We start from the raw sequence: 55460 nt of genomic DNA, 5'->3' as shown, positions 1-55460 counted from the left end.
GACAAGATCGAACCGACGAAAGACGGCGGCCTGCGCATCGGCGCGTTGGTGCGCAATACCGAACTGGCCGCCGATGCGACCGTGCGGCGCGACTACGGCGTGCTGTCGCGCGCCTTGCTGGCCGGGGCGTCGGCGCAGCTGCGCAACAAGGCCACCACTTCCGGCAACCTGTTGCAGCGCACCCGCTGCCCCTATTTTTACGACACTAACCAGGCATGTAACAAGCGCGTGCCGGGCAGCGGCTGTTCGGCCATCGGTGGCTTTAGCCGCTCGCACGCCGTCATCGGCGTCAGCGACGCTTGCATCGCCACCCATCCGAGCGACATGGCGATCGCCATGCGCCTGCTGGACGCGCAGGTCGAGACGGTACGCGCCGATGGCGCCGCCCGCACGATTCCAATCGCGGATTTCCATCGCCTGCCGGGCACCACGCCGCACATCGAGACGGCATTGCAACCGGGTGAGTTGATCACCGCCGTCACCTTGCCCAAGCCGCTCGGCGGCGTCCACCTGTATCACAAGGTGCGCGACCGCGCTTCTTACGCGTTCGCGCTGGTGTCGGTGGCGCTGGTGGTCCAGCGCGACGGCAGCGGGCGTGTCGCCGTCGGCGGCGTCGCCCACAAGCCGTGGCGTGTGGAGGAGGCCGACCGCTTGCTGCCGCGCGGTGCCAGCGCGGTCGCCGAGCGCCTGCTGCAAGGTGCGCGCACGACCGAACAAAACGCCTTCAAGGTCCCGCTGGTGCAACGCACGCTCGCCGCCATGCTGGCCGATCCGAAGAAAGGGTAATGCCATGAAATTCGATAAAGCCGCCACCACCAATCCGATCGACCAGCTCAAGGTCGTGGGGCGCCCGCTCAACCGCATCGACGGTGCGCTCAAGACCACCGGCGCGGCCACTTATGCATACGAACAGCAAAAAGCGGCGCCGAATGCCGCCTATGGCTGCGTCATCGGCGCCGCCATCGCCAAGGGCCGCATCGAGTCCATGGACCTGGCCGAGGCGCGTCGTGCGCCCGGCGTGATCGCCATCGTCACCGCCGAATCGGCGGGTAAGCTGGGCAAGGGTAAATTCAATACCGCCAAGCTGCTCGGCGGGCCGGAAGTGGATCACTATCACCAGGCCATCGGGCTGGTGGTGGCCGAGAGTTTCGAACAGGCCCGCTCGGCGGCGCAGCTGGTCAAGGTCAGATACGCCGAACAAAAAGGAAAGTACGAGCTGGCCGCCGTCAAGGATGCGGCGACTTTACCCAAGGGCGCTCCGCCGGCCGTCGGCGATTTCGCCGGCGCCTATGCCGACGCACCGGTGCGCCTGGACGCCGAGTACACCACGCCCTGCCACACGCACGCGATGATGGAACCGTATGCGTCGATCGCCGCGTGGAGCGGTGACCAGCTGACCGTGTGGACGTCCAACCAGATGATCGATTGGACGCGCACCGACCTGGCCACCACGCTGGGCATCCCCAAGGAGAAGGTGCGCCTGGTGTCGCCGTTCATCGGCGGCGGCTTTGGTGGCAAATTATTCCTGCGCGCGGACGCGGTACTGGCCGCGCTGGGAGCGCGGGCGGCCAAGCGGCCGGTCAAGGTGGCGCTGAGCCGTCCCTTCATCGCCAACAACACCACCCACCGGGCGTCGACGATCCAGCGCATTCGTATCGGCGCCACGCGCGACGGCGCCATCACGGCGATCGGCCACGAGGCGTGGACCGGCAATCTGCCCGGCGGCAGCCCGGAAGACGCGGTGCAGCAAACGCGCCTGCTGTACGCGGGCGCCAACCGCTTGATCGCCACGCGCCTGGCACTGCTCGACCTGCCCGAGGCCAACGCCATGCGCGCGCCGGGCGAAGCGCCGGGCCTGATGGCGCTGGAAATCGCGATGGACGAAATGGCGGAGAAACTGAAGATGGACCCGGTGCGCTTCCGTATCATCAACGACACCAAGGTCGATCCGGAAAAGAAGGACCGCTACTTCTCGCAGCGCAGCCTTGTCGAATGCCTGCGCACCGGCGCCGAGCGGTTTGGCTGGAAGAACCGCCAGCCGCAGCCCGGCAAAACACGCGACGGGCGCTGGCTGGTCGGCATGGGCGTCGCGGCGGCCTTCCGCAACAATATCCTGATGAAGTCCGGCGCGCGCGTGCGCCTCGACCGTGACGGTCGTGTGACGGTGGAAACCGATATGACCGACATCGGCACCGGCAGCTACACCATCATCGCCCAGACGGCGGCGGAGATGCTGGGCGTGGGCATGGACATGGTGAGCGTGCGCCTTGGCGATTCGGCGTTCCCGGTGTCGGCCGGTTCCGGCGGCCAGTTCGGCGCCAACAGCTCGACGGCCGGTGTGTATGCGGCGTGCGTCAAGCTGCGCGAGGCGGTGCTTCAGCGGCTGGCCCTGGGCGCCGGCGAAGCGGTGTTCGCCGACGGCCAGGTGCGCGTGGGTGCGCGCTTGGCGCCGCTCGCGCGTGCGGCGGCAGGCGGTGAAATCGTCGCCGAGGACAGCATGGAATACGGCGACCTGGCCAAAAAATTCCAGCAATCGACCTTTGGCGCGCATTTCGTCGAGGTGGGTGTGGACGCCGCAACCGGCGAAGTGCGTGTGCGCCGCATGCTGGCCGTGTGCGCGGCGGGCCGCATCCTCAACCCGAAAACAGCGCGCAGCCAGGTGATCGGCGCGATGACGATGGGCGTGGGCTCGGCGCTGATGGAGGAGATGGTGATCGACAAGCGCGCCGGATTCTTCGTCAATCACGACCTGGCCGGCTACGAGGTGCCGGTGCACGCCGACATCCCGAAGCAGGAGGTCATCTTCCTCGACGAGACCGACCCGCTGTCGTCGCCGATGAAGGCCAAGGGCATCGGCGAGCTGGGTCTTTGCGGCGTCGGCGCGGCGATCGCCAACGCCGTCTACAACGCCACCGGCGTGCGGGTGCGCGACTATCCGGTCACGCTCGACAAGCTGCTGGCCGGCCTGCCGCCTGTGTGAACCCCGACCCGTTTCGACGTCAGGCCCCGAGCGCGTGTTTGAGCTGCCGGTCGAAATCGGCGGGGTCGAAATAGTCGCGCCAGACCGTGATCTGGCCGTTTTCGACCGTCACCGTACCCATCACCGGCAAGGTGATGGTACCGCCATTTTTGTGGCGGAAGATGTCGATCCGCTCGTTCAGCACCACGTTGCCGGTCGCCGCGATCAGCGTCACCCGCCAGTCGACCAGAAAGTCGGTGCCGACCCCGAAGCCCTTGTGGAAGGCTTCGACCCCGGCGCGGCCGACGATGTCGGGGAAGGGCACGTTATCGTACAGGACGTCCTCCGACAACATGGCAAGCGCCTCGTCGACGCGGTTGGCGCTCCAATGCGCAAAGAAGGTTTCGGCGATCTGCACCGGGCCGTTGGTGTGGTTGGTGTTCACGTCTTGCTCCTCAGGCGATCTGGCCGCCGTCGACGTTGAGCGTCGCGCCGGTGATGTAGCTGGCGTCCGGGCCGGCCAGGAAGGCGACTGCGGCGGCGATTTCGTCCGGACGGCCATAGCGGCCCAGCGCGGCCATCGTGCGCAGCGTTTCGGCAAAGGCGCCGCTATCCGGGTTCATTTCGGTGTCGATGGCGCCGGGCTGGATCACGTTGACGGTGATGTTGCGGGAACCAAGGTCGCGCGCCCAGCCACGGGTGTAGGCCGCCACCGCCGCCTTCGAGGCGACATAGTCGGCCACGCCGGGGAAGGCGATGCGGTCGGCGCCGGTGGTGCCGATCGAGACCACCCGTCCGCCATCTGCCATCAGCGGCGCTGCGGCCCGCACGGCGGCCGCCACGCCTTTGACGTTGACGTCGATCTGACGGTCGAAGCCCGCCAGGTCGGCTTCCGGATCGCCGACCATGCCGGTGACGAACACGCCGGCCGAATTGACCAGGATGTCGAGCCGGCCGAAATGGGCGTGCGCCTGGCGCACCATCGCCGTCACCTGGTCCGCCTTGGCCTGGTCGGCCTGGATCGCCAGCGCCTGGCCGCCGAGGGCTTCGATTTCTGCCACGACCTGCTTTGCGCGGTCCGGCGAGGCGGCGTAGCTGAAGGCGACTTTGGCGCCGTCGCGCGCAAGGCGTTTGACGATGGCCGCGCCGATGCCGCGCGAACCGCCGGTAACGATGGCGACTTTGCCTTGCAGCGGCTGATGGCTGATGGCGTTGGTGGTGGTGTTCATGATTTTTCCTTTTGAGTGGGATGTCGATGGGTCCACTATGCCCGGCTTATTCCTCTTTGATTAGTGCCGAATAGCTTTAAATATCTTCAAGTATCGGTATAAAATGACGGCATGGAGACTCTCAGCAACCTGGAATGTTTTGTTCGCGCCGCCGAGGCGTCGAGTTTTTCGGAGGCTGCCCGCCGCCTTGGACTGACGCCTGCGGCGGTCAGCCGCAATGTCGCCATGCTGGAAAAGAACCTCGGCGCGCGTCTGTTCCAGCGCTCGACGCGCCGGCTGCACCTGACCGAGGCCGGCGAGCGCCTGCTGGCCGGCATCGGCGCCAATCTCGATGGCCTGCAGACGGCGCTGGCCGACGTCTCGACCGAACAGCATCGGCCCACCGGCATCCTCAAAATCAGCGTGGCCCCCAACTTTGGCGTGGGCTACGTGCTGCCGCTGCTGCCTGGCTTCCTGCAACGCTATCCCGGCGTGCGGCCGGAATGGCACTTCGATAACCGCCAGGTCGATTTGATCGGCGACGGCTACGACGCCGCCATCGGCGGCGGCTTCCAGCTCAATCCCGGCGTGGTCGGGCGCACGCTGGCGCCGGCGCATTTGGTGGCGGTGGCGGCGCCGTCCTGGCTCGCGGGCCGCGCCGTGCCGACGCATCCGCGCGATCTGGCCGGCGCCGATGCGGTGTGCCTGCGCTTCCTGCAAAGTGGCCGCATGCGCGACTGGACCATGCGCAATGGCGAAGGCGAGGAGGCGGGCCTGGATATGCACATGCTGGCGGTGCTGAGCGATCCGCAGGCCGTGTGCGCGGCGGCGGTGATGGGGGTGGGCGTGGCGGTGCTGGCGATGTCGGACGTGCTTGAGGCGCTGCGCCAGGGCGCGTTGGTGCGGCTGCTGCCGGAGTGGTACGTGGATGCGGGCACCATCTCGCTGTACTACCCGAGCCGCGCGCAGCTGCCTGCCAAGACGCGCGTCTTTGTCGATTTTGTGGTGGACTCGTTTGAACGGGAAGGACTGGCGCGTAGATTGTCGGCGGTAGGTGGGGAGCAGGGCGGATTAGCGCGCAGCGCGTAATCCGCCCGATGTGACCTCTCGTATTAGCCGAGACCTGTTCCCAGGTTCATCACCTTGACCCAGGCGGCCACGAAGTCGCCGACCAGCTGCTGCTGCCCATCGGCGCTGCCGTAGACTTCGGCGACGGCGCGCAGTTGCGCGTTCGAGCCGAACACCAGATCGGCGCGGCTGGCCGTCCAGCGCACCGCGCCGGTCTTGCGGTCGCGGCCTTCAAAGACGTCGGTCGCGCGCGAGGTCGGCGCCCACACCGTTCCCATGTCGAGCAGGTTGATGAAGAAGTCGTTGCTCAAGGTGCCGGGACGGGTGGTGAACTCGCCGTGTTTGGCGCCGGCCACGTTGGCGCCCAGCACACGCAAGCCGCCGACGAGGGCCGTCAGTTCCGGCACGGTCAACGTCAGCAACTGCGCGCGGTCGACCAGCATCGCCTCGGCCGGCACCGCGTAGCGCTGCGTTTGATAATTGCGGAAGCCGTCGGCGAACGGCTCCATCGGCTCGAACGATTCGGCGTCGGTCTGCTCCTGCGTGGCGTCGGTGCGGCCCGGCGTGAATGGCACGGTCACCACGTTGCCCGCCTGTTTGGCGGCCTGCTCGATCGCTGCCGCACCGCCAAGCACGATCAAATCGGCCAGCGACACGCGCTTGGCGCCGGCGTTGAACGTGGTCCGGATGCCTTCCAGCGCCGCCAGCACCCGGGCCAGTTGCGCCGGCTGGTTGACCGCCCAGTCCTTCTGCGGCGCCAGACGCACGCGCGCGCCGTTCGAGCCGCCGCGCAGGTCCGAGCCGCGATAGGTCGATGCCGATGCCCATGCCGCCGACACCAGTTCCGATACCGTCAGGCCCGAGGCCAAAATCTGCGCCTTGAGCGCGGCGATGTCCTGGGCGTCGATCAGCGGATGGTCGACCGCCGGCACCGGGTCCTGCCAGATGAAGTCTTCGGCCGGCACGTCCGGACCGAGGTAGCGTGCTTTCGGTCCCATGTCGCGGTGGGTCAGCTTGAACCAGGCGCGCGCGAAGGCGTCGGCGAATTCGGCCGGATTGGCCAGGAAGCGGCGCGAGATCTTTTCGTACGCCGGATCGAAGCGCAGCGACAGGTCGGTCGTCAGCATCGTCGGCAGCAGTTTTTTCGACGGGTCGTGCGCGTGCGGGATGGTCGCCTCGGCGCCCTTGGCAACCCACTGGTGGGCGCCGGCGGGGCTCTTGGTCAGCTCCCATTCGAAGCCGAACAGGTGCTCGAAGAAGTCGTTGCTCCACTGCGCCGGCGTCTTGGTCCACGTCACTTCCAGGCCGCTGGTGATGGTGTCGCCGGCGTTACCGGTGCCGAACTTGTTGTGCCAGCCGAAGCCCTGGGCGGCGATGTCCGCGCCTTCCGGCTCGGCGCCGACGTTGTCGGCCGGCGCCGCGCCGTGCGTCTTGCCGAAGCTATGGCCGCCGGCGATCAGGGCCACGGTTTCCTCGTCGTTCATCGCCATGCGGGCGAAGGTGTCGCGGATGTCGCGCGCCGCCAGCAGCGGATCGGGATTGCCGTCCGGGCCTTCGGGATTGACGTAGATCAGGCCCATTTGCACGGCGGCCAGCGGGTTCTCCAGATTGCGGCTGTGGACATCGCCGTCGGCGTCGTCGTCGGTCACCAGCACGCCGCCGGCCTTGGCCACGCCGTCGCTGCCGTGGGCGTAGCGTACGTCGCCGGCCAGCCAGGTGGTTTCACGGCCCCAGTAGACGTCCTGGTCCGGTTCCCACGTGTCGACCCGGCCGCCGCCGAAACCGAGCGTCTTGAAGCCCATGGTTTCAAGCGCGACGTTGCCGGTCAAAATCATCAGGTCGGCCCACGAGATCTTGCGGCCGTATTTTTGCTTGACCGGCCAGATCAGGCGGCGTGCCTTGTCCAGGCTGACGTTGTCGGGCCAGCTGTTGAGCGGAGCGAAACGTTGCTGTCCACGGCGCGCGCCGCCGCGGCCGTCGCCGATGCGGTAGGTGCCGGCGCTGTGCCATGCCATGCGGATGAACAGGCCGCCGTAGTGGCCGAAGTCGGCCGGCCACCAGTCCTGCGAGTCGGTCATCAGCGCGGCCAGGTCCTGCTTGACGGCGGCCAGGTCGAGGCTGTTGAATTCCTTGGCGTAGTCGAAGTTCGCGCCCATCGGGTCGGACTTGGTCGAGTGCTGCAGCAGCAGGTCCAGACGCAATTGATCGGGCCACCAGTCGGCGTTGGCGGTGCCGGCGCCGGTGGCCTGGCTGAACGGACATTTTGCTGCGTGATTCTCGTTGCTCATACGGGGATTCCTCATCGGTTAGGGGATGGCCACGTCATCATAGTCCCGTTCGGATGAGATTGCTTGAAAGATCGAAACATTGGCGGGACAACTACCCATTCGGGAGGGATTTATGCGTCGCGCTACTAGGTGTAAGCGAAGTTGACCGGTAGTCGCACAATTCAGCCGTCTGTATATTGATCGTTGCAAGACTCACCAAGTACTGACAGGAAGAGAGTAATCAGATGAATAGAAATGTCCCATTCGGTATGACACTGCTGTTGGCGGGCGCGCTTGCCGTGGCGGCCGAGCCGCAGCCGCACGCTGCGCCGGCCCAAACCATCACCGCCGCCGGCTCGGTGCCTTCGTCGGCCGGTCCGGCCGATTATTTCACCGGCCGTGTGCGCGTCGATACGCTGACGCCGGCCAACGACAACATCAACGCGTCGAGCGCCTATGTGACGTTCGAGCCGGGCGCGCGTTCCGCCTGGCACACGCATCCGCAGGGGCAGTACCTGATCGTCACCGCCGGCAACGGCTTGACGCAGCAATGGGGCAAGCCGGTGCAGCCGCTGCGCACGGGCGACGTCGTCTGGTGTCCGCCGGGCGTCAAGCACTGGCATGGCGCCACGCCGACCAGCGCGCTGACGCACATCGCGTTGACCGGCACCCTGGACGGGAAAAACGTCCAGTGGCTCGAGAAGGTCAGCGATGCGCAATACGCCTCCCGTTAAACCCCGGCGCAGCGCCGGTCCGCGCGCCGCCTTGCTGGCCGCGGCGCTTTGCGCGCTGACGACAATCATCCCGGGCGCCGGCGCCGCCAACCCGATCAAGGAGAAACCATCCGTGAATAACGAAGCAGCCCTTTCCGCCAAACAGCAGGCGATCGGCCCCATCGCCGCCTTTGCCGCGACCGGCGACATGCCCAAGCTGCACGCTGCGCTCGACCAGGGGCTCGATGCCGGATTAAGCGTCGGCGACTGCAAGGAAATCCTCGTGCAGCTGTACGCGTATGCCGGCTTCCCGCGCAGCCTGAACGCGCTGAACGAATTGATGCGGGTGCTGGCGCAGCGCGAGCAACGTGGCATCGTCGACAAGCCGGGCAGCGACAGCGGACCGGTTCCGGCCGGCGCCGAGCTGCTCGCTGCGGGCACGGCGAACCAGACCAAGCTGGTGGGCGCGCCGGTCTCCGGGCCGCTGTTCGACTTCGCCCCGGCCATCGACCGCTATCTGAAAACCCATCTGTTTGGCGATATCTTCGCCCGCACCAACCTCGATTGGCAAAGCCGCGAGCTGGCGACCGTGGCGGCGCTGGCGGCCATGACAGGCGTCGAGCCGCAGCTGCAATCGCATGTGGCGATCAGCATGAACGTGGGGATCGGGGAGCGTCAGCTGCGCCAGTTCATCGAGACCTTGGCAATGCGCGTCAATGCCGAAGCCGCCGACCGCGCGCGGGCCGCGCTGGATAAGCAGTTGGCGGCGGCGAGGCCTTGACCGTTCCGCATCAGCCTCGCTGCCTGCCGCCTGAATCTTATCGCGCCAGCGTGGCGCTATCGATCACGAAGCGGTAGCGCACGTCGCCCTTGAGCATGCGCTCGTAAGCGTCGTTGATCTGGTCGGCGCGCACCAGCTCGATGTCGGCAACGATGCCGTGCTTGGCGCAGAAGTCCAGCATCTCCTGGGTTTCCGGGATACCGCCGATCATCGAGCCGGCGATCGCGCGGCGCTTCATGATCAGGTTGAACACGTTGGGCGACGGATGCGGCGTCGCCGGCGCGCCCACCAGGGTCATGGTGCCGTCGCGCTTGAGCAGCACCAAAAACGCGTCGAGGTCGTGCGGCGCCGCCACCGTGTTCAGGATGAAATCGAAGCTCTTGGCGTGGGCAGCCATCTCGTCGGCATTTTTCGACACGACCACTTCGTCCGCGCCCAGCTGCAGTGCGGCCTCGCGCTTGGCGTCGGACGTGGTGAAGGCCACCACGTGGGCACCCATCGCGTGGGCCAGCTTGATGCCCATGTGACCGAGGCCGCCGATGCCGACCACGCCGACTTTTTTGCCGGGACCGGCGTTCCAATGGCGCAGCGGCGAATAGGTGGTGATGCCGGCGCACAGCAGCGGCGCCACGGCGGCCAGTTGTTCCTCCGGATGGCGCACCTTGAGCACATAGCGCTCGTGCACGACGATCTTTTCCGAGTAGCCGCCCAGGGTCCAACCCGGCGCGTCCGGCGTCGGGGAGTTGTAGGTGCCGACCATGCCGTCGCAATAGTTTTCCAGGCCGTCCTCGCACTCGGCGCAATGCTGGCAGCTGTCGACCAGGCAGCCGACGCCGACCAGGTCGCCGACCTTGTGGTTGTTGACGTGTGCGCCGACCGCCGATACTCGGCCGACGATTTCGTGGCCGGGTACGCACGGGAACTGGGTGCCGGCCCATTCGGAGCGCACTTGGTGCAGGTCCGAATGGCAGATGCCGCAGAAGGCGATGTCGATGAGGACGTCGTGGGCGCCCGGTGCGCGGCGGGTGATGGCCAGCGATTCGAGCGGCTTGTCGGCGGCGTGGGCGCCGTAGGCTTGTACTTGCATGATGGGAACTCCTTGGTGCGGTTGAACAGACAGACATTTTGCCAGCCCGGGCGGCTTATCGTTAGCCTGTTTGGACGGTTTTCTTGCCCGATTCTGCCGCGCTGGCGCTGTTGACAGGCAAGGCGGGGCGGCGAGCCAGCATAACCCTCGCAACAGCCGGGTTTTATGCCAGCCTGGCTAATCCCCCGATCAATTTGTCCAGCGTGATCGGATACTCCCGCACCCGTATCCCGGTGGCGTTGTACACCGCGTTGGCGATCGCCGCCGCCACGCCGCTGATGCCCAGCTCACCCACGCCTTTTGCCTTCAGCGGCCCGGCGGTGGCGTCGGCTTCGTCGAGGAAAATCGCGTCCAGATGCGGGATGTCGGCATGCACGGGCACTTCGTACCCCGCCAGGTCATGGTTGACGAAATAGCCTACCCGCTTGTCGATCACCATGTCCTCCATCAGCGCCGCGCCCGCGCCCATCGTCATGCCGCCGATGATCTGGCTGCGCGCCGTCTTCGGATTGATGATGCGTCCCGCCGCGCACACGGCCAGCATGCGGCGGATGCGGATCTCGCCGGTAAAGGCGTCCACCGCCACCTCGACGAAGTGCGCACCGAAGGTTTGCTGCGCGTAGCGCTTGGCCAGGTCGCCGTATTCCATCTTGTCTTCCCCCACTAGCTCGCGCTCGCGCGCCGCCGACCCCAGCGGTACGCCGCGCCCGCCCCAGGTGACCTGGCCTTGCGCGAACGTGGCGTCGGCCACGTTGAAGCCGAGCTGCCTGGCCACCGCTTCCCGCAGCCGCACGCAGGCGGCGTAGACGCCGGCCGTCGACGACGCCGCGCCCCACTGGCCGCCCGAGCCGGCGGACTCCGGAAAGCGCGAGTCGCCCAGGCGCACCACGACGTGATCGAGCGTCACGCCCATCATCTCTGCGGCGGTCTGCGCGATGATGGTGTAGCTGCCGGTGCCGATGTCGGTCATGTCGGTTTCCACCGTCACCACACCGCGCTTGTCCAGCCGCACGCGCGCGCCGGACGTCATGACCGGCGCGCCCCGGATGGCCGCGGCGACGCCGAAGCCGGTCAGCCAGCGGCCTTCGCGCCGGCTGGCGGGACGCGTGGGACGCCGGCTCCAGCCGAAGCGCTCGGCCCCGGTGTGCAGGCAGGCGATCAGTTGCCGCTGCGAGAAGGGACGTTTAGGGTCTTCCGGATCGACTTGCGTATCGTTGCGGACCCTGAATGCGATCGGGTCGATGTTGAGCTTTTCCGCCATTTCATCCATGGCTATTTCCAGCGCCATCATGCCCGGCGCCTCGCCTGGCGCGCGCATGGCGCTGCCTTCGGCCAGATCGAGTTGCGCCAGCTTCAGTTGCGTCATGCGGTTGGCGCCCGCGTACAGCAATCGGGTGGGCGCGGTGGCTGCCTCCGGACGGCCGCCGGCGATGTTGCCCGACCAGCTCTCGTGGCCGATGGCGACGATGTCGCCCGCCGCCGTGGCGCCGATGCGGATGCGCTGTATCGTCGCCGGCCGGTGGGTGACGTTGTTGAACATGAGAGGACGCTGCAACGCCACCTTGACGGGACGCCTGGCGGCGCGCGCGCCCAGCGCGGCCAGCACCGCGTCGCACAGGATCGTGCCCTTGCCACCGAAGCCGCCGCCGATGTACGGCGACACCAGGCGCACGTTTTCCTGCGCGATGCCCAAGGTCTTGGCCAGGTCGCGCCGGCCCCAGTTGACCTGCTGGATCGCGGTCCACAATGTCAGCTGGTCGCCGTCCCACGCGGCGATGGTGGCGTGCGGTTCCATCATCGCGTGGGCCTGGTCCGGGGTGGAGTAGGTGGCATCTATCTTGACCGCCGCGCCGGCGTAGGCACCAGCGAAATCACCGATGGCGGTGTGCGCCGGCGGCATGAACTTGCCCGCTTTGGGCGGCTGCGCCTTTTCGCGCGCCGCCTCCAGGTCGAACGCGCCGGGACTGCGCGTATAGCGGACGTTGATCAGGCCCGCCGCCGCGCGCGCCTGCTCGAAGCTCTCCGCCACCACCAGCGCGACCGCCTGGTGGTAATGGTCGACGGTGGGACCGGCCAGCGCGTGGTCGGCATAAAACTCACCCCGGTCAAGCTTGCCGGCGTTGGCAGCGGTGACCACCGCCAGCACGCCCGGCGCGGCTTCGGCACGGGTGATGTCCATGCTGTCGATGCGGCCCTTGGCGATGGCGGCGCCCAGCACGTAGCCGTAGGCCGCGCCCGGCGCCGCCGTGTTCTGTTCATACGCGTAGGTGGCCGTGCCGGTGACCTTGAGCAGTCCCTCGACGCGGTCGACCGGTTTGCCGACCACGCGCAGCTGGTCGATCGGATTGGTGGTGGCGGGTTTATCGAATTTCATGACTGGGCCTTTGCGCCATCGGCGATGATGGATTGCAGCGTGCGTTCGGCCAAAGCGACCTTGAACGCGTTCTCTTTTGTGGGGGCGGCGTCCGCCAGCAGATTCGCGATGACGGCTCGGGCGCCTTGGGGCAGGGCGGCATCGCCGGCCGCGCTGCGCCAGGGCTGATGCGCGACGCCGCCCAGCGCCACGCGGCCGCTGCCGTCCGGCTGGACTATCGCCGCCACCGATACCAGCGCGAACGCGTAGGAGGCGCGGTCGCGCACTTTTTGATAATAGTGACGTCCGCCGGCCGGCGCCGGCAGCTCGACCGCCGTGATCAGTTCCCCCGGCGCCAAGGCGTTCTCCAGATGGGGCGTGGCGCCCGGCGGCCGGTAGAAGTCGGCGATGGGAATCCGGCGGCCGGCGCCATCGGCCCGCACCGTCTCGACGACGGCGTCGAGCGCGCGCATGCCGACCGCCATGTCGCCGGGATAGGTGGCGATGCAGGCGTCGCTGACACCGACCACCGCCAGCTGCCGGCTGTAGCCGCCGATGGCCGAGCAACCGCTGCCCGGCTGGCGCTTGTTGCACGCTTGGTTGGTATCGTAAAAGTAGGGGCAACGGGTGCGCTGCAGCAGGTTCCCGGCGGTGGTGGCCTTGTTGCGCAGTTGCGCCGAGGCGCCCGCCAACAGCGCGCGCGACAGCACGGCGTAGTCGCGCCGCACCGCCGCATCGGCCGCCAGGTCCGTGTTGCGCACCAGCGCGCCGATGCGCAGCCCGCCGCCGGCCACCGGCTCGATCTTGTCGAGGCCGATGCCGTTGACGTCGATCAAATGGGTTGGCGTTTCAATTTCCAGCTTCATCAGGTCGAGCAGGTTGGTGCCGCCGGCGATGAAGCGGGCGCCCGGGTGGCGCGCCGCCGCTTCGGCCGCCTCGGCGGGAGTGCGTGCGCGCTGATAGGTGAACGCTCTCATGACTTGCCCTCCGCCACGTCGCTGATCGCTTCGATGATGTTGGAGTAGGCGCCGCAGCGGCAAATATTGCCGCTCATACGCTCGCGCAGTTCGTCCGCCGTGACGATGGGAACGGCCGTCAGGCTGGGGCTGGCATGGCTGGGCACGCCGCGCTTGATCTCGTCCAGGGCGCCGACGGCGGAGCAGATCTGGCCCGGTGTACAGTAGCCGCATTGGAAGCCGTCATGCTTGACGAAGGCCGCCTGCATCGGATGTAGTTTGGCCGGCGTGCCCAGACCCTCGATGGTGGTGACGCGGTCACCGTCATGCATCACCGCCAGGGTCAGGCAGGAGTTCACGCGGCGGCCGTTGATCAGCACCGTGCAGGCGCCGCATTGGCCGTGGTCGCATCCTTTCTTGGTGCCGGTCAGGTGCAGATGCTCGCGCAGGGCGTCGAGCAGGGTGACGCGCGTGTCGAGTTCCAACTGGCGTTGCTTGCCGTTCACTTCGATGGTGGTCCTGGTCGTCGGCTGGGCCTTGGCGGTTACCGCGGCGCCTTGCGCGCTGGCCGGCATCATGGTTGCGGCCATGGCCGTCGAACTGGAGACCAGAAACGTGCGTCGTGTTACGTCGGGGCCATGAAGGCTTTTCATTCGCATACTCCGGTGGTCGGTGGCGGAAAAGCGATCGGGCGTGCTTGACCGATCGCGCAGACCAGTGTGACGGTTCAACAAACTCAACGGTATCCCGTTCCTCTAGATTGATTGCCTGATACTCTGGTCGGGCATGTTCCGCTAGCCAATTGCCACCCACACTCGGTATCATCAACGAGAACAGGAGGATCATTTTGTTATCTGCCCCATTCGTGGAAAAACCGGTCGACGGGCTGTGCGACGAACTGGCGCGCAAGTGCGCGCTGCTCGCATCGTCCATGGAAAATCCGACGATCATTCCGCAGCTGACCCTTTACCGCCACACGGTGGCGACGCAGCCACTGCCGGTCACCTATACCCCCAGCATCGCATTGGTGGTGCAGGGACGAAAGCATGTGCATTTGGGATCGAACACATTCATCTACGATCGCTCGCGGTTCCTGCTGACGTCGATTGAACTGCCGGTCACCAGCCAGGTGATCGAGGCCAGCAAGGCGGTGCCCTACATGTGCCTGCGCCTGGCGCTGGACATGCGGCTGGTGTGCGAGGTGTTGGCGAGCATCGAGCCCGTCGAGACTGTCGAGGCCGGCTCCGGTGGCAATTCGCCGGGGATGGAAACTGGTGAGGCGACCGTCGACATCGTCGGCGCCTTCGGCAGGCTGGTTGACGCGCTCGACACGCCGCGCGACGCGCCTTTCCTGAGCGAGCTGCTGCAGCGGGAAATCATTTACCGTGTGTTGCAAAGCACGGCGGGCGGGCGGCTGCGCGCGATCGCCACGAACGGCGATCACAGCCACCGGACCGCCAAGGCGGTGGCATGGGTCCGCGCCAACTTCACCAAGGCTTTGCGGGTGGAAAAGCTGGCGGCGGTGGCCGGCATGGGGGTGTCGACCTTGCACCATCACTTCCGCCGGCTGACAACGATGAGTCCGCTGCAGTACCAGAAGCAGTTGCGCCTGCAGGAGGCGCGCCGGCGCATGCTGATCGACGGCCTGGACGCCGCCAGCGCCGCCTTCGAGGTCGGCTACGAAAGCGCGAGCCAGTTCAATCGCGAGTACAGCCGCGTGTTCGGGCAGTCGCCGATGCGCGATGTGCGCGCGCTGCGCGAGCAGGGCGCCGCGCTCTAAGCGCGGCCGGCGCCGTCATGCGCAATCGGCGCGCGCGCAATGGCGCTTGGCCAGCATATGCCACCCCTTGACCAGTTGCCGGCGGTTGCCGGCGTAGCGCTGGTCCAGGAATTCCGCCTGCAGCACGCGCGCGGTGTGGAACATGTGGAAGTCGCCCAACGACTCGCACCACGCGGCGATGTAGCGTTGGGTGTCGATGAAACCGAGGATGATCGGCCAGATGACGCGGGTCGACGCGTTGCCGTCCTCGTCGGCGTAGCTAACGCGCATTGTGCGCTGCTCGCGGATCGCAGCGCGCACGCGCGCCAGGTCGAGGCCGGCCGGATTGTCGGGTTGGCGGCTGATATATAAGGTGTTGTCGTTCAGTGCGTGCCGCATCTCGGGCGGCAGCACCGCGTCGATCTTGGATAGCGCGTTGTGCACCGCGTCCGCCAGGCCGGCGTCCGTCTGGCGGCTGACCCACAGGGCGCCGGCCACCAGCGCCTGGATCTCCTCGGCCGTGAATGACAGTGGCGGCAACAGAAATCCCGGCCGCATGATGTAGCCGACGCCGGCTTCGCCCTCGATGTCGGCCCCCATGCCTTGCAGGGTCACGATGTCGCGCCGCAAGGTGCGCAGCGAGACGCCCACCTCGCGCGCCAGCACCGCGCCGGCCACCGTGCCGCGATGGCGGCGCAGAACCTGCATGAGGTCGAACAGTCTTTCGCTTCGGGACACTTTTACTCCATGTTGACGAGACATTTGCCGCCGGCTTTCAGGCCGGCCTCAAGCTGCGTGACCAGCTCCACCGCCGCGTCCAGCGGCACGACGCGGCCGATCGGCAGCCGGAATTTCCCCGCCGTGGCGGCGCGCGCCAGCTGGTCAAGCGTCTCAGCCCTTACCGCGCCGACCACGGGCTTGAGGCGGCGGTTGAATAGTGCGCGCAGAAACTTGCCCGGCGTCGGGTGCAGGTCGAGGAAGGCGCCTTTCCTGTTGAGCAGGCCCATGGCTTGGTCGACGGTCATTTTCTCGGCCGTGTCGATGACGACATCATAGCGCTGCTTGATCGCCGACAGGTCGACGGTGCGATAATCGTAGACGGTGTGCACACCCAGCGCGCGCATGCGCGCGATGTCCGCCGCGCTACAGCTGCCATCCACCGAGGCGCCATGCATGTGCGCCACCTGTACCGTGGCCTCGCCCACCGCGCCGGCGCAGCCGTTGATGAACACGCGCTGGCCTGCCGCCAGCCCGGCCTTGTCGATCAAACAGCCCCAGGCTGTGATGCCCGGTGTACCGAGACAGGCTGCGTCCTCGAAGGACACGCCGTCGGGTTTTTTCGCCACGAACGTTTCCCTGGTGATAAGCGCCTGGCCCAGCGCGCCGCTTTCCTTGAAGCGGGCCAGACCGAAGACGGCGTCGCCGAGCTGCAAGCGCACCACCCCTGGACCGACGGCGACTACGGTGCCCGAAAAGTCGGTCCCCATGGCGCGCGGAAAGGTGTTACCTGTCATTATCTTCATCACGCCTTGGCGCAGTTTCCAGTCGATAGGGTTGATCGCGGCAAAATGGACCCGGACCGCCACTTCGTTCTCGCGCGGCGTGCCCAGATCGAAGGTTTCAAGCCGCATCAGTTCCGGACCGCCATACTGGTGATACTGAATTCGTTTCATGCTGGTTCCCTGATATTGTGTGGAGAGAACCAGTGTAGAACGCCATGGTGCCAGATTATGGCACCATGTTCGGCCGTTGCCGGTAAGACTTTAGATCTTTTTCAGCGCGTCGGCCTTGTGTGCCGCCTCGGCGCCGGTCTTGTCGCTGACGACCAGATATTCGGGATGCGCCGTCGACGCCGCCACCTCGTGCCCCTTGATATGGGTGGGGGACGTCAGCCTTTTCTTGACCTTGCCATGTACGACGCCCTGGGGCGAGTTCCACTGTACTCTGTCGCCCGCCTTGAATTGGTCCGTCATAGCGCCTCCCGGTGTGAACATGCGCCGATTTGATCATGAATCGCTGTCCGACCGCGTCCAGTACAACTGGCGACCATATATTTAAAAAAAATATAGACGACTGGTCTAGTTGTGCTATAGTGACGTCCATGGGCACCACAACTACCTCCGACAACGTCGATGTTCGCGGGAACATCCTAGCCACCGGCCAGCGCATCATGGCGGGCAAGGGTTTTTCGGCCGTCGGCCTGAACGAGATCCTGGCCACGGCCGGCGTGCCCAAGGGTTCCTTCTACCATTACTTCGGCTCGAAGGACGCGTTCGGCGAGGCGATGCTGGAAGCCTACTTCCAGGATTACCTTGCCGACATGGACGCGACACTGGGCCAGTCGGGCCTGACGATGGCGCAGCGCCTGATGAATTATTGGCAGGCGTGGCAATCCTCGCAGTCGTTCTACGATTGCCAGGGCAAGTGCCTGGCGGTCAAGCTCGGCGCCGAGGTGGCCGATTTGTCCGAAGCGATGCGCTTGTCGCTGAAACGCGGCACGGCGGGCATCGTTGGCAGGCTGGCGGGCGCCATCGAGGCCGGGGTGGCCGAAGGATCGCTCGCCATCGACGGTGAAGTTGAGGATACGGCGCACAGCCTGTACCAGCTGTGGCTGGGCGCCAGCATCATGGTGAAGATCGTGCGGGATACCACCCCGTTCGCGTCGGCGCTGCGGACCACCCGGCAGATTTTGCATTTACCCCAGGCTTGATTGGGGCGTACCAAGGCATTTCATTTGAAATGCTTTTTTTTACCGGCTAACTAGACGACTAGTCTACTAACAATTCAACGTAACGACACAGGAGAAACAACATGAAAAAAGTTCTGATGGTACTGACCTCGCACAGCGAACTGGGCAACACCGGCCGCAAAACCGGTTTCTGGCTGGAAGAATTAGCCGCGCCGTACTACACCTTCAAGGATGCCGGCGTTGAAGTCGTGCTGGCATCGCCGCTGGGCGGCCAGCCGCCGCTCGATCCGAAAAGCAACGAGCCGTCGTTCCAGACCGACCTGACGCGCCGCTTCGAAACCGACGCCGCCGCGACCGCGCAACTGGCCGCCACCGTGCGCCTCGATAGCGTCGAGCAGGCCGATTTCGACACGGTGTTTTACCCTGGCGGCCACGGCCCGCTGTGGGACCTGGCCGAAGACCAGCATTCGATCCAGCTGATCGAATCGTTCATCGCCGCCGACAAGCCGGTGGCGCTGGTGTGCCACGCACCGGGCGTGTTGCGTCACGTCAAGGCCTCGTCGGGCCGTCCGCTGGTCGAAGGCAAGCAGGTTACCGGCTTCACCAACACCGAAGAGGAAGGCGTCGGCCTGACCAACGTCGTGCCGTTCCTGGTGGAAGACCAGCTCAAGGCATTGGGCGGCGTCTACTCCAAGGGTGAAGACTGGGGCTCGTATGTGGTCAGCGATGGCTTGCTGATCACCGGCCAGAACCCGGCCTCGTCGGCCGCCACCGCTGCCGCCTTGCTCAAGCGCATCTCCTGATCGCCGCCGCATGACGGCGCCATGCCGCGCCGACGCAATCCGCGCCGGCACGGCGACGAATTCTCGAACATAGAAAGGTAATGCCATGCTGGAACATATCAAGTCCTCGGGTTGGCTGCGTGAGACCAATTTCATCGACGGCGCCTGGGTCGCGGCCGAAGATGGCCGCCTCCATGGCGTCAACGATCCCGCCACCGGTGCGGCGCTCGGATCGATCGCTTGGTCGGGCGCGGCGGAAACGCGGCGCGCCATCGACGCGGCGCACGCGGCGTTCGCGTCATGGTCGATGACCACTGCCAACGAAAGGGCCGATGTGCTCCAGAAGATGGCCGCCACTGTGCGCGCCAATCTGGATGATCTGGCCAGCATGCTGACCCTGGAGCAGGGCAAGCCGCTGGCCGAGGCGCGCGCCGAAATCAAGCTTGGCGCCGACTATATTCAGTGGTTCGCCGAACAGGCGCGCCGCATCAACGGCGAGATCATCCCGTCGCCATGGCAGGGCCGCCAGATTCTGGTGACGCGCGAACCGGTCGGCGTGGTCGGCGCCATCTCGCCGTGGAATTTTCCTTTCTCGATGCTGGCGCGTAAAGTCGCGCCGGCCCTCGCCGCCGGCTGCACCATCGTCGTCAAGCCGTCCGAGCTGACCCCGTATTGCGGCCTGCTGTGGGGCGTGCTGGCCGAGGCGGCCGGGGTGCCGGCCGGCGTGGTCAACGTCGTTACCGGCGATGCGGCGGCCATCGGCGGCGCGCTGGTGGCCGATGCGCGGGTGCGCAAGCTGACCTTCACCGGGTCGACCAAAATCGGCAAACTGTTATACGAGCAATCGGCCGCGACGATGAAAAAGCTGTCGCTCGAGTTGGGCGGCAACGCGCCGTTTATCGTCTTCGACGACGCCGACATCGACCGCGCGGTGGACGGCGCCATCGCCGCCAAGTTCCGCAACAGCGGGCAGACCTGCATCTGCGTCAACCGCTTCTATGTGCAGGACGGCGTCTACGACGAATTCGCGCGCCGTCTGACCGAACGCGTCGCCGCCCTCAAGGTCGGCAACGGCTTCAGCGCCGACGTGCAGCAGGGACCGCTGATCAATGTGGCGGCGGTCGAAAAGGTCGAGGCGCATATTGCCGACGCCCAGGCCAAAGGCGGACGTATCCTGTTCGGCGGCCGCCGCCACGCGCTCGGCGGCACCTTCTTCGAACCGACCGTGATTGCCGACGCCAGCGCTGACATGCTGATCGCGCACGAAGAAACGTTCGGCCCGGTGGCCGCGCTGTTCCGCTTCACGCATGAGCAGGAAGCGATCGACGCCGCCAACGCCGCTCCGTTCGGCCTAGCCGCCTATTTCTACAGTCAGAACCTGTCGCGCGTATTCCGCCTGTCGCGGGCACTGGAAAGTGGCATGGTCGGCGTCAACGAGGGCCTGGTGACCACCGAGGTGGCGCCCTTCGGCGGCGTCAAGGACAGCGGCATCGGCCGCGAAGGCGCCACCCAGGGCATCGACGAATACCTGAACCTCAAATATGTCAGCCTCGGCGGCCTGTAACGGCGCCCAGGAACACCATGCAAACAAGGCACACAATGAATAACAAAAAAATCCTCGAACCCGTCACATTGGGAGGCCACCAGCTGGCCAACCGCATCGTGCTGCCGCCGCTGACGCGCCAGCGCGCCGCGCAACCCGGCGACCTGCCCACCGAACTGATGGCGCGCTACTACCGCCAGCGTGCCGGCGCCGGTTTCATGGTCAGCGAAGGCACGCAGATCGAGCCGCGCGGCCAGGGCTACGCCTGGACGCCGGGCATCTATAGCAAGGCGCAGATCGCCGGCTGGCGCAAGGTGACCGAAGCGGTCCATGCGGACGGCGGCGTGATCTTCGCGCAGCTGTGGCACGTCGGACGCGTCTCGCACACGGCGTTGCAACCGGGCGGCGCCGCGCCCATCGCGCCGTCGGCCCTGCCGGCGCTGAACGCCAAAGCCTTCATCGAAACCGGTCCGGGCGCCGGCATCCTGGTGGCGCCTTCGACACCACGCGCATTGAGCGTGGCCGAGATCGCGGAGCTGGTCGGCTTGTACGCCCAGGCGGCGCGCAATGCGCTGGAGGCGGGCTTCGACGGTGTCGAGATCCACGCCGCCAACGGCTACCTGGTAAACCAGTTCATATCAAGCCATGCCAACACGCGCACCGACGAATACGGCGGCTCGCTGGAAAACCGCTTGCGCTTCCTGCGCGAAGTGGTCGACGCCGTCGCCGCCGTGGTGGGACCGGAACGCATGGGCGTGCGCTTCACGCCACTGTTCACCAGCACCGACGAGGACCGCGTCTACATCGGTTTCGTCGAAGACGATCCGTATGCGACCTATATCGAGGCGGTCAAGGTGCTGGAGCTAGCCGGCGTCGCCTACCTGTCGATTGCCGAGGCGGACTGGGAGAACGCGCCCGATCTGCCCGAGGCATTCCGGCGCGACGTGCGCAGCGTATTCAGCGGCCGCATCGTCTACGCCGGCCGCTACACGGCGGAGCGCGGCGAGCGCTTGCTGGCCAGCGGCCTGGCCGACCTGATCGCATTCGGCCGGCCGTTCATCGCCAACCCGGATTTGCCGGCGCGGATCGCCAACGACTGGCCACTCAACGCGGTCGATCCGGCCACCATGTACGGCGGCGCGGAGCAGGGCTACACGGACTACCCGCCATTTAGCGCAACAAATACCATCACCACGAACTAGGACTCATCATGAACGACAATATCGCAAACAAAGTAGTACTGATCACCGGCGGCAGCACCGGCATCGGCGCCGAAGTGGCGCGCCTGCTGGCCAGCCGTGGCGCCAAGGTGGCCATCGCGGCGCGCCGCAAGGACAAGCTGGACGAAGTCGTCGCCGGCATCGAAGCGAACGGCGGCACCGCCAAAGCCTACAGCCTGGACGTCACCGACAAGAAACAGGTGGAGGCCGTGGTGGCCGCCGCCGTCGCCGATTTCGGCAAGCTCGACGTGTTGATCAACAACGCCGGATTGATGCCGATCCGCCCCATGTCCGAGGTCAACACCGACGAGTGGGATGCGATGATCGACGTCAACCTCAAGGGCACCTTGTACGGTATTGCCGCCGTGCTGCCGCGCTTCCTCGCGCAGCAGAGCGGCCACATCATCAACCTCAGCTCGGTGGCAGGCATCAAGGTCTTCGCGCCCGGCGGCACGGTGTATTCGGGCACCAAGTTCGCCGTCTCGGCGATCACCGAAGGCTTGCGGCAGGAAGTGGGCGACCAGATCCGCGTGACGTCGATCGCGCCGGGCGCCGTCGACAGCGACCTGAAACACAGCACCTCGGGCACGGCGGCGGAAACCGTGATGGACTTCTACAAGCAGGCCATTCCCGCCGCGTCGGTGGCGCGCGCGGTGGCCTTCGCTATCGAGCAGCCGGCCGATGTCGACATCAACGAGATCGTGCTGCGGCCGACGCGGCAAGTGTTTTAACGCGCCGGCCTCTGGCCTCTGTGGTCCGCCGTGGCTAGGCGGTCCGGTCGACGATCCGGTCGTGCACAGCGGCGAACCACTGCCCCAAACCGGCAAGGTCGCCGTGGATGTTCAGTTGGCCATTACTTTGCAGCTTGGCCAATGCCGCAGTGAAGCGCGGGTCGGCGCCAGGCAAGGTGTTCAGTTCGCGCGAGGCGGCGCGCGTCACTTCGATCGTGATGTCCGCCTGTTCGTCCGGTCCGATGCCGGTCCGGAACGATGGCGCACCGTTGACGACGTCGAAACGCAGTCCCGCCGCCTGTCCCGGCACCTGTCCCGCGACCTTGTCGGCGCCGTCGGTCAAGCGCTCCAGCAGACTGATGTTGAAGTCGTCGGGCAGCGCCGCCCGGCGGGCCGCGTCCACCATCAGCGTCCCGACCATATCGAACCACGCGGTGGTTCCATGCTCGATCCTCATGGGGTTGCCACCGTCAGCACAATCTTGCCCCGAAGGTGACCACGGGCCGCGCGTTCATGTGCGGCGCGCGCGTCCGCCAGCGGGAAGGTGCTGTCGATGGCCACGCGTATCGTCCCGGCATCGAGCAAGGCGGCCAGCTCGGCCAGTTGCGCCCCGCTGGAGCGCACTTGCGTGGTGGAGACGGTGAAGCCGGCCTTGGCCGCCTCGTCGGCGCCCGTGAAGCCCAATGGATAAACCGGAAACAGTGCGCCGCCTTGTTTGAGCGTGCGCAGGAAGCGGCCGGTGGCAGGGCCGCCGACCGTGTCGAGCACCACGTCGACGTCTTGCGCCGTGTCTTCGGGCCGGGCTTTTGCGTAGTCGATGAACCGGTCGGCGCCCAGCCCGCGCAGGAAAGCTTCATGGGCGCCCGACGCCACCGCGATCACGTGCGCGCCCTTCCATTTGGCCAGTTGCACGGCGAAGTGGCCAACGCCGCCGGCTGCCCCGTTGACCAGCACGGTCTTACCCTCGATTGGCACCGGGACATGGCGCCGCGCCTGCAGTGGATTCGGATGATCGTGTCCCAACGCGATCAGGAACTGCCATGCCGTCAGCAGCGCCATCGGCGCGGCGGCGGCGCTGATGTGGTCGATGCCGGCGGGCTTGCGCGCCAGATCCGACGCCGGCGCGGCGACGTATTGGGCATACGCGGCGCTGTCGCCGAAACTCGGAAAGCGCACCATGCCGAACACCTCGTCGCCGATGGCGAAAGCCGTGACGTCGGGAGCGACGGCTGCCACCACACCCGAAATATCCGAACCCGGGATCGCCGGCAACGCCACCGGCGGCTGCCAGTCCGGCGGCAACGTCCTGTAGCCGTCGCGCAGGTACCAGTCCGGCGGATTGATGCCGGCCGCATGGACGCGGACCAGCACTTCGCCCGTCTTCAGTTCGGGGACCGGGGCGTCTTCGTAGCGAAGTACTTCAGGGCCGCCGAACGCGTGCAGCCGAATCGCTTTCATCTTGTTAATTGACATGACTGACTCCTTGGTCAAGAATAGGGACTATGACCGGAACGGTGCTCCCTATATTCGGAGCGTCGCTCCGTTTGCGTTCAATGTATGGAGCATCGCTCCGCTTGTCAAGTAATCATGCGCGCTGACGCCCAAAAAAATTACGATCACCTGCTTGAAGTCGCCCGGGAAGTTGTCGGCGAGCAAGGGGCCGACGCCTCGATGCGCGATATCGCCCGCCGCGCGGGAGTCGGCATCGGTACGCTTTACCGGCATTTCCCCACGCGCGAAGCGCTGTTGGCCGCGCTGCTGGGGAAAATCTTCGACCGGCTGACGGTGAGGGCGCAAGAGCTCGATTCCTCCGGCGACCCCGGCGCCGCGCTGGTGGCCTGGCTGCGAGAGATTGTCGCGATCGCCCATGACCATCGTGGCGTGATCGCGTCGATGACCGCGGCCATCGACGATCCGGAGTCGGCGCTGCACGCTTCGTGCGTGACGATGAAAGCCTCCGGCACCCGCCTGCTGGTGCGCGCGCAGGCCGACGGCGCGGCGCGGGCGGACATCGACGGCGCCGACCTGTTCGCGCTGGTCGGCGCGCTCGGATGGATCAACGATCAGCCGTCGTTGGTCTCGCGTGCCGATCATTTGTTCCACCTGATCGCCAGTGCGATCCTGGTGCCGGGCGAACGCTCGGCGGCGGCGCCGTCAGCGCCCTGAACCGCTTCAGCGGGACGCGGACCCGGGCCGGACTTCGAGCGCGGCCGGGGGCTCCCTGCCTTTTGGCGGTGTCGGCCGGCGCATCCCGGCGGTAAGATCGGCCTTTATCGATATCGAGAGCCCGCCATGACCGCCGCCGACCACGCCGCACTTTCCGCCCCCGCACGCTTTTCGATCGGCACCACCGATGGCGTCGTCTTCGACGTCGTCGCCTGGGGACCGGCGCACGCCGATGTCGACTTCAGCGTGGCATGCATGTTCGAGCACGAGGTCGACGGCGCCGCCATCGCCGGCGGGCTGCTGGCCTTGGACCAGTCGCTCGGCGGACACCTGACCCGCATGCGCGCCGACGGCGTGTTCCGCGCGCAGCCGATGGAGACCATGCTGATCGCTTCACCGCCGCCGGGCATGGCGCCGCGCGCGATACTGGTGATCGGACTCGGCGATCCAAGCACACTCGACCAGGACCGGCTGCGGCAGGCGACGCGCGTTGCCATGCGCGAAGCCATCCGCCACGGCGTCCGTTCGATGGCGTTCGCGCCCAGTGTGCTCGACGGCGGCCACGCCGACAACGGCGCGCTCGACATGCCGGCGGTAATGCTGGATGGCATGCTCAGCGCATTGCGCGCCGAACTGACGTTGGCGTCCGAGGGCTTGGCGCCGCCTCCGGCATTGCGCCATTGCATCTTCGATGTCGGCGCCGCGCGCGTGGTGGAAGCGGCAAAAGCGTTCGCCATCGCCTTCTCCCAGCGTTAGCCCCGATGCGGCCCGGCGCAGACGGCGCGACAGCTGTGTCGGCCGCATCGCCCTGAGACCGCCAGACTCAATTCATTTTTATCGCTATCAGGGTAATACCCATAGTTTTTTTATATCCCTGACTTGGGAGCACAAATTTAGTTATACAATTGCTACGCGTTGCGTAATGGCTGATTTCTTGAATGCTCGATGCCGCTGTATTTTGACGGCTCGCCGGGTTTCGTCGTATTTATTTACGGAAAAATATCATGACAAAGTTAAATTATGCGCGACGCCTCGTGGCTTTTCTTATCGTTGCCACGGCAATGACCTTTGGCATGGCGCAAGCAAATGAATTACGGGTAGACACGGCAGGCATCCTCGATAACGACGAACGAGGTGCCGCGGGCAATGTGGTTCTGGACTTCTACGTTGGGTCCGGCGCTTCTATTACCAGTCTGCTGTGGGATGTCAACGTCACGAGTTATGTCGGGAGCTACCTGTCCGAGATGCAAATCACCTTTAGCGATTCATTAGGCAAAGGGGTGACTTTTACGCCCGGCTATGGCGATGATTTTGATGGCACCGCAAATTACGCCGGCTTTCAGAATCTGGGCGACGTAGGGCAGATTTTTGCAGTGGGTGCGGATGGAATTTTGCGCCTTGAATTCCATGATGGTTTCAAGGATCTTGCGTTTGACGAGCCCGAGGGTATATGGAATAGCGGTACGCTGGTCCTGGGTATTTCCCCCGTGCCTGAACCACCCGCCTTTGCGATGCTGCTGGGCGGCTTGCTGCTGGTCTCCGCCGTTATCAAACGCCGTCGCTGTTAGCACCCGGTATTTTCAAAGCTCCAGAATATAGTTATTCCGAAAGAATGGCCGATTCCTAAACGATCGTTACCGGAGTGCGACAATGTTGACACGTTTTTTCCAGCAGTTCACCCGACTCTTTTCACGTCGCGTTGGGATAATGCTCGCGATGGCATCGGTTTTTTTTGCAGGTCCTGTGTATGCGGAAGCCACGTTTGAGCCTGCGCAACCCATCCCACTCTATTCGTATTTCGCAACGGGTAATGTTAATGCTGTAGTGACAGCACCGTCGGCCCTTCCGACGCCGTCATTCGTCCTGATGGGTGGCGGCCCCGATGTCGATACCGCCTTTCGATGGTTGATCCAACGGGCCGGCATCAGACCAGGCACGGGAGGGCGATTTGTGATAATCCGGGCAACCGGAACCGAGGCTTATAACCCTTACGTATTTTATAGCGACGAGTCGTTGTCGACCGCCGCCACCATCGCCGACGCGTGGGTGGGCGGCGCCTCCCTGGGACTGACATCCGTGGAGACGCTGGTCATTCCAAGTGTGAAAGCGGCGAATAGTCAGGTCGTCAATGCCATCCTGTCAAAGGCCAATGTCGTGTTTATCGCGGGTGGCGACCAAAGTCATTACATCCGTTTTTGGAAAGGCACGGCGCTCGAACAGACTTTGAACGCATTGATGAAGAAAAACGTCCCTGTCGGTGGTACCAGCGCCGGCTTATCCGTACTGGGACAGTTCGACTATTCGGCGCTATATAAGTCGGCCACTTCGGAGTTGTCGATGCTCGATCCTTACTATAAGGATATCACCTTCGACCCCAATCCCTTAAGTCTGCAAGGCGGCTTTATCGCACCACCAGCATTGGCAAATATGATCTTCGATTCGCATTTCGACAGTCGCGATCGCATGGGGCGCTTCATTGCCTTTATTTCGAGAATAGTGGCACCGACGACAAAGCCTGGCGGCACCTTCGGATGCGTTGGCGGCGTGCTTGGCGCATCCTCCAGCGGCAATATGACGGCGCGCGGTATAGGCATCGGCGTCGAGACCGCATTGCTGGTGCAAGGAAATGGCAGCGGGAATCCGGTGACCGCCAAACGGGTCACCAACCCCACGACAACCACCGAAAGTGCCGTGTATTTTGTTCGTCCCTCTGTCCCGCCAAGTGTATGCAAGCCCAAAACACCTTTGACCATCCCCAATGTCGAAGTCAAAAAGCTGGCGGATTCAAATAGCGTCTTCAACATTACGGAGTGGACAGGCGTGCCACTGTATAAACATATGGACGTCACCTCCGGCACCTTGCTTCCCGCAGACTGGTACTAAGGGCGCGCTGATTGATTGCCCTCCCCGTTGCGGGTTGATTGCAGCGTCGCTTGTTGCTGCAGGATCGCTTCTCTGACGGTGTGTTGCGTGTGCCCGATGTGCCGGCGCAACATGCCGACCGACCGCCCGGCGCCGTCCGGTCGCCAGCAGCCGCGCGTGCGCATGGATAAAAAGTAGTATGTGATGATCGTCATGGTAAGTGAATTCATTCAATCAGCAGCCAGATAAGCGACGGCTTTTTTTTAACGATTAATATGATGATCGTCATATAGTCGAAGCCAAAAGGAAATCTCTTGTCTGTTACCGCTTGCAAACGGACTATCCGCCAGCGCCGGACTGACGCTTTGCTAATAAAATTGTCTTTAATGAAATTACAGTTATCCTAGGTTCATATTATCTGTCCGGTTTGTTGGTTGTCCTGTACAATAATTTCGCAATTCGCCGTGAGGGATTGCAAGGGAGGTCACCCATACGAACGCTATTGGATACGATGTAATGAACAACAAGACATACGCCTGCGCCATCGCCTGCCTCGGCAGCCTGGCGGCCCCTACCGCGATGGCGCAAAGCAGTGTGAGCCTTTACGGATTGCTCGATAGCGGCGTGGTCTACACCACCAACGTCAACGCGGCCGGTGACTCGGTCGCCAAGGTGCCCACGCTGACCGGCAGCATGCCGTCGCGGGTCGGCTTCCGTGGCGTTGAAGAGCTCGGCAGCGGGTTGCAGGCGGTGTTCACGCTGGAGGCCGGACTCCACGTCGACAATGGCTTGATGGGGCAGGGCGACCGGCTGTTCGGCCGCCAGGCCTCCGTCGGCCTGCGCGGCCCTTACGGCACGTTGACACTCGGCCGGCAAGTGAACATGACGTCCGTCGCGCTAGCCAAGTCGGATGTGCTGGGCCCCAGCCTGTTCAGCCTGGGGAGCATCGATCCATACATCCCCAACGCCCGCACCGACAATGCGATCGGCTATCTCGGTAATTTCGGCGATTTCACGCTCGGCGCCACCTACAGTTTCGGGCGCGACGGCTCGGCCGCCGGCGGGCCGCCTGCCACCAATTGCCCCGGCGAGGTGGCCGGCGACGCGAAAGCCTGCCGTCAGGCGACGGCCATGCTGGGCTACGACAATGATCGCCTGGGCGCCACCGTCAGCTACGACATCATGTACGGCAACGCCGGTGCGGCGGCGGGACTGACCACCAGCGACAGCAACGACCGCCGCATCACCTTGAACGGCTATGCGATGGTGGGGAAGCTGCGCCTTGGCAGCGGCATCATCGCGCGCAAGCGGGTGGCAGCCACGCGCGTCAACGACCTCGAATCGAACTTGTACTATTTGGGCGGCACCTATCCGCTGACACCGAGCTTGACGCTGGATGCCCAATTATCGCGGCTGGAGATCAAGGGTAGCGACAGCGACTCGACCCTGGCCTCGCTGCGCTTTACCTATTCCCTGTCGAAACGCACGGCGGTCTACTGCCTGCTTGGTCGGATGAACAACGCCGGCCGTGCCGCCATCCCGCTCGATGTCGGCGGTACGGTAGGGCAGGGGCTGAACCAGTCGGGCGTGGCCACAGGTATTCGTTACGCGTTTTGATGTCGCGCTGGCGCCTCCCGCTCAGCGGAATTCTTCCGCGATAAAGTCGATGAATGCCCGCACCTTGGCCGGCAGGTTGCTGCGGCTAAGGTAGTACAGGTAAAGGTCCGCGTCCGGCAGCCTGTAGTCCTTCATGATCTCCTTCAGGCGGCCGCTCTCCAGGTATTTCGCGACATCCCACTCGGAGCGCTGCACGATGCCGTGGCCGTCCAGCGCCCAGTTCATGACGATGTCGCCGTCATTGCTCGATACCGCGCCGCGCACCTTCACCAGCTCCACCGCTTTGCCTTTTTGTAGCCGCCACGTGCCGTACACGTCGTCGTTTTGGCGGTGCAGGATGCAGCGGTGCTGGTGCAGTTCCGCCGGATTTTGCGGCTCGCCGGCTTTTTTCAGATACGCCGGCGACGCGCACAAAAACCGTTTGTTCGACATCAGCTTGCGCGCGGTCAGGCGCGTGTCCGGCAGCTCGCCGAAGCGGATCGCCAGATCGTAGGCCTCCTCCACCAGGCTGATAGGACGGTCGGTCAGGTGCAGTTCGACTTCCACGTCCGGATAGGCATGCGCGAAGCGCGAAACGATCGGTGCGATGCGCGTGCGGCCGAAGCCGGGCGTCGCGTTCACGCGCAGCAGTCCCTTGGGCGCGGCGCGGCCGCTGGAAACCGATTCCTCCATCTCGCGTATCTGGTGCAGGATTTGCGTCGACTGCGCCAGATACGTCTCCCCCTCGTTGGTCAGGCTGATGCGCCGCGTGGTGCGATTGACCAGCCTGACGCCGAGCTTTTGCTCCATCAGGCTCAAGCGTTTGGTGATGGCCGGCGGTGTGACGCCCAGCTCGCGCGCGGTGGCCGACATGCTGCCCAGCTTTGCCAGCAGCACGAAAAACGCCAGGTCGGGTGCCGTTTCAATTTTCATTTAAAGTGAATAAAGGTTTAAATTTAAGTGAATATTAGCAGTTAAATTCAAGAGTAAGCTTGGGTCATCGGCTCAGAACAGTGCCTCACCCCAGGAGACTTACCATGAAAATTGTTGAAATCCGCGAAAAAACCGTCCCGATCAGCTCCCCGATCCGCAATGCCTACATCGACTTCAGCAAGATGACGCTGAGCCTGGTGGCGGTGGTGACCGATGTCATCCGCGACGGCAAGCCGGTGATCGGCTACGGCTTCAACTCGAACGGCCGCTACGGCCAGGGCAAGCTGATGCGCGAGCGTTTCATTCCGCGCATCCTCGAAGCCGATCCGCAAAGCCTGGTCGACGACAGCGGCAACAATCTCGACCCGCACAAGATCTGGAATGCCATGTTCACCAACGAAAAGCCGGGCGGGCACGGCGAGCGTTCGGTGGCGATCGGCACCATCGACATGGCCGTGTGGGACGCGGTGGCCAAGATCGACGGCAAGCCGCTGTTCCAGTTGCTGGCCGACCGCTACGGTGACGGCAAGGCCGACCGCAATATCTTCGTCTACGCAGCCGGCGGTTACTACTACCCGGGCCAGGATCACAACAAGCTCAAGGACGAAATGCGCAGCTACATCGACCGCGGCTACACGGTGGTCAAGAAGAAGATCGGCGGCGCCTCGCTGGACGAGGACCTGCGCCGCATCGACTCGGTGCTGAGCGTGCTGCAGGACGGCCAGAAGCTGGCGGTCGACGCCAACGGCCGCTTCGACCTGGACACCGCGATCCAGTACGCCAAGGCGCTGTCGCAGTACGACCTGTTCTGGTACGAGGAGCCGGGCGACCCGCTCGACTTCGAACTGCAGGCGACCTTGCGCAACTACTACAAGAATCCGATGGCGACCGGCGAAGACCTGTTCTCGATGCAGGACGCGCGCAATCTGATCCGCTACGGCGGCATGCGGTCCGACCGCGACTGGCTGCAGTTCGACTGCGCGCTGAGCTACGGCCTGGTCGAATACCTGCGTACGCTCGACATGTTGCGCGAGCACGGCTGGTCGGCCAAGCGCTGCATCCCGCACGGCGGCCACCAGATGTCGCTCAACATCGCCGCCGGCCTGGGCCTGGGCGGCAACGAATCGTACCCGGACCTGTTCCAGCCCTATGGCGGTTTCCCGGACGGCGTCAAGGTGGAGAACGGCCACATCATGCTGCCCGAGCTGCCGGGCATCGGCTTCGAGGGCAAGGCCGATCTGTACCGCGAGATGGTCAAGCTGGCCGAGTAAGCCCCGGCGCACGGCCCGGCGCGCCCGTTATGCAAGCCAAACCCCGGGGTCAAGTCTGTCATTAAACCCCGGGGTCAAGTCTGTCATTCGGACACGAGCTCGTGCTTATTGGCCCTTTAGGGAAGAGGTCGTGTCCGAATGACAGACTTGACCCCCGAATCGAGGGAAGAGGTCGTGTCCGAATGACAGACTTGACCCCCGAATCGCGAATTGTCAGGTGGGGGTTTCTGATAGTGTCAGGCTGCACTCGAGGCCGCCGTCGGGATGGTTGCGCAGCGTTAGCGTGGCGCCGATGGCTTGCGCCAGCTGCCGCGCTATCGCCAGGCCCAGGCCGGTGCCGCCGGTGTCGCGGTTGCGCGAGGCTTCGAGCCGGTAGAACGGCTGCATGACGTTCTCCAATTCGTTGTCAGGAATTCCGGGGCCGTGATCGCGTATGCGGATCGTCACCTGGCCACCGGTGCGGTCGACTTGCAGGTCGGCCGATCCCGCGTATTTGAGCGCGTTGTCGATCAAATTGCCCAACACCCGGCGCAGCGCGTGCGGACGGGTGGTCAGCGGCGCGCCGGCCTTGCCGTCCAGTTTTACCGGATGGCCGCCGTCCAGATAATCTCCAGCCAGGCTTCCCAGCAGCGAATCCAGATCGACGCTGCACGCTGCCTCCGACGTGCCGTGCAGCGTGCGCGCGTAGGCGACGCCGTCGCGCACCAACATCTCCATCTCGACCAGGTCGCGGTTCATTTTCACGCGTTGGACGTCGTCGTCCATCATGTCGGCGCGCATGCGCATGCGCGTGATCGGCGTTTGCAGGTCGTGCGAAATCGCGGCCAGGATTTGCGTGCGCTCGTTCAGATGGGCGCCGATGCGGTCCTGCATGGCGTTGAAGGCGCGCGCGGCCCGCGCCACTTCAAGCGGTCCATCCTCGGCGACCGGCGCGGCTGTGAGATCGGGACCCAGGCGGTCGGCGGCGTCGGCGAGTTGCGCCAGCGGGCGGGTTGCCAGCCGCACGCCGTACCATGTAACCACGCCCAGTAAAGCGAGCTGCAACAACAACACCGCTGGCAGCCAGGCCGGAATCGGCAGCCCCGATGGCCGCATGTCGATGACCAGCGTGGCGCCGTCGCTCAGCGTAACGTGCGCCTGCACGCGGTTCGGGTGGCCCGGCACGGCGCTGGCGCTGACAGGATACTGCTTGCCGATGGAGTGGACGAAGGATGCCGCGACGCGCTTTGACAGCTCGCTGTCCGGCGCGTGGCCTGCGTCGCCCGGCCCCAATGAGAATCGATAACTACGGCGTTCCAGCTTTGGCAGCCAAGCGGCCCGCTCGTTGGCGGGCAGGTGATCGAGCAAGGCCACCGAGCTGGCAACGTCCTGCTCCAGATAGCCGAGCATCAAGCCAGTGGTCGCTTCGCGCCGTTCGCTGATGATCAGCCAGTACGACATCGCGTGCGCCACCGCCAGGCCGATAAACAGGATCAGCGTCAGGCGCGTGAACAGCGTGCGAGGCCAATGGAGCCAGGTCATGCCGTGCCTCCGAGATCGACCTCGGAAGAGAATACATAGCCTTCGCTGCGCAGGGTCTTGATGTAGCGCGGCTCGCGCGCGTCGTCCAGCAATCGCTGACGCAGACGGCTTACCAGCAGGTCGATCGAGCGGTCGAAGCTGTCCGCGTCGCGCCCTTGCGTGAGGTTGAGCAGCTGGTCGCGCGTCAGCACCCGGCGCGGATGGTCGAGGAACACGCGCAGCAGCCGGTATTCGGCGCCGCTCAGCGACACCACGGTGCCGGCGCTATCCAGCAAATGGCGGCCGACGGTGTCCAGCTTCCAGTCGCCAAAGGTGATGAACTGCCCCGGCTCGTCGATCTGCATATTGGGCGGCAGCATGCGCGCGCGGCGCAGCACGGAGCGGATGCGGGCGAATAGCTCGCGCACGGCGAAGGGTTTGGTCAGGTAATCGTCGGCGCCCATTTCCAGGCCGACGATGCGGTCGGTCTCTTCGCCGCGCGCGGTCAGCATCAGTATAGGCAGCGTGCGCCATTTGCTGGCGCGTAGTTCGCGGCACAAGGTGAGGCCGTCCTCGCCCGGCAGCATCAGGTCCAGCACCAGCAGGTCGAAGTTCTGTTGTTCCAGCAGCGCGCGCATCTGGCGGCCGTTCGCCGCAGTGGTGGCGCGCATGCCGTTCTTTTCGAGATAAGCGGCCAGCAGCTCGCGGATTTCGCGGTCGTCGTCGACGATGAGGATGTGGTCTGTGTTTTCCATGGACGCATCTTAACCCGTGAAAGAGGGCGCCATTGCCCGCTTTGTATCCCAGTGTATCCGGATCGACCTTGTACACACAAGATTGCAAAAGCCGCTGTTTTGGACACAGGCGATACACACCGCACCGGTTAAATGGAGTCTTCCAAAACAGGAGGACAAGCCATGAACAATCTTATCGAACTGCCGCTGGCGACGCTGGCCGGCATCCTGACCATCGCCTCTCCCTGCGTGCTGCCGATCCTGCCCATCGTTTTGGGGAGCACTTTGCCGCAGGCCGACCGCCGTACAAACGGCAGCCGACCGCTGTTCATCGTGGCCGGTTTCGTGCTCACCTTCGCCGCGCTGGGCATGCTGCTGGCCAGCGCCTCGCAGCATGTCGTCGTCGCCCAGGAGACGCTGCGCCTGGCCGGCATCGCCATGCTGATGTTGACCGGGTTGCTGATGCTGTGGCGCCAGCCCTACGAATGGCTGATGGCCCGCATGGGCGGCTTCCTGAATCGCGCCGGTCCGTCGGCGAATGGCAGCAGCGGCAACGCCGGCGGCTTTGTTCTCGGTATGTCCCTCGGCGCCGTGTGGACGCCCTGCGCGGGTCCGGTGCTGGCATCGATCCTGGTGCTGGTCGCCAAGGCGCAGGACATCGGCTGGTCGGCCACGCTGCTGCTGATGTACGCCCTGGGCGCCGGCATACCGATGCTGGTCATCGCCTACGGCGGCCAGTTCATGGCGACACGGGTCCGGGTGCTGGCGCGCCACTCCCATCGCCTGATTCAGATATTCGGTGTGTTGATCCTGCTGACCGGCCTTGCCATCTACCTGCAATACGACGTTGTGATCTACGCGGCCCTTGCCGACTTTTTCCCCACCCTGAAAGGATATTGAACATGAAATCGATATTGAATAAAACGCTGGCCGCTATCGCTTTGTCTACCGTGACCATGACCGCGACCTTGACCGCCTCCGCCGCGCCCACGCCCACGCCGATGACGGCACCGGAATTCACCGGCATCCAGAAATGGCTCAATAGCGAGCCGCTGACCGTCGGCCAGTTGCGCGGCAAGGTGGTGCTGGTCGACTTCTGGACCTACACCTGCATCAACTGCATACGCACGCTGCCCTATGTGAAGAGCTGGCACGAGAAGTACAAGGACCAGGGACTGGTGGTGGCGGGCGTGCATACCCCTGAATATCCGTTCGAGCGTTCGACGGACAACGTGAAGACCGCCATCAAGCGCTTCGGCATCACGTATCCGGTCGCGCAGGACAACCAGTACGCCACCTGGGGCGCCTACAACAACCAGTATTGGCCAGCGGTCTACCTGATCGACAAGCAGGGCAAGGTGGTGTACCAGCACTTCGGCGAAGGCGCCTACGCGGCGACCGAGGCGAAGATCCGCACGCTGCTGGCCGAACCGGCGGTCGCGTCCCGGTAATCCTTTTTCATCCCATCGACAGGAGTCATCATGACCGAACCAACCAATATGAAACGTCGCGGCTTTCTGAACACGGCCGCGCTGGGACTGGCCGCGAGCCAGATCGGCTATGCGGGCGGCGCGTTTGCCGCCACGGTAGCGCCGGCGAACGCCTTCCCCGCGATCCGGCAAATCAACGCCGGCCTGCTCGACGTCGGGTATGTCGACATGGGGCCTTCGGACGGCATGCCGGTACTGCTGCTGCACGGCTGGCCCTACGATATCCATGCCTTCGTCGACGTCGCGCCGATCCTGGTCGCGGCGGGATATCGCGTCATCATCCCGCACCTGCGTGGCTATGGCAGCACGCGGTTCCTGTCGCCAGAGACGCCGCGCAACGGACAGCAGGCGACTTTCACCGTCGATGCCGTCGCCTTCATGGACGCGCTGAAGATCGACCGCGCCATTGTCGCCGGTTTCGATTGGGGCGCCAGAATCGCCGGCACGTTGGCCGCACTGTGGCCGCAACGCTTCACCGCGCTGGTGGCGGTCAGCGGTTACCTGATCGGCAGCCAGGAGGTGAACCGCGCTCCGTTGTCGCCAAAGGCCGAGCTGCAATGGTGGTATCAATATTACTTCGCCACCGAGCGCGGGGAACTGGGCTACCGCGCCAACACCCACGCGTTCGCGCGCCTGATTTGGGAGCTGGCCTCGCCGCAATGGAAATTCGACGACGCCACGTTCGCCCGCTCCGCCGCCTCGCTCGACAATCCGGACCATGTCGCCATCTCGATCAGCAACTACCGCTGGCGGCTGGGATTGGCGCCGAGCGAAGCGCGGTATGACGATCTGGAACGGCAACTGGCGCGCTTCCCCGACATCGGTGTGCCGACCATCACGATGGAAGGCGACGCCAATGGCGCCCCGCACCCCGATCCAAAGAACTACGCGAAGAAATTCACGGGCAAGTACGAACACAGGTTGCTGACCGGCGGCATCGGCCACAACCTGCCGCAGGAAGCGCCGCAGGCTTTTGCGCGGGCCATTCTCGATGTGGCGAAGTTGAACTGAGCCGCATACACATTTTTACTCACACATAAAGGAAACGATCATGAACCACGCTGAAAAAACCCTCTACACCGGCAGCATCCACACCACGGGCGGCCGTGACGGCGCCGCGCGCAGCACGGATGGACGCCTGGATATCAAACTGTCTTCGCCAGGCTCGCCGGGCGCGGGCACCAATCCCGAGCAATTGCTGGCGGCGGGTTGGTCGGCCTGCTTTATCGGCGCGATGGGGCTGGCGGCGGGCCAGCTGAAGGTGGTACTTCCCGCGGAGCTGTCGGTGGATACCGAGATCGATTTGTGCCACGGGGAGGGCGGCTACTTTCTGCGGGCGCGGTTGAATATCAATATGCCCGGCGTGCCGCGTGACGGCGCCCTGGCCGTGATCGAGAAGGCGCATCAGACCTGCCCCTACTCGAAGGCGACACGCGGGAATATCGATGTCGCGATCGAGTTGACAAGCTAAACAGTGTTCATGAAGCGGGGTCGCCCAGGAGACGACCCCGGGATTTACTTCCCGGCCTTGCGACGCACTGCGGCGATCAGGGCAAGTCCGGCCAGCATCATGCCGTAGGTTTCCGGTTCAGGCACCGGCGACACGCCGTCCCAGACCGACGACTGGCCTTGGCTCAGAGCCACTCCCTGCAGCCAGGCATCGGCGACGGTCGAACCGTAATTGATGAACGAGGAGGACAGCAAGCCCGACCAGCTGTCGCTAACGCCCGACACGGTGTTGTCGTCGTTGACGTAATACTCGGCCAGTGCCGCGTACTCCTGCGCGTCGTTCTGCCAGATGCCGTTGACGGCCCCACCGGCGTTCAGCAGGACGCGGGCATAGCCGTATTCGGCCATGTCGGCGTCCAGGTTGTAGCCCATGCTGGTGTTGGCCTTTACACTGGCGACGACGCTAAAAGTAACCCGGGTCATGGGCGACAAGGTGAACGAGCTGATACCGTTTCCGTTATACGCCTGGCTGAAATAACTGCCATACCCATCCACGCCGCTTTGCGCAGCGCCGTGCGTCGTCATCGCGGTGAATCCGGCCGCGTTGGCGGCCGTGGTCACGCTGGCGCTCGTGGTCGACCATGCGGTATCGATTTGCTTCGACAACAGGCCATCCTGATGGGGAACGGTGGCGTAGTCGTCGCGGGTGTAGGATTCGTAGACATCGCCCCAGCCCTTGGCTTCGTTGTGCAGGCCGGAGATGCTGTTGGGCGTGAACGACAGCCATGGCGTAATGTCATCGGTGGGGTTCAGGTCGGTCAACGTGATGACGAGGTTGCCCATGGTGGCGCTGCTGGTGGCTGTCGCGAACGCCGGGCCGATCGCGGCCGACAGGCAGACAGCTGCCAGGGTATGCAGTGCAAGACGCTTCATAAATTCTCCTTGATTGAGCAAGCTTGTTTTACGTGCCGGCGCGGCGGCGCGCGGCGGCACCGATCAGTCCCAGGCCGCCGAGCAGCATGCCGTAGGTCTCCGGCTCCGGCACCGCCGTAATCAGCGAGATGCCCTCGATACTGCCGTACGCCCAGAACGCGCCGTCGGTGGTCTCACTGCTCAGGTTGCTGAAACTGGACGAGATCAGGCCGCTCCAGCTATCGTCGCCACCACTCGGGATCACATCGCCGGGATAGCCGACGCTCAGCAGGTGTTCGTGCTGGTCCAGCAGCACGTTTCCGTCGACATCCAAACCGCGCACCTGAAGCCCCAGCCTCGCCAACGCCTGTTCCGCGCGCAGCTCGCCGGCGTTGGTGCCGGGATCGGTGCTGACGCTCATGGCGGCATCCACCGAAAACACCACCTGGGTATTTGCCGATAGCGTGAATTGCCGCAAATCGACGCCCGGCACGTTGGCCGAGCCGTTGAAATAGCTGAGGTGTCCCGGCGTGGACAGTGCGCTGCCCGACAAGTTCATCGCTGCAAAACCGGCACCATCCGCCGACGCGGTGACGCTGGCCCACATCGAGGCCGCCTCGGTTTGGGCGCCGCCAGCGATGTTAGCGCTACCCCAAGCGGCTGATTTATTCAGCTTTTCATCGTGCAGATCGACAAAACTATCGAGCGAACGCCAGGTCTCGACCTCGCCCCTGATCGAGGCGCCGTCGTGAAACTTGGTTGTATCGGGAAGGAACTTGATGCTGGCGGCAACGCCGTCGTCGGCATTCAAATCGATCAATGTCACGGTGAGATTGCCGAAAGTGGCGGTGCTGTAAGCGTTCGCAAAAACAGGACCGGTGGCGGCCACCAGACAGGCGGCTACCATTGCTTTGCGTGCGAGTTTCATTATTGCCCCCTCAGTTAAGAAGTAGCCAAGTATGCCCACGGCGCCAGGGCACGTCTATACGAGCAAGAAGTTTTTGATTTTTACGAGTGGCAAAAATATTGCCCATTCCTGCCCGGAAGGGGCGGGTTTCGCTATGAAACCATCGTTGAAAGGTTATACTTTATGCATCGAAAAACGAATCATTTTTCTGTTGTATTAATGTAACCGAGTAATAACTTTAATTAAATTTATGGTTACATCATCAATGTAATGGGTATAGTTTATAGCTTCATTCTTCCGCAAAACTCATCCCACAACCGGAGCGCTTCAAATGGCAAAGAACCAACTATCGCCGCACCGTCTTCCCACGCAGATGTTGTTAGCGCTAACAGCATTGCTGGCTGTCGCGCATCCAGCGTCGGCCGACGACGGTCGCCGGTCTTACATCGTGCAGCTGTCGGACCAGCCCGTGGCTAACTACGGCGGCAATATCGGCAACATGCGCGCGACGAAAGTCGCGCCCGGCCAGCGACTCGACCTGTCGACCAACGAAGCGCGCCAATACCGAAGCTACCTCGGCACCCGACAAGCCCAGGCCAAGGCGCTGCTGCCGGCAGCCAATATCACGCACCAGTATCAGGTTGTGTTCAACGGCTTTGCCGCGCGGCTGACGGACGCCGAAGTGCGCACCCTCAAGGCCAGCGGCAAGGCGGTCAGCATTACGCCCGATGAACGAAACCGCGTCGTCACCAGCTACACGCCGACTTTCCTCGGCCTCGATCAGCCCGGCGGCCTGTGGGAACAACTTGGCGGCAGACAGCACGCGGGCGAGGACATCATCGTCGGCGTGATCGACACCGGCGCCTGGCCGGAAAACCTGTCCTACGCCGATCGCGTCGATGGCAGCGGCCGTCCCACCTTCGACGCCAGCGGTACGCAGGCGTTCGGGGCACCGCCGGCGCGCTGGAAAGGCGCATGCCAGACCGGTGAAGGCTTCACGGCTGCCGACTGCAACAACAAGCTGATCGGCGCGCGCTATTTCGACGCCGGTTTCCGCGCCAGCGGCTTGCCGATCCACCCGAGCGAGTTCCGGTCGCCGCGCGATTCGTCGAGCGCACCGGCCGGCCTCGGCGGCCATGGTACGCACACGTCGAGCACGGCGGCGGGCAACGACAAGGTGCAAGCGGTCGCTGCCGACGGCACCGCGCTTGGCGTACGCACCGGCATGGCGCCACGCGCGCGGCTGGCGGTCTACAAGGTCTGCTGGAGCTTTAAACCCGCCAATTTCGATCCCGAAAACACCTGCTTCTCAAGCGACAGCGTGGCGGCCATCGAGGCGGCGGTCGCGGACGGCGTGGATGTCCTGAATTTCTCGATCAGCGGCGGCGAAACGCCGGTCGATCCGGTAGAACAGGCGTTCCGCCACGCGGTTGAAGCGGGCGTGTTCGTCGCCGCCGCCGGCGGCAACGACGGTCCGGCCAACCAGGTCAACCACACCGGCCCATGGCTGGCCACAGTGGCGGCGGCAGCCCACGACAAGACCCACACCGCCACCGTCAAGCTGGGCAACGGCAAGACCTACAGCGGCGTCTCGATCAGCGGCAAGCCGTTGCCGGCGACCGCGTTGATACGCAGCGTCGACGCCGTGGCGCCGGGCGCCAGCGCCGATTTCGCGAGGCTGTGCATGAGCGCGGCGGACGTCGGCAGCGCCCAGCTCAACCCGGCCAAAGTGGCCGGCAAGGTGGTGGTCTGCCAGCGCGGCAGCAACGCCCGCACGGCCAAGGCCGAAGCGGTACGCGCCGCCGGCGGCATCGGCATGATCATGCTGGACGACGGCAACGGCCCCGTGATCGACATGTACAGCCTGCCGACAGTCCATGTGAACCAGGAGGACGGCGTCGCCATCGACGCTTACGCCGCGGTCGCCGGCGCCACCGCCGCCCTGTCGGCCAGCGCGCTGACCGACACCTACGGACCGACGCTGGCCGAGTTCTCGTCGCGTGGTCCCAACCGCTTCGACCCCGGCGTGCTGAAACCGGACATGGCCGCCCCGGGTGTCGACATCCTGGCCGGCGTGTCGCCGAGCCTGACCGCCGCCCAGCGCGCCGCCGTCATCGCCGGCACCGGGCCTTCCTACAGCCATTCGGCCTTCATGTCGGGCACCTCGATGGCGACGCCGCATGTGGCCGGCCTGGCCGCGCTGCTCAAGCAGCGCCATCCCGGCTGGTCGCCGGCGGCCATCAAATCCGCGCTGATGACCACCGCCCGCACCGTGCTGCCGACCGCGCTCACCGGCGACCAGGACGGCACGCTGCCCTGGGGCCAGGGCGCCGGCCTGGTGGTGCCGAACGTGGCCGCCGATCCGGGGCTGGTGTACGACATCGCCGCCGGCGATTACCTGAAATACGTGTGCGACATCACCGGCGACACCGCCGACTGCAACACCGGCGCGATCAAAGGCCAGGCGCTGAACCTGGCCTCGATCTCGCTGCCCGGCGTGGTTGGTATTCAAAGCATCACCCGCAGCGTCACCAATGTCGGCGACAAGCCGGCCATCTACACCGCCACGAGCACGCTCGACGGTTTCGACGTCGCCGTGACGCCGTCGACCCTGCAGCTCGCTCCGGGCGAAAAGCAAACGTACGCGGTCAAATTGACGCGGACCAGCGCTTTGCCGGGTGTCTGGAGCACGGGCGAACTGGTGTGGAACGACAGCGAGCACACCGTGCGCAGTCCTCTGCAGGCGCGCTACAACGACGGCGTGTCCGCACCGGAAATAGTCTCCGCCACCACCGTCAGCGGCAGCCGGCAGATCGATGCGCAGACAGGTTTTGCCGGAAAATTGGCGATCGACCGGGCTGGTTTGCGCGAGTACACGCGTCTGGCGCAGACCGTCACCCAGGCTGCGGCGGGTTCGCTCGAAGAGCTGGAAGACATCAAGCAAGCCTGTGTGGCGCGCGGTCCCGGTGTCAAGGCGGTCACGCTGGCCATTCCCGCCAAAACCATCGTGGCGCGCTTTGAAATCAGCAATCACGAGACGGCCGGCGGCGCCGACGATGACCTCGATCTGATGGTGCTGGACCAATGGAACAATGTGGTCGCGTTCAGCGCCCATACCGATTCCAACGAAAGCGTGAGCCTGATTTCGCCGCCGATGGGCGTGTTCAAGGCTTGCGTGCTGGGCTACAAGCTGAAGAATGGCGTGAGCACCAACTACACGCTGTCCTACGCCACCGCGATTCCAAACGACACCAAGGGCGACATGAAAGTCACGGGGCCGGCGTCGGTCCAGGTTGGCGGCACCAGCCCGGTCGTTGTCAGCTGGAGCGGCCTGGCGTTAGGCAAGCATTACCTGGGCGGCGTGCGGATGGCCAATCCGGCCGGCGGCATCACGGCGGTCACCGAGCTCAATATCGACACGCGCGATGTCACGCCGGCAACCGGCGTAGCGGTGGCCAAGCGCTTTAATATGGAGAAGTAAGCTGTCATGCCCGGGCATCGTGCCCGGGCCAGCGGTTTCGGTGAATGGCATCGAACTCTGCTCCCGTGTTGCGGGGCAGGGGCGATTCACCAAGGGAAGGGATTCCTGGTCGGGGTGAGAGGATTCGAACCTCCGGCCTCTGCGTCCCGAACGCAGCGCTCTACCGGGCTGAGCCACACCCCGACTCATGGTGTTATTAAAGCAGATTTTCAGACCCCGTTCAATCGGACTGCGCAGCACTCCCGCTACGTCGCGCCGGTCAAGCCCGGAAGCCTCGGTGTGAATGAATCCATTTTTTCGCCACCTTCAAATTGTGGCTGTATTCCAACGTTGATGATTTTGGCAGGTTTCTTGCTTGTTAAAAATTACAAGATGGTTAATATATAAAAATGCATCATTCTGGGGCACGTCCCCTCATTGACTGGAGAAGCGCCGGCATGAAGATCACTCAAAAAATAATGTGCAGTTCCATCGCGGCCGCTCTGGCCGCGTTGGCCGGTCCGGTGGGCGCGCAACAGGCTCCGTCCAAGCCGTCCGACGAAATCGAGGTCGTCACCGTGACCGCGCAAAAGCGCAAGGAAGATCCGGCCAAGGTCGCGATGAGTATTTCGGCCGTCACCGGCAAGCAGCTGCAGGAGGAGCATATCCGCGACATCACCGACCTGACGCGCGTGGTGCCCAATATCTCCTTCACCGCCGCCAGCGGCAACGGCGGCGCTGGTCCGGGCACGTCCAATATCGAAATACGCGGCATCAGCTCCACCGCCGGCGCGGCGACGGTCGGCGTCTACCTGGGCGATACGCCTGTCACCGTCGGCAATGTCTACACGATGGGGAACGTCGAACCGAGGTTCTTCGATATCGACCGGGTGGAGGTGCTGCGCGGCCCGCAGGTGACCCTGTACGGCGCCAGCTCCATGGGCGGCACCATCAAGTTCGTGCCGAATGAGCCGGATTTGAAGGAGCGCGAGTTCACCACCTACACCGAGTATTCGCACACCAAGGACGGCAGCCCAAGCTACTCGGCCAACGTGGTCGGTAACATCCCGCTGATCGCCGACGAACTGGCGCTGCGCATCGGCGTGCAGGCGCAGCACACGGGCGGCTACATCAACCAGGTGGATGGCGACGGCGCGGTGCTCGCCAAGGACATCAACAAGATCAGCGACCAGGAACTGCGTCTGGCGCTGAAGTGGAAGCCGACCCGCGCGCTGACGGTCACGCCGTCGATCTATTATCAGCGGCTCGATGCGAAGGATATCTCCGCCTTTAACATCGAGCTGCCGAACTACCAGGCGCAAAAGCAGGTGCGCGAGCCTTCCATCGACAAGCTGTTCACGCCCAGCCTGACCGTCAACTGGGATCTGGGCGCGGTCGATCTGACGTCGGCCACGAGCTACTTCTCGCGCAAGTTCGACCGCACGCAAAACGGCTCGGCCTATAACAGCTATTCGCTGTCGACCTTCCTGACCTCGACTGCGGACGGCGGCAAGGCGCCGCCGGAGCTCATCGACGCCATCGCGGCGCTGCCGTCGGCGGTGTACCTGAATAACCAGGTGCGGCAGGTGTCGCAGGAGTTCCGTCTGGCTTCGCGTCCGTACGACGCGGCGGTGTCGCCGTGGACCTGGCTGGCCGGGACGTACTTCTCGCGCCAGCACACCAACATCACGGAGAACGATCCGATCTTCGGCGTGACCGACACTTTCAAGCAGTTTGGTTTCGATATCTACGATCCCGAGCTGCTGCCGGACGTGCGCCCCGGCTCCTTCCCGAACGATAACTCGTTCGCCGGCGCCTTCCACTATCGCGAAAAGCAGTCGTCGGTGTTCGGCGAGGTCAATTACTACTTCGCGCCGACCGTGCATGCGACGGTGGGCGCGCGCTATCTGCGCGCCAGCTCCAATCTGGAGCAGCGCAACGGTAACTATCTGGCCGGCGCCGGCAACAACAGCGGCGCGAGCCTGAAGTCGACCGCGTTCACGCCGAAGTATGCGTTGACGTGGGAAGTCGATCCGCGCCATACGCTGTACACCAGCGTGTCGAAAGGCTTCCGCCTGGGTGGCTCGAACATCTTCGTGCCGCCGACCACCTGCGGGCCGGATCTGGAGCTGAACGGCTTGACCGAGGGGCCGCCGAACTATTCGTCGGACAGCCTGTGGAATTATGAGGTGGGCAGCAAGTCGCGCTTCCTCAACAACCGGTTGACGATCAACGCCGACGTCTTCTACATCAAGTGGAAGAATATCCAGCAGGGCGTTTATCTGCCGACCTGCGCGTACACGTACAACGCCAACGCGGGCGACGCCACAAGCAAGGGCTTCGAATTCGACATCAAGGCCAAGCCGTTCGCCGGGCTGACTTTGAGCGCGTCCGGTGGCTACGTCAAGGCGGAGCTGTCGAACGACCAGGGCATTCAGAACGGCGTGGTCGGCGCGGTGTCGGGCGCGCAGATCCAGGGCGTGCCGAAATATAACGCGGCGCTCAATGCGCGCTATAACTTCGCGCTGGGCGACCGCAGCGCGTTCGTCATGGGCGGCGTGCAGTGGGTCGGATCGAGCAAGGGATCGCTCAATCCGGAGCTGACCGATTACGACCGTCCGGCGTATCACACCGCCGATTTCAGCGCCGGCATGGGCTTCGACCGTTACAACGTCAGCGTGTTCGTCAAGAACGCGTTCGACAACGACAAAGTGATCCAGCATCCGCAGGTGGCGTCGATCGTGCAGGGCTATCGCCTGATGCCGCGTGCGATCGGTGTCAGTTTGGCGGCGAAGTTTTAAGCGATAATGCGGCCTTTGAATTCACGCTCAAGGGCAGCATATGACCGTCACGATTTATCACAACACCGCTTGCGGGACCTCGCGCAAAACGCTGGAGGCGATACGCGCCGCCGGCATCGAGCCGGAGATTGTCGATTACGTCAAGAATCCGCCGTCGCGCGCGGCGTTGAAGGCGATGATCGCCAAGGCCGGGCTGACCGCACGCCAGGCGATGCGCGACAAGGGCGATTTGTATGGAGAGCTGGAATTGGGCGATGCGTCGTTGTCCGACGATGCGCTGCTCGACGCGATGATCGCGCATCCGATTTTGATCAACCGTCCGTTCGTGGTGACGGAGAAGGGCGTGCGGTTGTGCCGCCCTTCCGAGCTGGTGCAAGACTTGCTGTAAGACTTGATTTAATGCGTGCGGTTGACCGAGAAATCGGCCAGCTGCAGCAGAGATTCCTTGTACGAGCTGTCCGGCAGATCGGCGATCGCTTCGGCTTGCTGGCGCAAACAACAGGGTCAAGTCTGGCATTCGGACACGAGCTGGACTGTCGACCACTTTACGGCCGGGTCCGTGTCCAAATGACAGACTTGACCCCGGTGGGGGTTAGTGCGTGCGGTTGACCGAGAAATCGGCCAGCTGCAGCAGCGATTCCTTGTACACGCTGTCCGGCAGGTCGGCGATCGCTTCGGCGGCGCGCTGGGCGGCCGTTTCCGCTTGCTGGCGCGTGTAGTCGAGCGCGCCGCTGCTGGTGATGGCGGCCAGAATCGCGTCGAAGTGCTGCTCGTCGCCCTGCTCGATGCAGGTGCGCACCAGCTCGCGCTGCTCCGGCGTGCCGTTTTCCATCAGGTAGATCAGCGGCAAGGTCGGTTTGCCTTCGCGCAGGTCGTCGCCGACGTTCTTGCCGATCTCGCTGGCGTCGCCGGCGTAATCCAATACGTCGTCGATCAGCTGGAAGGCGGTGCCCAGCGAGCGGCCGTATTCGCCGGCGGCGGCGATTTGCGTGTCGTCGGCGCCGGCGATCAACGCGCCCAGCTCGGCCGCCGCTTCGAACAGCTTGGCCGTCTTGGAGCGGATCACTTGCAGATAACGCTCCTGGCTGACGTCCGGGTCGTGCATGTTGAGCAACTGCAACACCTCGCCCTCGGCGATGACGTTAGTGGCGTCCGACAAGATTTGCATGACGCGCATGTTGTTCAGGCCGACCATCATCTGGAACGAGCGCGAGTACAGGAAGTCGCCCACCAGCACCGAGGCGGCATTGCCGAACAGCGCGTTGGCGGTGGCGCGGCCGCGGCGCAGCGACGATTCGTCGACGACGTCGTCGTGCAGCAAGGTGGCGGTGTGGATGAATTCGACCACCGCCGCCAGCTCGTGGTGCCCGGTGCCCTTGTAGGAATAGGCGTTCGCCACCAGCAGCACGAGGACCGGGCGGATGCGCTTGCCGCCGGCGCTGATGATGTATTCAGCGATCTGATTGACGAGGCTGACCTCGGAATGCAGCTTGCGGCGGATCACCGAGTTGACCGCGTCCATGTCGGCGGCGATCGAGTGGGCGATATTGTTTTGTGTTGCGGTGTGGGTGGCGGCAGACAAGACGAACCTGTGCGGTGGACTATTGGTGCCGAGATTATACGACATGCCCCCGTTCACCGGGGCGCGGCCCGGTGTATGCGACAACTCAATTGTTAATCGGCCAACATCCCGGCGCCATATGCCAGCATGCAAGCTTGTCGACATACCACGCCATCGGCCATTTGTGAATAGTTTTTGACGTCATTTGGCATCCCATGTATAATCAGCGGTTCCCCGATCACCATGCATGCGGTTGCGCTGGCGACGGAGGGAATTTTCTTAACATTTGATGAGGTTTCAAATCATGTACGCGGTCATAAAAACCGGTGGCAAACAATACAAAGTTGTCGCTGGCGAAAAACTTAAAGTAGAACAGATACCGGCAGACATTGGTTCCGAACTCACCATCGATCAGGTCCTCGCCGTTGGCGAAGGCGAAAGCATCAAGTTTGGTGCTCCACTGGTTGAGGGTGCAAAGGTACTGGTTACTGTTGTGGCACACGGTCGTCACGATAAAGTGAAGATTTTCAAGATGCGTCGTCGTAAGCACTACCAGAAGCATCAAGGCCATCGCCAAAATTACACCGAAATCCAAATCGTATCGATCAACGGTTAATTCCGTTTGCCCGAGAATTAGTATCCAAGGAGTCTTAAATGGCACACAAAAAAGGCGGCGGCACAACGCGTAACGGTCGTGACTCAGAGTCAAAGCGTCTGGGCGTAAAAGTCTACGGCGGTCAAGCGATCAATGCTGGCGGCATCATCATTCGTCAACGCGGCACCCCGGTGCGCGCTGGTGAAGGTGTTGGCATGGGCAAAGACCACACCCTGTTCGCTCTGGTGGACGGCAAGGTCAAGTTCGTAGTCAAGGGCGAAGGTTCGAAGCAATTCGTGACCGTCGTACCAAACGCTCCAGCAGCTGCAGTACCAGCGTAAATCACGCTCACGGCCGGGCGCCCGCGCCCGGCCGTCCCCTTTGTAAGGCGCGAGCCTTCAATCGAAAGGCTCTGCCCACGGTAGAGCCTTTTTAGTTTTATGGCGGTACATCATGAAGTTTATCGACGAAGCAAAAATTGAAGTGATCGGTGGTGACGGCGGCAATGGTTGTGCCTCGTTTTGCCGTGAAAAATTCCGCCCGTTCGGCGGCCCTGACGGCGGCGACGGCGGCAAGGGTGGCTCGATCTGGGCCGTAGCGGACCGTAACATCAACACCTTGGTCGATTTCCGCTTCTCCAAGATGCACCGCGGCAAAGACGGCGAACCGGGTCGCGGCGCCGATTGCTACGGCAAGGGCGCGGACGACATCCATCTGCGCATGCCGGTCGGCACCCTGATCATCGACGACGCCTCCGGCGAAATCCTGGCCGATCTGACCGAGCACGGCCAGATGGAACTGCTGGCCAAGGGCGGCGAGGGCGGCTGGGGCAACATCCACTTCAAGACCTCGACCAACCGCGCTCCGCGTCAAAAGACCGAGGGCAAGGAAGGCGAACGCCGCGAAATCCGTCTGGAACTGAAGGTGCTGGCCGACGTCGGCCTGCTGGGCATGCCGAACGCCGGCAAGTCGACCTTTATTTCGGCCGTGTCGAACGCGCGTCCGAAGATCGCCGACTACCCGTTCACCACCTTGCACCCGAACCTGGGCGTGGTGCGCGTCTCGCACGAGAAGAGCTTTGTGATCGCCGACATTCCCGGCTTGATCGAAGGCGCTTCCGAAGGCGCGGGCCTGGGTCACCAGTTCCTGCGTCACCTGCAGCGTACCGGCCTGCTGCTGCACATCGTCGACCTGGCGCCGTTCGAGACCAATGTCGATCCGGTCAAGGAAGCCAAGGCCCTGGTCAACGAACTGAAAAAGTACGACGAGTCGCTGGTCGACAAGCCGCGCTGGCTGGTGCTCAACAAGCTCGATATGGTGCCGGAAGAGGACCGCAAGAAAACCGTCAAGGATTTCGTCAAAAAATTCGGCTGGAAGGGTCCCGTGTTCGAGATTTCCGCGCTGAGCCACGACGGCACCCAGGAACTGGTCAACGCGATCCAGATGCACCTCGAAGAGAAGCGCCATTCCGAACAACGTTCGGAAGAAACGCAGATGACAGAGGAAGCGCGCGGCATTTCGTCGATCGATCCGGACGATCCCCGTTTCAAAATTCTCGACTAGTCCTCGATAAAAATCCGCATCACCGGCATAATCAGCTATTCGCTGGTTATGCTTTCCACAACAGCGCCGTTCCGCACCCCGGAACGGGCGTCTGCCGCGGCAAGAACGGGTCATCCACCCGGCCCTTCACAGCACACAGCAAATGTACGTCCTGGCTCGCGCCGGGGATCCGGACCCACGTCCCGCATGTAACAAGACTGTTATGAGACTGCCGCACCCATGAATTCCGTTATACAAAAAGCTACGCGCATCATCATCAAGGTTGGATCGTCTTTAGTCACCAACGACGGCCGCGGCCTCGATCATGCCGCCATCGCGCGCTGGGCCGCGCAGATCGCCGCCCTGCGCGCCATGGGCAAGCAGGTCGTGCTGGTCAGCTCCGGCGCCATCGCGGAGGGCATGCTGCGCCTGGGCTTCGAGCAGCGGCCCACCGATATCCACGAACTGCAGGCCTGCGCCGCCGTCGGCCAGATGGGGCTCGCGCAGATCTACGAGACCAGCTTCCGCGCGCACGCGCTGCGCACCGCGCAGGTGCTGCTCACGCACGCCGACCTGGCCGACCGCGAACGCTATCTGAACGCGCGGTCGACCCTGACCACGTTGCTGCGCCTGGGCGTGGTCCCGATCATCAACGAGAACGACACCGTCGTCACCGACGAAATCAAATTCGGCGACAACGATACCCTGGGCGCGCTGGTGGCCAACCTGATCGAGGCCGACGCGCTGGTCATCCTGACCGACCAGAAGGGCTTGTACAGCGCCGATCCGCGCAAGGACCCGGCGGCGGTGCTGATCCAGCAGGGCCGCGCGGGCGACCTGGCGCTCGAGGCGATGGCCGGCGGCGCCGGCAGCAGCTTGGGACGCGGCGGCATGCTGACCAAGATCCTGGCCGCCAAGCGTGCCGCCAAATCGGGCGCGCACACGGTGATCGCTTATGGGCGCGAGGATAATGTGCTGGAGCGGCTGGCCGGCGGCGAGTCGATCGGCACCGAGCTGGCGGCGCAGACCGGGCATCTGACGGCGCGCAAACAATGGATGGCCGATCATCTGCACACGGCGGGGCAGGTGGTGCTCGATGCCGGCGCGGTGCAGAAGCTGACCGGCGAGGGCAAGTCGCTGCTGCCGATCGGCGTGGTGGAGGTCAAGGGAGAGTTCGGGCGCGGCTCGGTGATCACGTGCGTGAACCCGAGCGGTTTGCCGGTGGCGCGCGGGCTGTCCAATTACACCAGCGCCGAGACGCGGCGCATCATGCGCAAGCCGTCGAGCGAGATCGAAGCGATACTCGGCTTCGTCGAGGGCCGCGAGCTGATTCACCGGGATAACCTGGTGCTGGTGTGATGGCGGGACGCCTGGATGACACGGGGTTTTACAGCCCGTCCGGCATCGGCGTCTTCTGGCGGTAGTCACACAGGTCCTGCACGATGCAGTTCCAGCATTCCGGCTTGCGCGCCTTGCAGGTGTAGCGTCCGTGCAGGATCAGCCAATGGTGCGCGTCCTGCAAAAACTCCTTCGGCACGAACCGCAGCAGCTTCTGCTCGACGATGTCGACGTTCTTGCCCGGCGCCAGGCCGGTGCGGTTCGAGACGCGGAAGATGTGCGTGTCCACCGCCATCGTCGGCTCGCCGAACGCGGTGTTCATCACCACATTGGCCGTCTTGCGGCCGACGCCCGGCAGCGCCTCCAGCGATTCGCGGTCGCGCGGCACTTCGCCGCCGTGCTGCTCCAGCAGGATCTTGCAGGTGGCGATGACGTTCTTCGCCTTGGTCTTGTACAGGCCTATGGTCTGAATATAGGACTTCAGTTCCTCCTCGCCCAATTCCAGTATCTTCGCCGGCGTGTTCGCGACCGGGTAAAGCTTGCGCGTGGCCTTGTTGACGCCGACGTCGGTGGCCTGCGCCGACAGTAGCACGGCGATCAGCAATTCAAACGGTGTTGTGTATTCTAGTTCGGTCTTGGGACTGGGATTGGCGGCGCGGAGGCGCTCGAACATTTCTTGGCGTTTTGCTGGATTCATTCAGGCGGGTTTCCATCTACTGGCTTGGCGGCGGCGGCGTCGGCGACCGCTGCGCGCGCGGCTTCCTCTTTCTTTAAACGCGCGCGTTCCATCGCGGCGGCGATGATGGCGCGCTTGCGTTCCTTCTCGACGGCGTCGGCGTCGGTGGCCGGGTCGAGCGCTTCGACCGCCGCCATCTTGGCGCTGGCCTTGGCGGCCAGGCGCGCGTCGTTTTCCTCTTTCTCGCGCTTGAGGCGCAACGTGCGGAAGTCGTGCCGCTGGCGGGCGGCGTCGGCCTCGAACTGGCTCCACGCGGTCCAGCCGGTGCTCTCCGTGACCGGATGCATGACGATGCAGTCGACCGGGCAGGGATGAACGCACAAGTCGCAGCCGGTGCACAGCTCGGGCGCGACGGTGTGCATCAACTTGGCCGCGCCGACGATGGCATCCACCGGGCAGGCCTGGATGCACAAGGTGCAGCCGATGCACAAGGTTTCGTCGATGTAGGCGACCGCGCGCGGGCGTTCAAGGCCGTTGACGGGATTGAGCGGAATGACCTTGTGGCCGGTGACGGCGGACAGCCGTACGATGCCCTCGGCGCCACCCGGCGGGCATTGATTGATCTCGGCCGCGCCGGCGGCGATCGCCTCGGCGTACGGACGGCAGCCGTCGTAGCCGCACTTGGTGCATTGCGTCTGCGGCAGGACGTCTTCGATGCGGTCGGCAAGTGATTTGTTGGTGAGCACGGCGTGGAATGGCATGAGGCAGCGTTAAAGCGCCATTATCCGATATCCGCGCCGTCAAAGCCGAAAAACCTTATCGCGAACGCTGTTTCGGCTGCCAAACCTGGCGCACGGTCTGCCGCGTCAGCTCTTCCGCGTGCAGGCTCAGCGCCGGCTTGATCAGGTCGCTGCGGCTGACGACGCCGATCAGGCGCCGGCTGGCAGCGTCGTCGACCACCGGCAGGCGTTCCAGTTCGTGCACGGCCAGGCGGGTGGCCAGCGCGCGGCAGGTCTCGTCGGCCAGCGCGAAAATCGGCAGGTTGACGCCGAACAGGTCGCCGGCCAGCACGGCGCCTTCGCGCGCGTTGGCGATGGCCGCGCGGTCCAGCATGCCGAGCAGGGCGCCGTCGCGCGTGACGGGGAAGGCGCGGTGGCGCTGCTGCGCGCCGAAATGGTTTTCCAGCACCGCCGCAAGCGGCTCGCGGGCGTCGATGCTGGCCGGCGCCGGTGTCATCACCTCGGCCACGCTGTGGCGTTCCATCGGATCGACGCCGTATTCGCGGTAGATGTGGTGGCCGCGCCGCGCGATCTTTTCGGTCAGGATCGAGCGGTGCATGGTGATCACCGTGAAGCCGTAGGCCACCGTGGCGGTGGCCAGCACCGGCAACAGGGCGTTGACGTCGTGCGTCAGCTCGAAGGCGAACACCACCGCCATCACCGGCGCGCGCATCATGCCGCCCAGTGTGGCGGCCATGAACACCAGCGGCCACACCGCCGGCTCGCCGCCGGGCAGGTAGGGGCCGACCAGCGCGCCCAGGCCGGCGCCCAGCATCAGCAACGGCGCCAGCACGCCGCCGGAGGTGCCCGAACCGAGCGCCAACAGCCAGATCACGGCCTTGACGATCAGCAGGCTGGCGATGACGCCGGCAGCCAAATGATTGTTGAGCAGGTCGGCAATGACGTCGTAACCCACGCCCAGCGCGCGCGGTTGCAGGTAGCCGCCGATGCCGACCGCCAGGCCGCCCAGCGCCGGCCACCACATCCAGTGTATCGGCAGTTGATGGAACCCATCCTCGACCCGGTACAGCGCGGTCGACAGCAGCCACGCCAGCGCGCCGCACAGCACGCCGCCGATCAGGCACGAGAGCAGCGCCGACGCCGGCAGCGCGGCCGTATGCAGCGGGAACAGCGGGCCGCTCTCGATCAGCAGCGGACGCACGAAGCCGGCCACGGCACAGGCGACCGCCACCGGCGCCAGGCTGCGCGGACGCAGCTCGAACAGCAACAGCTCGACCGCCAGCAGCAGCGCGGCGATCGGCGTGCCGAACACGGCCGTCATGCCGGCCACGGCGCCGGCCACCAGCAAGGTCTTGCGCTCGGCGCCGCTCAGGTGAAAGTGCTGGGCCAGCAGCGAGCCGACCGCGCCGCCGGTCATGATGATCGGCCCCTCGGCGCCGAACGGGCCGCCGCTGCCGATGGCGATGCCCGAGGCGAGCGGCTTGAGCACCGCCACCTTGGGCGACATGGTGCTGTTCTTGAACAGGATGGCCTCGATCGCCTCGGGGATCCCGTGGCCGCGTATCTGCTCGGCGCCGTAGCGGGCGATCAGGCCGATGATCAGGCCGCCGACCACCGGCACCGCGATCACCCAGGCGCCCAGGGTGTTGGTGGCCGGGGAGGTGAAGGCGGTCGACAGTTTCTGGAAGAAGAACAGATTGGTGAAGAAGCGGATCGCGTGCAGCAGCAGGTCGGCGGTCAGCGTGCTCAGCGCGCCAACCACGGCTGCAAGCGCGCCGATCATCACCAGCCTGGCGCTGCCGTCGAAATCGCGGCGGCTGTCGTAGAGATCTTTATTCATGGTGCTCACGGAGAAGTTTAGGGATGGTGAAGATGCCGTCGAGCGACAACAGCTCGGCGCGGTGCAGTTCGGCCAGCTGGGCGAGCAGGGCGTCGCCGGGCGGCAACAGATGGACTTCGACGCGGCGCCGGTCGACTTCGCTGACCTTGCGCTCGACCAGGCCGCCCGCCTCGCAACGTGTGACCAGCGCCACCACGCCGTGCGGCTTGGCCTGCAGCCGCTCGGCCAGCTCGCCGACGGTGGCCCAGTCGCGGCCCGGATAGCCCTTGATGTGCAGCAGAAGAAGGTACTGCAGCGGCGTGATGCCCTTGGCCTGGACGGCGTCTTCGGAGAAACGCTCGAAGCGGCGCATCTGATAGCGGAATTCGGACAGCGCGGCGAAGTCGTCCTTGACGAGCGCGGGCAGGGGCTGGGATGGCATGGAGCGATGGCGAAAAGGAAAACGCCGAATATATCACAAGATGATATATTCCACAGCCGGCAAAAACAGCAGGCGAAAAAAATCCCTGCGCTGGGCAGGGATTTTTGTGGGGTCCGGCTTTTTAAGCGTGTTTTTTGATGAACTCGGTGATCTTCGGGCACACCATCTCGCGCCAGCGGCGGCCGGAGAAAATACCGTAGTGGCCGGCACCCGGGGCGACATAGTCTTGCTTCAGGTCGTCCGGGATGCCGCTGCACAGGTCGTGCGCCGCTTGCGTCTGGCCGGCGCCGGAGATGTCGTCCAGCTCGCCCTCGACGGTGAACAAGGCGACGGTGGTGATGTCCTGTGGACGCACCAGCTTGCCGCCAACCGTCCACGTGCCCATGGGAAGCGCGAACTCCTGGAACACGGTCTTGATCGTGTCCAGATAGTATTCGGCCGGCATGTCGAGCACGGCATTGTATTCGTCGTAGAACTTGCGGTGGCTTTCCGCCGGCTCGTCGTCGCCTTCAACCAGGTGGCTGTAGAACTCGCGGTGGCTTTGCGCGTGGCGGCCCGGATTCATGGCGATGAAGCCGGCGTGCTGCAGGAAGCCAGGGTAGACCTTGCGGCCAAAGCCCGGATAGTTCGGCGGCACCGGGTAGATGACGGTGTTCTCGAACCACGAGAATTTCTTTTCGGTGGCCAGGTTGTTGACCGCCGTCGGCGAGCGGCGCGGGTCGATCGGGCCGCCCATCATCGTCATCGTTTTCGGCAGCTTGGGGTCCTTGTCGGTGGACATCAGCGCGATGGCCGCCAGCACCGGCACCGTTGGCTGGCACACGGAAATCACGTGCACATCCGGGCCGAGCAGGCGGATGAAGTCCTGCACGTAGTAGATGTAGTCGTCCAGGTGGAACGCGCCTTCCGACAGCGGCACCATGCGGGCGTCGGTCCAGTCGGTGATAAAGACGTCGTGGTCGACCACCAGGCCGCGCACGGTGTCGCGCAGCAAGGTCGAGTGGTGGCCCGACAGCGGCGCGACCAGCAGTACCGTCGGCTGCGCCAGCGCCTTGGTGCGCGCTTCGTCCAGGTCTTTTTTAAAGTGGATCAGGCGGCAGAATGGTTTGTTGACAACCACCTGTTCGATCAGGCCGATCGTCTCGCCCTTGATGACGGTGCTGTCGATCTCGAAGGCCGGTTTTTCGTAGTCCTTGCCGAGCCGGTACATCAGTTCGTAGCCGGCGGCGATACGCTGCGAAAACGGCGTGTGCGCCAGCGGCGAAATAGGATTGGTCAGGATTTTGGCAGTCGCGTCGGCCCATTGCATCAGGGGCGTCAGGAACGTGCGTTGCATTTCGTGCAGTTGGTAGAGCATAGGTCTTCCCGGTTCAAAGCATGGTGCGGTGCACCAATACATCACATCATAAGCCAATTATAGAGTATTTGTCCCGCCACTAACCGTTACAACAAACGTGATACCAAGCATTTCCAGATTCCTCAGGGAAATCGGTGTCAGTGTACTGAACAAGTACGTCATTGGATGATAGTACTGCTGAACCCATAAAAAAAGCAGCGTTTCCGCTGCTTTTGTGTAGGACACTTACCTACGCGCCACTTTGTCGTTTTTTTGGCGCTTAGTCGGCGTTTAGTCGAAGACCGGGGTCTCGACGCCCAGCACCTTGTGCAGTTTCGGCGACGTGGTGGTGTACTGCATGTGAATCTTTTTGTCCGGGAAGATATACGGCGCGGCGCCGAACGCGGCCAGCGCGGCCTCGTGGAAGCCCGACAGTATCAGCTTTTTCTTGCCCGGATAGGTGTTGATGTCGCCCACCGCGAAGATGCCCGGGACGTTGGTCTCGAACTTTTCGGTGTTTTGCACCTTCAATTGGCGGCGTTCGATGTCCAGGCCCCATTCGGCGATCGGACCGAGTTTCGGCGACAGGCCGAAGAACACCAGCAGCATGTCCAGCGGCACGCGGCGGGTCACGCCGTCGGCGCCGGTCACCTTGAGCTCGCTCAGCTTGTCGTCTTTCGATTCGAAACCGGTGGCCTGGCCAATGATGAGCTGCATCTCGTAGTCGTCGCACAGGGCTTTCATCTTGGCGACCGATGCCGGCGCGGCGCGGAAATCTTCGCGGCGGTGCAGCAAAACGACCGATTCGGCCTTGCCGACGAAGTTCAGCGCCCAGTCCAGCGCGGAGTCGCCGCCGCCGCAAATGACGATGTTCTTGCCTTCGAAGATGGCCGGGTCCTTGACCTTGTAGTGCAGCTGCGAGCCTTCGAACACTTCGATGCCGTCGACCTTCAAGGTGCGCGCCTGGAACGAACCGACGCCGGCGGCGATGAAGATGGTCTTGGTGGTGAAACGGGTGCCGGCGCTGGTTTCAACGTCGAAACGGCCGTCGTCGCGGCGTTCGACCCGGGTCACTTCCTGGCCCAGATGGAAGGTCGGCTCGAACGGCTCGATCTGCTTGAGCAGGTTGTCGGTCAGTTCCTGGCCGGTGCACGACGGCACGGCCGGAATGTCGTAGATCGGCTTGTCCGGATACAGTTCCACGCATTGTCCGC

The 55460-nt window shown here is 64.2% G+C and carries 52 protein-coding genes, 1 tRNA gene and 1 pseudogene (2 of these 54 cut by a window edge); 28 read left to right on the top strand and 26 right to left on the bottom strand.

Annotation, left to right across the window (positions count from 1 at the left end):
- Together ACZ0BA_RS17060 and paoC (ACZ0BA_RS17055) are read left to right on the top strand one after the other, a co-directional pair.
- Positions 1–786: the 3' portion of an FAD binding domain-containing protein gene (locus ACZ0BA_RS17060; protein WP_463452407.1), read on the top strand. The gene continues 168 nt to the left of window position 1, outside the view; the window shows 786 of its 954 coding nt (coding positions 169–954); its start codon lies off the left edge, out of view; the stop codon is at positions 784–786.
- Positions 787–790: 4 nt separating this feature from the next.
- On the top strand, positions 791–2980 hold the full coding sequence (paoC, locus tag ACZ0BA_RS17055; RefSeq protein ID WP_463452406.1) for an aldehyde oxidoreductase molybdenum-binding subunit PaoC: 2190 nt from the start codon (positions 791–793) through the stop codon (positions 2978–2980).
- A 19-nt stretch (positions 2981–2999) separates the two neighbouring features.
- Here paoC (ACZ0BA_RS17055) and ACZ0BA_RS17050 read toward each other — a convergent pair whose 3' ends face one another.
- Together ACZ0BA_RS17050 and ACZ0BA_RS17045 are read right to left on the bottom strand one after the other, a co-directional pair.
- Entirely contained in the window at positions 3000–3404 is a 405-nt protein-coding gene (locus ACZ0BA_RS17050; RefSeq protein ID WP_463452405.1) for a limonene-1,2-epoxide hydrolase family protein, read from the bottom strand.
- Positions 3405–3414: 10 nt separating this feature from the next.
- Positions 3415–4188, bottom strand: coding sequence for an SDR family NAD(P)-dependent oxidoreductase (locus ACZ0BA_RS17045; RefSeq protein WP_463452404.1), 774 nt, complete (start codon positions 4186–4188; stop codon positions 3415–3417).
- A gap of 111 nt (positions 4189–4299) precedes the next feature.
- On the opposite strand from ACZ0BA_RS17045, the gene ACZ0BA_RS17040 reads away from it, so the two are divergent.
- Positions 4300–5256 (top strand): LysR substrate-binding domain-containing protein, encoded by a 957-nt coding sequence (locus ACZ0BA_RS17040; protein WP_463452403.1) that lies wholly within the window; start codon positions 4300–4302, stop codon positions 5254–5256.
- A gap of 23 nt (positions 5257–5279) precedes the next feature.
- Here ACZ0BA_RS17040 and katG read toward each other — a convergent pair whose 3' ends face one another.
- Positions 5280–7523 carry a catalase/peroxidase HPI gene (gene katG, locus ACZ0BA_RS17035; RefSeq protein ID WP_463452402.1) on the bottom strand — a complete coding sequence of 748 codons (2244 nt, stop codon included), beginning with the start codon at positions 7521–7523 and terminating at the stop codon, positions 5280–5282.
- Between the two features lie 224 nt (positions 7524–7747).
- Here katG and ACZ0BA_RS17030 point away from each other — a divergent pair, with 224 nt between their 5' ends.
- Complete coding sequence (locus ACZ0BA_RS17030; RefSeq protein ID WP_463452401.1) at positions 7748–8236, top strand: (R)-mandelonitrile lyase; 489 nt, start codon at positions 7748–7750, stop codon at positions 8234–8236.
- Positions 8214–8996: a carboxymuconolactone decarboxylase family protein gene (locus ACZ0BA_RS17025; RefSeq protein ID WP_463452399.1), complete on the top strand. Its 783-nt coding sequence runs from the start codon at positions 8214–8216 to the stop codon at positions 8994–8996. The genes ACZ0BA_RS17030 and ACZ0BA_RS17025 overlap by 23 nt, the downstream gene beginning before the upstream one ends.
- A 37-nt stretch (positions 8997–9033) precedes the next feature.
- Here the strand turns inward: ACZ0BA_RS17025 and ACZ0BA_RS17020 are convergent, their stop codons facing one another.
- The 4 genes from ACZ0BA_RS17020 to paoA all read right to left on the bottom strand — a co-directional run bounded on the left by ACZ0BA_RS17020 (position 9034) and on the right by paoA (position 14045).
- Complete coding sequence (locus ACZ0BA_RS17020) at positions 9034–10083, bottom strand: NAD(P)-dependent alcohol dehydrogenase (protein WP_463452398.1); 1050 nt, start codon at positions 10081–10083, stop codon at positions 9034–9036.
- Positions 10084–10246: 163 nt separating this feature from the next.
- Positions 10247–12457 carry an aldehyde oxidoreductase molybdenum-binding subunit PaoC gene (gene paoC / locus ACZ0BA_RS17015; RefSeq protein WP_463452397.1) on the bottom strand — a complete coding sequence of 737 codons (2211 nt, stop codon included), beginning with the start codon at positions 12455–12457 and terminating at the stop codon, positions 10247–10249.
- Positions 12454–13413 (bottom strand): FAD binding domain-containing protein, encoded by a 960-nt coding sequence (locus ACZ0BA_RS17010; RefSeq protein ID WP_463452396.1) that lies wholly within the window; start codon positions 13411–13413, stop codon positions 12454–12456. Before ACZ0BA_RS17010 ends, paoC (ACZ0BA_RS17015) begins: the two co-directional genes overlap by 4 nt.
- Positions 13410–14045, bottom strand: coding sequence for an aldehyde dehydrogenase iron-sulfur subunit PaoA (paoA, locus tag ACZ0BA_RS17005; protein WP_463452395.1), 636 nt, complete (start codon positions 14043–14045; stop codon positions 13410–13412). Before paoA ends, ACZ0BA_RS17010 begins: the two co-directional genes overlap by 4 nt.
- Positions 14046–14239: 194 nt before the next feature.
- Between paoA and ACZ0BA_RS17000 the strand changes: the two genes are divergently transcribed.
- Complete coding sequence (locus ACZ0BA_RS17000; RefSeq protein ID WP_463452394.1) at positions 14240–15172, top strand: AraC family transcriptional regulator; 933 nt, start codon at positions 14240–14242, stop codon at positions 15170–15172.
- Between the two features lie 15 nt (positions 15173–15187).
- Here ACZ0BA_RS17000 and ACZ0BA_RS16995 read toward each other — a convergent pair whose 3' ends face one another.
- From ACZ0BA_RS16995 to ACZ0BA_RS16985, 3 genes are all read right to left on the bottom strand, one after another.
- A complete protein-coding gene (locus tag ACZ0BA_RS16995; protein ID WP_463452393.1) occupies positions 15188–15889 on the bottom strand; it encodes a helix-turn-helix transcriptional regulator in 702 nt (233 codons plus the stop codon).
- Positions 15890–15891: 2 nt separating this feature from the next.
- Positions 15892–16824 carry an NAD(P)-dependent alcohol dehydrogenase gene (locus ACZ0BA_RS16990; protein WP_463452392.1) on the bottom strand — a complete coding sequence of 311 codons (933 nt, stop codon included), beginning with the start codon at positions 16822–16824 and terminating at the stop codon, positions 15892–15894.
- A gap of 90 nt (positions 16825–16914) precedes the next feature.
- A complete protein-coding gene (locus tag ACZ0BA_RS16985; RefSeq protein WP_463452391.1) occupies positions 16915–17124 on the bottom strand; it encodes a hypervirulence associated TUDOR domain-containing protein in 210 nt (69 codons plus the stop codon).
- A gap of 128 nt (positions 17125–17252) precedes the next feature.
- Between ACZ0BA_RS16985 and ACZ0BA_RS16980 the strand changes: the two genes are divergently transcribed.
- The 5 genes from ACZ0BA_RS16980 to ACZ0BA_RS16960 all read left to right on the top strand — a co-directional run bounded on the left by ACZ0BA_RS16980 (position 17253) and on the right by ACZ0BA_RS16960 (position 22116).
- Positions 17253–17861, top strand: a complete 609-nt coding sequence (locus ACZ0BA_RS16980; RefSeq protein ID WP_463452390.1) for a TetR/AcrR family transcriptional regulator — start codon at positions 17253–17255, stop codon at positions 17859–17861.
- A 101-nt stretch (positions 17862–17962) separates the two neighbouring features.
- Positions 17963–18643: a type 1 glutamine amidotransferase domain-containing protein gene (locus ACZ0BA_RS16975; protein WP_463452389.1), complete on the top strand. Its 681-nt coding sequence runs from the start codon at positions 17963–17965 to the stop codon at positions 18641–18643.
- 85 nt (positions 18644–18728) lie between these two features.
- Complete coding sequence (locus ACZ0BA_RS16970) at positions 18729–20186, top strand: NAD-dependent succinate-semialdehyde dehydrogenase (RefSeq protein WP_463452388.1); 1458 nt, start codon at positions 18729–18731, stop codon at positions 20184–20186.
- Positions 20187–20221: 35 nt separating this feature from the next.
- Positions 20222–21367: an alkene reductase gene (locus tag ACZ0BA_RS16965; protein ID WP_463452387.1), complete on the top strand. Its 1146-nt coding sequence runs from the start codon at positions 20222–20224 to the stop codon at positions 21365–21367.
- 8 nt (positions 21368–21375) lie between these two features.
- The gene (locus tag ACZ0BA_RS16960; protein ID WP_463452386.1) at positions 21376–22116 is read left to right on the top strand and encodes an SDR family oxidoreductase; all 741 of its coding nucleotides are present in this window, start codon (positions 21376–21378) and stop codon (positions 22114–22116) included.
- A 34-nt stretch (positions 22117–22150) separates the two neighbouring features.
- Here the strand turns inward: ACZ0BA_RS16960 and ACZ0BA_RS16955 are convergent, their stop codons facing one another.
- Both ACZ0BA_RS16955 and ACZ0BA_RS16950 read right to left on the bottom strand, forming a co-directional pair.
- Positions 22151–22573 (bottom strand): hypothetical protein, encoded by a 423-nt coding sequence (locus ACZ0BA_RS16955; protein ID WP_463452385.1) that lies wholly within the window; start codon positions 22571–22573, stop codon positions 22151–22153.
- Positions 22570–23589, bottom strand: a complete 1020-nt coding sequence (locus ACZ0BA_RS16950) for an NADP-dependent oxidoreductase (protein WP_463452384.1) — start codon at positions 23587–23589, stop codon at positions 22570–22572. The genes ACZ0BA_RS16955 and ACZ0BA_RS16950 overlap by 4 nt, the downstream gene beginning before the upstream one ends.
- 114 nt (positions 23590–23703) lie before the next feature.
- Here ACZ0BA_RS16950 and ACZ0BA_RS16945 point away from each other — a divergent pair, with 114 nt between their 5' ends.
- The 4 genes from ACZ0BA_RS16945 to ACZ0BA_RS16930 all read left to right on the top strand — a co-directional run bounded on the left by ACZ0BA_RS16945 (position 23704) and on the right by ACZ0BA_RS16930 (position 27165).
- The gene (locus ACZ0BA_RS16945; RefSeq protein WP_463452383.1) at positions 23704–24282 is read left to right on the top strand and encodes a TetR/AcrR family transcriptional regulator; all 579 of its coding nucleotides are present in this window, start codon (positions 23704–23706) and stop codon (positions 24280–24282) included.
- A gap of 126 nt (positions 24283–24408) precedes the next feature.
- The gene (locus tag ACZ0BA_RS16940) at positions 24409–25038 is read left to right on the top strand and encodes a M17 family peptidase N-terminal domain-containing protein (protein ID WP_463452382.1); all 630 of its coding nucleotides are present in this window, start codon (positions 24409–24411) and stop codon (positions 25036–25038) included.
- Positions 25039–25286: 248 nt separating this feature from the next.
- Positions 25287–25850, top strand: coding sequence for a PEP-CTERM sorting domain-containing protein (locus ACZ0BA_RS16935; protein WP_463452381.1), 564 nt, complete (start codon positions 25287–25289; stop codon positions 25848–25850).
- 82 nt (positions 25851–25932) lie between these two features.
- Entirely contained in the window at positions 25933–27165 is a 1233-nt protein-coding gene (locus tag ACZ0BA_RS16930) for a cyanophycinase (RefSeq protein WP_463452379.1), read from the top strand.
- Here ACZ0BA_RS16930 and ACZ0BA_RS16925 read toward each other — a convergent pair.
- Complete coding sequence (locus ACZ0BA_RS16925) at positions 27162–27359, bottom strand: hypothetical protein (RefSeq protein ID WP_463452378.1); 198 nt, start codon at positions 27357–27359, stop codon at positions 27162–27164. The two genes, ACZ0BA_RS16930 and ACZ0BA_RS16925, sit on opposite strands and share 4 nt — an antisense overlap.
- 301 nt (positions 27360–27660) lie before the next feature.
- On the opposite strand from ACZ0BA_RS16925, the gene ACZ0BA_RS16920 reads away from it, so the two are divergent.
- Positions 27661–28761: a porin gene (locus ACZ0BA_RS16920; RefSeq protein WP_463452377.1), complete on the top strand. Its 1101-nt coding sequence runs from the start codon at positions 27661–27663 to the stop codon at positions 28759–28761.
- A gap of 21 nt (positions 28762–28782) precedes the next feature.
- Here ACZ0BA_RS16920 and ACZ0BA_RS16915 read toward each other — a convergent pair whose 3' ends face one another.
- Complete coding sequence (locus ACZ0BA_RS16915) at positions 28783–29673, bottom strand: LysR family transcriptional regulator (protein WP_463452376.1); 891 nt, start codon at positions 29671–29673, stop codon at positions 28783–28785.
- Between the two features lie 104 nt (positions 29674–29777).
- On the opposite strand from ACZ0BA_RS16915, the gene ACZ0BA_RS16910 reads away from it, so the two are divergent.
- On the top strand, positions 29778–30944 hold the full coding sequence (locus tag ACZ0BA_RS16910) for a mandelate racemase/muconate lactonizing enzyme family protein (RefSeq protein ID WP_463452375.1): 1167 nt from the start codon (positions 29778–29780) through the stop codon (positions 30942–30944).
- A 213-nt stretch (positions 30945–31157) separates the two neighbouring features.
- Here ACZ0BA_RS16910 and ACZ0BA_RS16905 read toward each other — a convergent pair whose 3' ends face one another.
- Together ACZ0BA_RS16905 and ACZ0BA_RS16900 are read right to left on the bottom strand one after the other, a co-directional pair.
- Positions 31158–32465, bottom strand: coding sequence for an ATP-binding protein (locus ACZ0BA_RS16905; protein WP_463452374.1), 1308 nt, complete (start codon positions 32463–32465; stop codon positions 31158–31160).
- Positions 32462–33199: a response regulator gene (locus ACZ0BA_RS16900; protein WP_463452373.1), complete on the bottom strand. Its 738-nt coding sequence runs from the start codon at positions 33197–33199 to the stop codon at positions 32462–32464. Before ACZ0BA_RS16900 ends, ACZ0BA_RS16905 begins: the two co-directional genes overlap by 4 nt.
- A 162-nt stretch (positions 33200–33361) precedes the next feature.
- On the opposite strand from ACZ0BA_RS16900, the gene ACZ0BA_RS16895 reads away from it, so the two are divergent.
- Genes ACZ0BA_RS16895 through ACZ0BA_RS16880 form a run of 4 tightly spaced genes read left to right on the top strand, consistent with a single transcriptional unit; the run spans position 33362 to position 36139 of the window.
- On the top strand, positions 33362–34078 hold the full coding sequence (locus ACZ0BA_RS16895) for a cytochrome c biogenesis CcdA family protein (protein WP_463452372.1): 717 nt from the start codon (positions 33362–33364) through the stop codon (positions 34076–34078).
- Between the two features lie 2 nt (positions 34079–34080).
- Positions 34081–34629 (top strand): thioredoxin family protein, encoded by a 549-nt coding sequence (locus ACZ0BA_RS16890; RefSeq protein WP_463452371.1) that lies wholly within the window; start codon positions 34081–34083, stop codon positions 34627–34629.
- A 30-nt stretch (positions 34630–34659) separates the two neighbouring features.
- Positions 34660–35679, top strand: a complete 1020-nt coding sequence (locus tag ACZ0BA_RS16885) for an alpha/beta fold hydrolase (RefSeq protein ID WP_463452370.1) — start codon at positions 34660–34662, stop codon at positions 35677–35679.
- A 40-nt stretch (positions 35680–35719) separates the two neighbouring features.
- On the top strand, positions 35720–36139 hold the full coding sequence (locus ACZ0BA_RS16880; RefSeq protein ID WP_463452369.1) for an organic hydroperoxide resistance protein: 420 nt from the start codon (positions 35720–35722) through the stop codon (positions 36137–36139).
- A gap of 44 nt (positions 36140–36183) precedes the next feature.
- On the opposite strand, the gene ACZ0BA_RS16875 is transcribed toward ACZ0BA_RS16880, so the two are convergent.
- Both ACZ0BA_RS16875 and ACZ0BA_RS16870 read right to left on the bottom strand, forming a co-directional pair.
- Positions 36184–37050: a PEP-CTERM sorting domain-containing protein gene (locus ACZ0BA_RS16875; RefSeq protein WP_463452368.1), complete on the bottom strand. Its 867-nt coding sequence runs from the start codon at positions 37048–37050 to the stop codon at positions 36184–36186.
- A gap of 28 nt (positions 37051–37078) precedes the next feature.
- Positions 37079–37957, bottom strand: coding sequence for a PEP-CTERM sorting domain-containing protein (locus ACZ0BA_RS16870; RefSeq protein ID WP_463452367.1), 879 nt, complete (start codon positions 37955–37957; stop codon positions 37079–37081).
- A gap of 310 nt (positions 37958–38267) precedes the next feature.
- Here ACZ0BA_RS16870 and ACZ0BA_RS16865 point away from each other — a divergent pair, with 310 nt between their 5' ends.
- Positions 38268–41417, top strand: a complete 3150-nt coding sequence (locus tag ACZ0BA_RS16865; RefSeq protein WP_463452366.1) for a S8 family serine peptidase — start codon at positions 38268–38270, stop codon at positions 41415–41417.
- Positions 41418–41523: 106 nt separating this feature from the next.
- Here ACZ0BA_RS16865 and ACZ0BA_RS16860 read toward each other — a convergent pair.
- Positions 41524–41600, bottom strand: a tRNA-Pro gene (locus tag ACZ0BA_RS16860).
- Positions 41601–41854: 254 nt separating this feature from the next.
- On the opposite strand from ACZ0BA_RS16860, the gene ACZ0BA_RS16855 reads away from it, so the two are divergent.
- Entirely contained in the window at positions 41855–44197 is a 2343-nt protein-coding gene (locus tag ACZ0BA_RS16855; RefSeq protein WP_463452365.1) for a TonB-dependent receptor, read from the top strand.
- A gap of 40 nt (positions 44198–44237) precedes the next feature.
- Positions 44238–44582, top strand: a pseudogene (gene arsC, locus ACZ0BA_RS16850) (arsenate reductase (glutaredoxin)); the annotation flags it as partial.
- A 207-nt stretch (positions 44583–44789) separates the two neighbouring features.
- Here arsC and ispB read toward each other — a convergent pair.
- Positions 44790–45824 carry an octaprenyl diphosphate synthase gene (gene ispB, locus ACZ0BA_RS16845; RefSeq protein WP_463452364.1) on the bottom strand — a complete coding sequence of 345 codons (1035 nt, stop codon included), beginning with the start codon at positions 45822–45824 and terminating at the stop codon, positions 44790–44792.
- A 238-nt stretch (positions 45825–46062) separates the two neighbouring features.
- Between ispB and rplU the strand changes: the two genes are divergently transcribed.
- The 4 genes from rplU to proB all read left to right on the top strand — a co-directional run bounded on the left by rplU (position 46063) and on the right by proB (position 49254).
- The gene (gene rplU / locus ACZ0BA_RS16840; protein WP_008445658.1) at positions 46063–46374 is read left to right on the top strand and encodes a 50S ribosomal protein L21; all 312 of its coding nucleotides are present in this window, start codon (positions 46063–46065) and stop codon (positions 46372–46374) included.
- Between the two features lie 38 nt (positions 46375–46412).
- The gene (gene rpmA, locus ACZ0BA_RS16835) at positions 46413–46694 is read left to right on the top strand and encodes a 50S ribosomal protein L27 (protein WP_463452363.1); all 282 of its coding nucleotides are present in this window, start codon (positions 46413–46415) and stop codon (positions 46692–46694) included.
- A gap of 112 nt (positions 46695–46806) precedes the next feature.
- Positions 46807–47916 carry a GTPase ObgE gene (gene obgE / locus ACZ0BA_RS16830; protein WP_363502111.1) on the top strand — a complete coding sequence of 370 codons (1110 nt, stop codon included), beginning with the start codon at positions 46807–46809 and terminating at the stop codon, positions 47914–47916.
- 219 nt (positions 47917–48135) lie between these two features.
- On the top strand, positions 48136–49254 hold the full coding sequence (gene proB, locus ACZ0BA_RS16825) for a glutamate 5-kinase (RefSeq protein ID WP_463452362.1): 1119 nt from the start codon (positions 48136–48138) through the stop codon (positions 49252–49254).
- Positions 49255–49282: 28 nt separating this feature from the next.
- Here the strand turns inward: proB and nth are convergent, their stop codons facing one another.
- The 6 genes from nth to ACZ0BA_RS16795 form a co-directional block, all read right to left on the bottom strand.
- A complete protein-coding gene (nth, locus tag ACZ0BA_RS16820) occupies positions 49283–49930 on the bottom strand; it encodes an endonuclease III (RefSeq protein WP_463452361.1) in 648 nt (215 codons plus the stop codon).
- Positions 49927–50670: an electron transport complex subunit RsxB gene (rsxB, locus tag ACZ0BA_RS16815; RefSeq protein ID WP_463452360.1), complete on the bottom strand. Its 744-nt coding sequence runs from the start codon at positions 50668–50670 to the stop codon at positions 49927–49929. Before rsxB ends, nth begins: the two co-directional genes overlap by 4 nt.
- Positions 50671–50725: 55 nt before the next feature.
- Complete coding sequence (locus tag ACZ0BA_RS16810) at positions 50726–52489, bottom strand: chloride channel protein (RefSeq protein ID WP_463452359.1); 1764 nt, start codon at positions 52487–52489, stop codon at positions 50726–50728.
- Entirely contained in the window at positions 52482–52910 is a 429-nt protein-coding gene (locus ACZ0BA_RS16805) for a MarR family winged helix-turn-helix transcriptional regulator (protein WP_463452358.1), read from the bottom strand. Before ACZ0BA_RS16805 ends, ACZ0BA_RS16810 begins: the two co-directional genes overlap by 8 nt.
- Before the next feature lie 121 nt (positions 52911–53031).
- Positions 53032–54267, bottom strand: a complete 1236-nt coding sequence (locus ACZ0BA_RS16800) for a polyhydroxyalkanoate depolymerase (RefSeq protein ID WP_463452357.1) — start codon at positions 54265–54267, stop codon at positions 53032–53034.
- A 270-nt stretch (positions 54268–54537) separates the two neighbouring features.
- On the bottom strand, positions 54538–55460 hold the 3' portion of the coding sequence (locus ACZ0BA_RS16795; RefSeq protein ID WP_463452356.1) for an NAD(P)/FAD-dependent oxidoreductase. It continues 142 nt past the right edge of the window; the window shows 923 of its 1065 coding nt (coding positions 143–1065); its start codon lies beyond the right edge, outside the window; the stop codon is at positions 54538–54540.

It is taken from the genome of Duganella sp. AC917, from assembly GCF_979258245.1.
Note: the sequence above shows the minus strand (reverse complement) of the source record. Positions and strands in the feature narration are given on the sequence as shown.

Bases quoted from the DNA above. Each gene is read 5' to 3' on its own strand.
- paoC (WP_463452406.1), top strand. From the start codon at position 791: ATGAAATTCGATAAAGCCGCCACCACCAATCCGATCGACCAGCTCAAG.
- ACZ0BA_RS17045 (WP_463452404.1), bottom strand. From the start codon at position 4,188: ATGAACACCACCACCAACGCCATCAGCCATCAGCCGCTGCAAGGCAAA.
- ACZ0BA_RS17040 (WP_463452403.1), top strand. From the start codon at position 4,300: ATGGAGACTCTCAGCAACCTGGAATGTTTTGTTCGCGCCGCCGAGGCG.
- katG (WP_463452402.1), bottom strand. From the start codon at position 7,523: ATGAGCAACGAGAATCACGCAGCAAAATGTCCGTTCAGCCAGGCCACC.
- ACZ0BA_RS17030 (WP_463452401.1), top strand. From the start codon at position 7,748: ATGAATAGAAATGTCCCATTCGGTATGACACTGCTGTTGGCGGGCGCG.
- ACZ0BA_RS17025 (WP_463452399.1), top strand. From the start codon at position 8,214: ATGCGCAATACGCCTCCCGTTAAACCCCGGCGCAGCGCCGGTCCGCGC.
- ACZ0BA_RS17020 (WP_463452398.1), bottom strand. From the start codon at position 10,083: ATGCAAGTACAAGCCTACGGCGCCCACGCCGCCGACAAGCCGCTCGAA.
- paoC (WP_463452397.1), bottom strand. From the start codon at position 12,457: ATGAAATTCGATAAACCCGCCACCACCAATCCGATCGACCAGCTGCGC.
- ACZ0BA_RS17010 (WP_463452396.1), bottom strand. From the start codon at position 13,413: ATGAGAGCGTTCACCTATCAGCGCGCACGCACTCCCGCCGAGGCGGCC.
- paoA (WP_463452395.1), bottom strand. From the start codon at position 14,045: ATGAAAAGCCTTCATGGCCCCGACGTAACACGACGCACGTTTCTGGTC.
- ACZ0BA_RS16990 (WP_463452392.1), bottom strand. From the start codon at position 16,824: ATGAAACGAATTCAGTATCACCAGTATGGCGGTCCGGAACTGATGCGG.
- ACZ0BA_RS16985 (WP_463452391.1), bottom strand. From the start codon at position 17,124: ATGACGGACCAATTCAAGGCGGGCGACAGAGTACAGTGGAACTCGCCC.
- ACZ0BA_RS16980 (WP_463452390.1), top strand. From the start codon at position 17,253: ATGGGCACCACAACTACCTCCGACAACGTCGATGTTCGCGGGAACATC.
- ACZ0BA_RS16975 (WP_463452389.1), top strand. From the start codon at position 17,963: ATGAAAAAAGTTCTGATGGTACTGACCTCGCACAGCGAACTGGGCAAC.
- ACZ0BA_RS16970 (WP_463452388.1), top strand. From the start codon at position 18,729: ATGCTGGAACATATCAAGTCCTCGGGTTGGCTGCGTGAGACCAATTTC.
- ACZ0BA_RS16965 (WP_463452387.1), top strand. From the start codon at position 20,222: ATGAATAACAAAAAAATCCTCGAACCCGTCACATTGGGAGGCCACCAG.
- ACZ0BA_RS16960 (WP_463452386.1), top strand. From the start codon at position 21,376: ATGAACGACAATATCGCAAACAAAGTAGTACTGATCACCGGCGGCAGC.
- ACZ0BA_RS16955 (WP_463452385.1), bottom strand. From the start codon at position 22,573: ATGAGGATCGAGCATGGAACCACCGCGTGGTTCGATATGGTCGGGACG.
- ACZ0BA_RS16950 (WP_463452384.1), bottom strand. From the start codon at position 23,589: ATGTCAATTAACAAGATGAAAGCGATTCGGCTGCACGCGTTCGGCGGC.
- ACZ0BA_RS16945 (WP_463452383.1), top strand. From the start codon at position 23,704: ATGCGCGCTGACGCCCAAAAAAATTACGATCACCTGCTTGAAGTCGCC.
- ACZ0BA_RS16940 (WP_463452382.1), top strand. From the start codon at position 24,409: ATGACCGCCGCCGACCACGCCGCACTTTCCGCCCCCGCACGCTTTTCG.
- ACZ0BA_RS16935 (WP_463452381.1), top strand. From the start codon at position 25,287: ATGACAAAGTTAAATTATGCGCGACGCCTCGTGGCTTTTCTTATCGTT.
- ACZ0BA_RS16930 (WP_463452379.1), top strand. From the start codon at position 25,933: ATGTTGACACGTTTTTTCCAGCAGTTCACCCGACTCTTTTCACGTCGC.
- ACZ0BA_RS16925 (WP_463452378.1), bottom strand. From the start codon at position 27,359: ATGACGATCATCACATACTACTTTTTATCCATGCGCACGCGCGGCTGC.
- ACZ0BA_RS16920 (WP_463452377.1), top strand. From the start codon at position 27,661: ATGAACAACAAGACATACGCCTGCGCCATCGCCTGCCTCGGCAGCCTG.
- ACZ0BA_RS16915 (WP_463452376.1), bottom strand. From the start codon at position 29,673: ATGAAAATTGAAACGGCACCCGACCTGGCGTTTTTCGTGCTGCTGGCA.
- ACZ0BA_RS16910 (WP_463452375.1), top strand. From the start codon at position 29,778: ATGAAAATTGTTGAAATCCGCGAAAAAACCGTCCCGATCAGCTCCCCG.
- ACZ0BA_RS16905 (WP_463452374.1), bottom strand. From the start codon at position 32,465: ATGACCTGGCTCCATTGGCCTCGCACGCTGTTCACGCGCCTGACGCTG.
- ACZ0BA_RS16900 (WP_463452373.1), bottom strand. From the start codon at position 33,199: ATGGAAAACACAGACCACATCCTCATCGTCGACGACGACCGCGAAATC.
- ACZ0BA_RS16895 (WP_463452372.1), top strand. From the start codon at position 33,362: ATGAACAATCTTATCGAACTGCCGCTGGCGACGCTGGCCGGCATCCTG.
- ACZ0BA_RS16890 (WP_463452371.1), top strand. From the start codon at position 34,081: ATGAAATCGATATTGAATAAAACGCTGGCCGCTATCGCTTTGTCTACC.
- ACZ0BA_RS16885 (WP_463452370.1), top strand. From the start codon at position 34,660: ATGACCGAACCAACCAATATGAAACGTCGCGGCTTTCTGAACACGGCC.
- ACZ0BA_RS16880 (WP_463452369.1), top strand. From the start codon at position 35,720: ATGAACCACGCTGAAAAAACCCTCTACACCGGCAGCATCCACACCACG.
- ACZ0BA_RS16875 (WP_463452368.1), bottom strand. From the start codon at position 37,050: ATGAAGCGTCTTGCACTGCATACCCTGGCAGCTGTCTGCCTGTCGGCC.
- ACZ0BA_RS16870 (WP_463452367.1), bottom strand. From the start codon at position 37,957: ATGAAACTCGCACGCAAAGCAATGGTAGCCGCCTGTCTGGTGGCCGCC.
- ACZ0BA_RS16865 (WP_463452366.1), top strand. From the start codon at position 38,268: ATGGCAAAGAACCAACTATCGCCGCACCGTCTTCCCACGCAGATGTTG.
- ACZ0BA_RS16855 (WP_463452365.1), top strand. From the start codon at position 41,855: ATGAAGATCACTCAAAAAATAATGTGCAGTTCCATCGCGGCCGCTCTG.
- ispB (WP_463452364.1), bottom strand. From the start codon at position 45,824: ATGTCGTATAATCTCGGCACCAATAGTCCACCGCACAGGTTCGTCTTG.
- rplU (WP_008445658.1), top strand. From the start codon at position 46,063: ATGTACGCGGTCATAAAAACCGGTGGCAAACAATACAAAGTTGTCGCT.
- rpmA (WP_463452363.1), top strand. From the start codon at position 46,413: ATGGCACACAAAAAAGGCGGCGGCACAACGCGTAACGGTCGTGACTCA.
- obgE (WP_363502111.1), top strand. From the start codon at position 46,807: ATGAAGTTTATCGACGAAGCAAAAATTGAAGTGATCGGTGGTGACGGC.
- proB (WP_463452362.1), top strand. From the start codon at position 48,136: ATGAATTCCGTTATACAAAAAGCTACGCGCATCATCATCAAGGTTGGA.
- nth (WP_463452361.1), bottom strand. From the start codon at position 49,930: ATGAATCCAGCAAAACGCCAAGAAATGTTCGAGCGCCTCCGCGCCGCC.
- rsxB (WP_463452360.1), bottom strand. From the start codon at position 50,670: ATGCCATTCCACGCCGTGCTCACCAACAAATCACTTGCCGACCGCATC.
- ACZ0BA_RS16810 (WP_463452359.1), bottom strand. From the start codon at position 52,489: ATGAATAAAGATCTCTACGACAGCCGCCGCGATTTCGACGGCAGCGCC.
- ACZ0BA_RS16805 (WP_463452358.1), bottom strand. From the start codon at position 52,910: ATGCCATCCCAGCCCCTGCCCGCGCTCGTCAAGGACGACTTCGCCGCG.
- ACZ0BA_RS16800 (WP_463452357.1), bottom strand. From the start codon at position 54,267: ATGCTCTACCAACTGCACGAAATGCAACGCACGTTCCTGACGCCCCTG.